This window comes from Herpetosiphon sp. NSE202 (assembly GCF_042688385.1).
In the GTDB taxonomy this organism is placed as follows: domain Bacteria; phylum Chloroflexota; class Chloroflexia; order Chloroflexales; family Herpetosiphonaceae; genus Herpetosiphon.
In genome coordinates, this window is sequence record NZ_JBHUPY010000007.1 from 1 (window position 1) to 57,671 (window position 57,671).

Consider the following 57,671-nt stretch of genomic DNA (forward strand, 5'->3'; position numbering starts at 1 on the left):
CGCGGGGTGGCCGGCTCGGGACGGCTATCCCCTAACACTTAATTACTACCCATTCCCCAACCTGTCCGCCCTTAAACCCGTCCAACGGGAGAGGGGCTTTAACTCCATGGTTCTTCAGCAATTTGTCAGTAAAAACGGATGCTCCCCCTCGCCCGCGTTTTCGTGGGAGAGGGGGCTGGGGGGTGAGGGAATCTCTCAACCAAATTCAGCAGCGATTAACCAGAATAGGTGTGCTATAATCACGGTGTTTAGCCAAATCAAATGAGGCTCCAACCTATGCAATTACTCTACTTAAACCTAAATCAATTAGAAGCCGATCCAACTGGCATTCGCCAAGATCAGGGCGATATTGCCGCGCTCGCAGCGACGATTAGCGAACAAGGTCTGTTACAACCATTGGGCGTAATTGGCATTGGCGGCGATCGCTATCGGGTGGTCTATGGCGGACGACGATTGGCGGCAATTACCTCGTTGGGCTACGAACGGGTGCCCTGCATCAAGCTTGATCTGCAAGAATCCGACCGCCTAACCCAGCAATTGGCCGAAAACGTCGCCCGCTTGGATCTCAATGATTTAGAAAAAGCTGTGGCCTTCAAACGCCTGCGCGATCAACTAAGCGAAGTTGGCGTAAACGGCGACCTCGATGAAGAAGTTGGCAAGCGGGTTGGCTTGGTTGGCCGCTCAGTGCGCCGCTATTTGAGCCTGCTCGATTTGCCCGAAGAAGTGCAAAGCTTGCTACGCAATGGCGATTTGAATGTAACTCAAGCCCAGCATATTCGGCGCTTGCCCAACGAACGCCGCCAAGTTGAGTTAGCCCGTTATGCCGCCGATGAAGGCATGTCGGCAGCCCAAATTAGTGGCTTGGCCGCCTATTTGACCGCCAACCCAGAGCTTTCGGTTGAAGCAGCACTCGATGCCTTGGAAGGTGGTTTGGAGCTGCGCACCGAACGGATTGGCGAAGTTGAGCAAAGCGGCGGGCGCTTGAGCCGTGGCTCAACCGAAAGCGTTGGCCTCGACGACAACGATTCAGATATTTGGGATGATGAGGACGATCGCATTCAACAAGAGCACGATCAATTTTTCGCCGTGGTTGAAGAAGCAGAAGCCAAGAAAAATAAATCGCGCGTGTTCCGTATTCGCTCGCTCGACCAGATGGTCGATGAAACCGACCGCATTTCGCGCGCAGTTCACGAGGGCGATTTCAGCAAGTGGCTCGAAAGCGATGAAAACGCGCCCTTCAAAGTGCGGCTGGTGCTCAAACAGATCGAAACTCTGAGCAAAGCCCTGCGCAACACTCTGCAAAACCAAGGCTGGACAGACGAAGAGTAAGCCGAAGGATGAAGTATGAGGGATGAAGGATGAAGAGCGAGGATTTAGGGATCAGGATTCAGGAGCCAGGTTTAACGCAGAGGCGCAGAACGTTGAGAAGGATGAAGAGCGAGGAGTAGTCGCTAGGTGTAATGGTTTATTGCCTTAACAACGGTTTTCCCCCTCACCCCTAACCTGCTCGCAGGCGAGGGGGAACCACAAGACCATTGCTCCCCTCGCCCGCGTTCAGTGGGAGAGGGGCTGGGGGTGAGGGCATGCCAGCAGAGGCGCAGAGAACCGAAGGATGAGGGATGAATTATGAAGGCTATCGGGCAGCAGAAACTGAATCCAAAAAATCTGTGCTCATCTGTGGCCAAAAACTTAACCTTCGCGATCTTTGCGGTTCCCATCCTTCGTGCTCTTCGCAGTTGCTGACCCCTAGAACCTGACAACTGACCCCTTACTCATAACAAAGGCGGCTACAAGTTTGCTTGCAACCGCCTTTGACGATTAAGGATTATGGCTGATCAAGCCAACGCTACTCAAACGCTTCCCAGTGTTCTGGCGACCGCCACAAGCTCGAAAGAATCAGCTCGCGAATCGAGAGAAATTCTTTGGGCATGCGGTCGTAAAGTTTGATGAACAATTCTTCGTGCGAAAGAATTTCCTTATTCCAATCGTCGCGATCAACCGACATTAGCTCATGGAATTGTTCTTCGCTAAAGTTGAGGCCACTCCAATCCAAATCTTGGTAGCGTGGCATCCAGCCAATTGGGCTTTCGATCGCGACTGCATGGCCGTGAGCGCGCTCGACCACCCACTTGAGCACCCGCATATTTTCACCAAAGCCTGGCCACAGGAACTTGCCATTTTTATCCTTGCGGAACCAGTTGACACTGAAGATCCGTGGTGGATTGGGAATTGTGCGGCCAAACTGCAACCAGTGGTTGAAGTAATCGGCCATATGGTAGCCCACAAATGGAAGCATTGCCATGGGGTCGCGGCGCACTTCGCCAACTGCCGACATTGCTGCTGCTGTGGTTTCCGAACCCATCGTTGCTGCTTGATACACCCCATACGTCCAGTTGAACGCTTGGTAAACCAATGGCATCAAGGTGCTACGGCGGCCACCAAAGATAAAGGCTTCAATCGGCACACCTTGGGGATCTTCCCAAGCTGGGTCGATACTTGGGCACTGGCTGGCTGGAGCCGTAAAGCGCGCATTAGCGTGAGCTGCTTTGCGGCCACAATCTGGTGTCCATTCTTGGCCCGTCCAGTCGATAGCCTTGGCAGGTGGAGTTTTGGTCATGCCTTCCCACCAAATATCGCCATCTGGCGTGAGCGCTACGTTGGTAAAGATCGTATTTTTGCTCAAGGCCGCCATCGCATTTGGATTCGTTTCCTCGGATGTGCCAGGTGCTACGCCAAAATAGCCACTTTCTGGATTGATTGCATACAGTTTGCCATCTTTGCCAGGCTTGATCCAAGCAATGTCATCGCCAACCGTGGTCACTTTCCAGCCATCCATTGCGGTTGGCGGAATCAACATTGCAAAGTTGGTTTTGCCACAAGCGCTTGGGAAGGCCGCAGCCACATAGGTTTTTTCACCAACAGGCGATTCGACACCCAGCACCAACATATGTTCGGCCAACCAACCTTCATCGCGAGCCATGTTCGAGGCAATCCGCAGCGCGAAGCATTTCTTGCCAAGCAAAGCATTGCCGCCATAGCCACTACCATACGACCAAATCGAGCGTTCTTCAGGGAAGTGCACGATATATTTTTCTTTTTCGTTACACGGCCACGAAACATCAGCTTGGCCTGGTTCGAGTGGCGCACCAACCGAGTGCAAACAAGGAATAAAGTGGCCATTATCGCCCAGCACAGCATAGACATCGCTGCTCATGCGGGTCATAATTTTCATATTGACCACAACATAGGGCGAGTCAGTCAATTCGACCCCAATGTGAGCGATTGGCGATCCAAGTGGTCCCATGCTGAATGGCACGACATACATGGTGCGCCCACGCATTGAGCCATCAAACAAACCGGTCAGTTTTTCCTTCATCTCCTTGGGCTGCATCCAATTATTGGTTGGGCCGGCATCGCCTTTGCTCAAACTACAAATATAGGTGCGATCTTCGACCCGAGCCACGTCGGAAGGATTAGAGCGAGCCAAAAAGCTATTGGGGCGTTTTTCGGGATTCAATGGAATAAACGTTCCAGACTCAACCAAGCGCCCACACATCAAAGCATATTCTTCGTCAGAACCATCACACCAATACACATCGTCGGGCTTGCACAAGGCAACCATTTCTGCGACCCAACGTTTGAGTTCTTCATTGCGTACATAGGCTGGTGCGTTCATAATACTGATTCCTCCAATGCTTCGCGATGTCGGGTTATTTGTAGCCCCTGCACGCCATCGCGAACCTGTCTATAGAATACCAGCCAGCCCTGAAACTTAAGGAAAAACTTCACAACCTAAGACAGAGGGATGACAACAAACGATAAAATTATGAAGGATGAGGGATGAAGGATGAACAATCTACGAAGCACGCGAAGATCGCGAAGCACGAATTTTTAGCCACAGATTCCCACAGATTTCCCTAATTATGCTTCCCATAGCTCATAGCCTACAGCCGATAGCCTCATCCCTCTGCGCCTCTGCGTTAAAAATCTGATCCACGAAGGACACCAAGGCCACGAAGGGTTGAAACCGCGAAGGACGCGAAGATCGCGAAGCACGAATTTTTAGCCACAGATTGCCACAGATTAACCAACATTGAGGCTCTAGGCTATGGGTTATAGGTTTTTGCCTTCTGCCTTTTGATTTTTGATTTTAGCTCTGTTCTTCATCCCTCATCCCTCATACTTCATCCTTAAATTAGGGCGTTGCGGTTGGCGTTAAGCTCGGAAGCACGGTTCCGAGTGGGTCAAGCCACTGGCGCGTTTCGAGGTTGAACAGGAGATGGGTCGTATTGGTATACACATCCACGATTGGATAATTAACTGTATGGATTTTGATTGATCCTATGCGTTGGGGAGTGTCATAGGCTGCAAGCCCATCGTTGTAAACGAGAATTCTACCCTGTTGTGGATCAATATTCTGTGTGCCAGCCTGAACAGCGACATTTCTACGTTCGCTAATCCAACAATTGCTAGGTATAAAATTACGCCACAGCTCACAAGAATTAGATAGTTCATCTGGGTAGATAGTTGGTGTTGGAGGAAACGTGACGATTGGACGCGGTGTTGGTGATAAGGAAAGCTCGGTTGCGATACTAATAGCCACCTGGGTATCAAACACAAATTTTTTCGCCAAGGTCGGGCTGGGGACAAGAGCAGTAGCGGTATGGACGACAGCTATCTGGCCACTTTGACTTGCTGGTTGCACTGCTGGCTGGTTGTTGGTTCGGCCACAGGCGGCGAGGATGAGCAACAATCCAACACTCAGGTTGATCGTTCGCTGAAGGCTACGCATCAAAAGCTCCACACACTCTCTGAAAAAGGCTTTGCTCGCCATCATTGCATAGGTGAATGCATTGTCTCAATGATAAGCAACTGAAAGTTGTCTGAGGTTATCGATGTTGATCCACGAAGAGCACAAAGCTTGGGCTATTGGCTATTGGCTATTGGCTATCGAAACAATTGTTGCCATTTCAAAAAATCTCCGATAGCCCAGAGCCATCAGCCATACTTGCTCTGCGCCTCTGCGTTAATTCATTGATCCATAGGATACGAAGGGTTGAAACCGCGAAGAGCGCGAAGGACGCGAAGCACGATTGTTTAGCCACGAATTCCACGAATTACACGAAGCTTTTTTCGCCACAGATTCCACAGATTATTATTCCCATAGCCAAGAGCCACATCCCCACGCGCTTTATGCTCTATGCTCTATGTTCTATGTTCTTCATCCTTCTATTTCGGTGCTATCATAGCAAACGGCTTTGTTTCAGAGGATTTGCCGTGAGTTCAACGATTTTTTCCAATGTGATAACGGTTTTGCACGAGCCTCAGCGCGAGGTCAATATTGGCTCGACAGTGCGGGCCTTGCTCAACACTGGCTTTCAACGCTTGCGCTTAGTTCAGCCAGTTTCCTACTCAATCGAACGGCTCGATGACATGGCGCATCGCAGCAGCCCGTTGGTCGAGCAAATCGAAACTTTTGCCAGCCTTGGCGAGGCCTTAGCCACTATTCCGTATGTGGTGGGCTTTAGTGGCCGCGCTCGTGGCGAACGACGCGCCGTCAGTTTGCCCGAATTCGCCCCAACTTTAGCCGCATTGGCGGCGAGCGCACCGCTAGCCTTGGTGTTTGGCCGTGAAGATCGCGGGCTAGATAACGCAGCGCTTGAGCAATGCAGCCAATTAATCAGCATTCCGGTCGATCCTAGCTATCCATCGTTGAACTTGGCCGATGCTGTGCTGTTGGCGTTGTACACGTTGCGCGGCTTGGCAACCTCAGCCGAAGCCTTGCCCAAGGTTGAATTAGCCGACCAAGCAGCCCACGATCGCTTGCTCAATTTGCTTGATCAATTGTTGAGCCAGCTGAAATTCTCGCGGACTGCTGGCCAACAAGCGAGTGCCGTGCGCACGGTGCGCGATTTGCTAGCTCGCGCAACCCCAAGCCCCAGCGAAATAGCCCTCGTTACCGCGATGTGCCGCAAAATGCTAGCAGCCTTGCAAAATAATGAATGATTGCTAGGTTCCCTCACCCCAACCCCTCTCCCACTGAACGCGGGCGAGGGGCTTTTCATTCTGTTGTAATCTGGTGTTTTCTTGCAAAAAGCCGACAATTGCTCTACACTCATTCGGCACGACGACTGCAATGAGGCACGCTGGTTATGATCGATACAGACGCTCCAAATGCGGCAATTCTCGCGATTTTGCAAAATGATAATGCTGTGGCTCAAGCCCAGGAGCTGCGAGCGTTTGGCGCAACGTGGCAAAGCCAAAACGCTGATCCTCAAATGTTGACCAAACTTGGCATCGATGCCGCTACCCAAGCTCGGCTTGATCCCAGTGCGGTGGTAACTGATTTGCTGCTTGGCTATGCTGCCGCCCGCGAGGAACAGCGCACCCGCCATTGGCAAAACCACTTGATGCGCCGCGTGCAACAGCTCGATGGCTTGCATCGAATTATTAGCGCCGCCAACTCAACCCTTGATATTGATGCCTCGCTGCAAACTGTGGTCGATACGGTTAGCGATGTGATGCGGGTCGATGTTTGTTCGATTTATCTTTTCGATCAGCATCGGCGCATGCTGCGTTTGGTCGCAACTCGTGGGCTGAATCCCAAGGCGATTGGCACGGTTGAGGTTGAAATTGGGGTCGGCGTAACTGGTTGGGCTGGCGAATTAGGCAAGCCGGTGGCGATTTTCGATGTGCGCAACGAGCCGCGCTACCAGCTTGAACCGCTGCTCGAAGAATGGCATTTCCGCTCGCTGCTAGCAGTTCCCGTGATTTTATTTGCCAGCGAGCGCCACCATATCGAAACCCTGCAAGGCGTGATCACAGTGCAGAATCGCGATCCGCATGAGTTTTCGCAAGAGCAAACCTCATATCTCGAAGTGGTGGCGGGTGAAATTGCACTCTCAATTGCCAATGCGCAAATGTATCAACAAACTGATGCCCGTTTGCACCAAAAAATTCGTGAATTAACCACCTTGCAGCGCGTAACGGCGGCCTTGGCTTCAACCTTGGATGTTGATAATCTGCTGCATTTGATTGTTGAGCAAGCTGTTAAAATCGCTGATGTTGATCGCACCGATATTTTCCAAGTGCGACCAAATAATAAAGTTAAAATGTTGGCTTCGTATGGCCCTGGCCGCACTTCCGGCGTAGAAGATATGATTGTGCAAGTAATTCGTGAGCATCGGGCGATTGCCGTGCCCAATGCCTACACCGACGAGCGTTGGTCGGGCGTGCAGGCAATTGCCTATCGCGAGGGCTTTCACTCGTTGTTTGCGCTGCCGATGCGCACTGGCAATCGAATTATTGGGGCCTTGTGTTTTTATAGTTATGCGCCGCGTCACATCGAATACGAACAAGTTCAATTGCTCACCACGTTTGCCGATGAAGGCGCAATTGCAATCGAAAATGCCCGCTTGTATGAAGAAACTCAGCGCAATCTGACGATCAAATCGACCTTGCTGCAAGAGATTCATCATCGCGTGCGCAACAATTTGCAAACGATCTCGGCCTTGTTGCAAATGCAAGCCCGCCGTTTGAACACCGAAACTGAGGGTCGGCAGGCGCTTGATGATAGTGTGCGCCGCATCCATGCGATTGCTGCTGTGCATAATTTGCTCAGCCACGATGGCGAAGGCCAAACCACCGTCCAAGATATTGCCAAGCAAATTGCCGAAAATATTCAGATGAGCTTGCCAACCGAAACTCCAGTCGAATTTTTGATCACTGGCGATTCGGTGTTGGTCAATGCGCGGGCAGCAACGGTGTTGGCGATTGTCATCAATGAATTAGTGCATAATGCGCTTGATCACGGCCTGAGCGCCGAAGGCGGCATCATCGGCATCGATGGCTGGCTCGAAGCTGAACACGCGTGGGTGCAAGTCCGTGACGATGGCCCGACCAGACCAGAGCCAGTTAAACGCCGCGTCAGCACTGGGCTGGGGCTTGGCATTATCGAAACCTTGGTCAACACCGACCTTGGTGGCAGCTTTGAATTCAAACGCGAAGCCGAATGGACTCGCGCACTGATTAAATTTAGCCCTGATGAATTAGATGATTGAGCCAGCATGACCCAACTATCGCTCATTTGCACCGTCAAAAACGAAGCCGATACTATTGCCGCTTTGCTTGATTCGATGTTGGCCCAAAGCCGCCAGCCCGATGAAATTGTGGTCAACGATTGTGGCTCGACCGATGCCACTGCGGCAATTGTGCAAAGCTATATCGATCGCGGCGCAGCAATTCGGCTCGTCCATGGCGGGTTTAATATCTCTTCTGGCCGTAATAATGCGATTATGCATGCCCAAGGCCACTTGATTGCCTCCACCGATGCGGGCTTAGCGCTCGATCGCGAATGGCTCGAACGGATTGTCGCGCCGCTCGAAGCAGATCAAGCAGATTTAGTGGCGGGCTTTTATCAAGCAGCGCCGCGCAGCGACCTCGAAACCGCAATTGGCGCAACCAACTATCCACTAGCCGCAGAAGTTGATCCCAGTCGATTTTTGGCGGCTGGTCAATCGGTGGCGTTTCGCAAAGTTGTGTGGGAAACAGTTGGCGGCTATCCTGAATGGCTCGACCACTGCGAAGATTTAGTGTTTGATCAAGCGGCTACTGCGGCGGGGTTTCGCAGCACAACGGTGCTTGATGCAGTTGTACATTTTCAGCCGCGCTCAAGTTTTCGCGCCCTCTTTCGCCAATATTTCTTCTATGCCCGCGGCGATGGCGTTGCTAACCTCTGGCCATTGCGCCAGGCAATTCGTTATGCAACCTATTTTGGTTTGTTGCTGTTGCTCCGTAACCTATTACAACGCCCATGGCTTGGCGTTTTATTGGGCCTCGGCCTTGCTGGCTACACCCGCAAACCCTATCGCCGCTTGTGGCGAGCAACCAAAGGCTGGGCATTCGCCCGTCGGCTCAAAACCCTCAGTTTACCGCCAATGATTCGCGTGGTTGGCGATGTCGCCAAAATGGTTGGCTATCCTGTTGGGTGGCTGGTGCGGCTGCGTAAATTCAAATAATCGGGGTTGTAATCTTCCCTCACCCCAACCCGCTCCTGTGACGTGGACAAGGGGCTTTAATCTGGTGGTTCTCTCCCAATTCCATGGTAAAAACGGATGCTCCCTCTCGCCCGCGTTTTCGTGGGAGAGGGAACGTTTCCAATCACTAAAACCCAACAAATGGCTGATTGACAAGCCCTAAGTACCTTTGATAGCATCGGATTCTCTGGATTCTAGAAGATATAGGAGTGATGTGATGCGTTATCGTCGAGGGTTGGCTTGGTTATTGTTGGGTTTGGTGGGCTGTAGTAGCGCCACTAGCCCGACCAGCCAACCACAACCAAGCGCCAATGTGATTGTCGCCGAGCCAAGCGCAATTCCTGCCGCAACCAGTGCCCCAACGGTTGCCGCCACCCTGCAACCAAGCCCAACCGTGAGCAGCCAATTATTGCCTCAGCCGTTGTATGCGCTCTCGTCGCAACCAAATGGCGTGCAGATTGTGCGCCTCGAAACCGATGGCAAAACACTTACGCCAATTACCAGCGAGCAAAATGGGGTCTTCGATTATCAGATCAGCAACCTCGGCCAAATTGCCTACATCGCCAACAACGATTTAATTTTGGTCGATGCGCTGGGCCAAAATCGCGAGATATTGGTCGATGGACCAACCATCGACCCCCAAGCAGATACCAATGTCTTTCATCGTGATCAGCTCAATACGCCGCGCTGGTCGCCCGATGGCAGTTCGATTGCCTTTAGTTGGGGCGGTTTGCAAGTGCTCAATCTGATTGATCGTAAGCAAACTATGCTTCAACCGCACACCAGCAACACAGATGCAGCCTTGGCCGATATTTATGATTATTCGGTGTTGTATGGGCCAAATAGTTGGTCGCCTGATGGCAGCAAAATTTTGGCTGCGGCAGGGTTTGTGCCCGAGGGTGGCAATTTAGTTTTGTTTGATTTGGCTACATCTGCGCCCCTAACGATTACCATCAATGGCAATTATCCATGTTGTCATGTGAGCTGGGAGCCAGATGGCAGCGCAATCAACGTCACGAACGAGGTTTTTGGCATGTTCCCAACTGGTTGGTGGCATATCAACCCCAGCACAGGCGAGGCCAAAGCCATGATCGATGGCGATAATGTTGCACCATTCCAGCCAGTTTCGAGCGTCTTTATGCAACCCGATGACAGTCATTTGGCCTTTGTTGGCACGGTCGATAGCAATGATCCGATGGAAATTTCGGCTCCACTAACCCTCAGCCGAATTGGCTTGGATGGGAGCATCACGCCATTGCGCCAAGATAGCCAAACCGTTGGCAGCGTCTTATGGTCGCCTGATGGCAGCGGCGCAGTCATCATCCCATCAATCATGGCTGAAACGCAATTGCAATGGGTTCCCAGCAATGGCAGCGCGATCGCCGATTTGGCACTAAGCGGGGCTAATATGCAATGGGCGATTGCGCTCGATCAATAGTTAAATTCCCTCACCCCAACCCCTCGCCCGCGTTCAGTGGGAGCGGGGGCTGCTTACAAGGGTAGGTAATAAGATCCCCTCACCCCAACCCCTCTCCCGTGGCGCGGGCGAGGGGCTTTAACGCGCTGGTTCTCCCGCAATTCCTTGGCGAAACATGGTTGGCTCCCCCTCGCCCGCGTTCAGTGGGAGAGGGGGCTGGGGGGTGAGGGAACAACCCTAATCATCCTCACGTCGCTCGTTTGGATTTGGCTCATCGAGTGGGAGGGGCGCAACCTGCAAGCCATCGCGATCGACATATAGCGGTGGCGTTGGCATCACCCCATTTTCAAAGGCTGGGTTTGGTGCAACCGGCGGCACAACTGTAGCGTCGGATGCTTGATCGCCAACATAGGTACGCTCAAATTCATCAGCATCTTTAAATAATTGGTCGCTCATACAAACTCCTAACACAAATATCATCGCCCTACGCCCTAGGCTATAGCAGAAAATGCACCACGCCAGCATTTTTCGGCTATACTACCAAGTACCTATGATTGAGCTTCGCCAAAGGAGGCTCCAAATGTACCGGCAACGGAATTCTGGCTGTATAAGTAGTTTGTTTTTTCTGCTCATCGGAGCACTTGGAATTATGGTTGTGCTTTCGATAACTGGCCTTTTTGACCCAATTGGCGTGTGGTTTAACAAGCCACAAACCGTCAACAATGCCCAAGGCCCAGCGATTGTGCAGCAATTACGTGCTCGTAACGAGTGGATCACCTTTTCATATCAGGCCGATCAAGTGATTGAGGCCCGTAACGAAGGCAACTTCTTCCAAGAGTTGCTGTATGGCGACCGGATTTTGCTGCAAGCACGCGGCGAGGTCGGGCTTGGCATTGATATGAGCGAATTGCGCGATGATCAAATTGAGATCGACGGCAAATCGATTAAAATTACCTTGCCACCAACTCGGATCATCTACTCGCGCTTAGATAATGAAGCAACGCGAGTCTATGACCGCGAACGTGGTTGGCTCAGTCGGGGTGATGTCAATTTAGAAAGTAATGCTCGCAGTTTCGCTGAACAATCAATTATTCAGAGTGCTTGTGAAAACGGCGTGCTTGATCGCGCTGCAATCGAGGCCCAAAAAAATGTCAGCGATTTATTGTATTCGCTCGACTATACCAATGTGACAGTGAATGTGAGCAAAGTTGGCGATTGTGCTGGCAGCGCCAATCAACCGGCTCCCCAACAGCCCAATGCGCTTGAGCCAACCGCGCCAGCCAGTGTCCCGACCAATAGCACCGCCCAACCAAGCGTTGCGCCCCAACCAAACCTTGCGCCAACGCCAACCAGCAGCGGCGGTAGTCTTTCCGGAACTGCGGTTCCAATTAACCCTTAAAGTGATTAACACTAGAATTTGATGGAGCTATGTTAGAACTTACTTTTGATGCTGATGCACGGGCTTTATATGCCTACTTTACCGATATTAACGAAGGCGATGACGCGAGCCAGCTGGAAATTCCAGGGGTCTTTTTATTAGATGCCGCTGGGCAGATCGTTGGCGTGCAGTTGCAATTGGCTTCAGCACCGAAAAAAAGCTTTTTGCAATATGCCCAAGGCTTCGAAGAGCTACACTACAACGAAGAGAATCGCCAATTAACCCTGAGCTTCGGCCAGCACGAAGTCGTCACCAGCGAGGAACTGCCCTACGAGGCGATTGTTGATCTCGATCGCAAAGGCCGCGCCTTGGGCATCGAAATCCAGGCGATGATTGAGTTTGGCATCAACGATCGGCTTGAAGCGCTGAACCCATGGTTGGTTGCTTTCGACGAAGATGGCGACGCTGAGTTCGACGACGACGATGAATCTGACGACGAGCAACCAGAAGTCAAGGCTGCGCCACAGGCCGCTGCCGAGGTTGACGACGAGGACGAAGATGGGCCGGTTGTGCATCAACTGCCAGTCAAACTCAACCCAAATTTACCCAAGCCCTTGCTGCCAACCGATCATGAAGTCCACAGTGGGTTCGTGGCCTTGGTCGGCAAGCCCAACGTCGGCAAATCGACCTTGTTGAATGCCTATCTTGGCCAAAAAGTCTCGATTGTTTCGCCGAAACCGCAAACAACGCGCGTGCCAGTGCGTGGCATTCTCAACGGCCCCGATGCCCAGATTATTTTCGTCGACACGCCAGGGATTCACAAACCACGGCATAAGCTTGGCAATTTTATGGTCGATGTGGCCAAAAAGGCAGTGCCAAACGCCGATGTGATCTGCTTTATGGTCGATATTACTGTGCCACCCAACCGCATGGATCGCGAAATTGCCCAAATGGTTTTGCTTTCGCGCAAGCCCCATATTTTGGTGCTCAACAAAGTCGATGCCACTGACGAGGCCGATAAGCATTTGCAAGAATATCGCGACCTTGCGCCATGGGAAATGGAAGTTGCCGTTTCGGCCCGCGATAAGCTTGGCATGGAAACCTTGCTCGAAGAAATCGTCAAGCGCTTGCCCGTTGGCCATCGCCTCTACCCAGAAGATCAACTTTCCGATGTTTCCGAGCGCACCTTGGTCGCCGAGATGATTCGCGAAAAGGTTATGCTCAACACCGAGGAAGAAATTCCGCACTCGGTCGCGGTCGAAGTTGAAGAATGGGAAGATCGCGGCAAGGTGATTTACATTCGTGCCAACATTTCAGTCGAAAAAGATTCGCAAAAAGGCATCATCATTGGGGCCGGTGGCTCGATGCTACGCAAAATTGGCGCAACTTCACGCTTTGAAATCGAGCGCTCAATTGGTCGCCAAATCTATCTCGATCTGTGGATCAAGGTACGTGAAAATTGGCGACAAAAGCCCAATGAGCTGCGATGGCTCGGCTATGACGTAAAGTACTATAGGGATTAACCCCAATAGGCTAACCCTTTATGGACAAATGGCAGGGGATACGCATCCCCTGCCTTAGTGATTTTATGCCATACTACAGTGTGTGGTATTTTTTTGTAATCCATGAGGCGGCCTATGCACGATGTTGAGCGAATCCGTCAGAAAATTATCAACCTCCAAGCCCGCCGCGCCCAAGAGAATGACCAAGATCTGATCGAAGCCCTCGATCAAATGATTGGCCAACATCAACAGCAACTCAGCCAGCTCGCCCAACAAGCCGCCGTCGTTGCCGAAACGCCAGCCCCTGCTGCAACTCAAGGCCAAATCTATGGTTCCAGCGTTATGACCAACCTTGGTCATGTTTGGATAAATCAGGTTTTTAATGCACCGCTGAGCACTGGCGAACGCACCGATCAATTAATTTTGCACTATTTGGCCCATATTCAGGGCAACGCCGATCGCTTGGTGCTGGGAACCGATGTGCAGGATAGCGATCAGGAGCGCATGTCGTTGCAGCGAGTTTTTACCATGCTGCAAGCTGATTTTTATGGGCCTATTGCTGGCGATGCCTTGTTGCAATCGTTGCTCTTGGGCAGCCCGCAGCCGCGTCCGCAACTGCAAGATTCAATTCTCAAGGCGCTGAACCAAATTCAACACCAAAAAGCTGTGATTTTGGGCGTGCCAGGCGGCGGCAAAACCACCGTGGTTTCGTATTTAGCCTCTGCCCAAGCGGCAGCCTTGCTCGATCCAGCCAAAGCTGAGTTTTTGCATAGCCAAGGTTGGATGCATACCAAACTTGTGCCAGTGCGCGTGCGGCTCAAACATGTGCAACCGCCAGCCAACCCAGAGCAACAAACCGCCGACGCATTTTGGGAAGTTGTGACCGAGCTGCAATTGGCTGGACGCTTCGGCCAGCGTTCGATCAACAGCGATGTTGGTTTTCAGCGCGTCGAGATCGAGCGCCAACAACGCCTGCAAGATGCAATTGAAGAATTGTTGATCAACGGCAATGGCTTGCTGCTGCTCGATGGCCTTGATGAAGTGCAGCCCGAACATCTGGCCGCAGTCAAGCGCTGCATCGAACATGCTCAGCGTATGTTTCACAAAAGCAGGATTATCGTTACCTGTCGGGTTTTTGATTATGAACACCCGCTGCCGCCGCCGTTTCCCTCGCGCCAGCTCTACGATTGGCCAACAATTCAATTGATGCCGTTTGATCTGACGGCGCAGCACGTCTATATCACCAATTACTATAGCGAATTGGGCCGCTTGCATGCCTCGCACGCCGATATTGTGAGCATTCGCAAAAAACACGCCAAACTGCACGCCGAATTGATGAAATCGGGGATGTTACATGAACTGACCCGCACGCCCTTGTTGCTGGCGTTGACCGTCCATGTCAATATGGTGCATACCGATTTACCGGAGAGCGAAGGCAAATTATTGCACATTTGTATCGACGAATTGCTCAAACGCCGCGCGCCCGAAGCAATTGCCGTTTCGCTCGAAGATCTGTACGATTTGGTGGCCTTGTTGGGCTATTATGCCCATAGCCAAGAGGAAATTCAGGGCAAAGCCTTGCTCAGCTTGCAGCAAATTAACACCGTCGTGCAGCGCTATTACAGCGATCGCTACCCGCATCCTAATCAAATTCATATGCTCTCGCAGGCAGTGGGCAATGCAACCTTGCGGCTGATCAATAGCAATGGCTTGTTGCAAGAAGCCAGTAACAATCAACAAGATAATCCGCATTATGATTTTGCCCATCGCTTGTTTCAGCAATTTTTGGCTGGCATGTATTTGCTCAATCAAGAGCGCCACGATGAATGTATCGAACGCTCTGGCAGTGAGCATTGGCGGGTTTGCCTGCATTACATGGCCAATTTTGCGCCCTACATTCAAAAGCAAAGCTTTATTTTTGGGGTCATTCAAGATTTGCTTGGTGGCATGCCCGACGAACAGGTGCAAGGCTCGCATTTGCTCTTGGCGATTGGCAAGCCCAAAGTTGCCAGCGCAGGGCGACGCAATCTCTGGCAACAAGCGATTAATCATCTCAAAAATATTGGCGGCCTGAGCGGCAGCAGTCGCGGTGTGCGGCGTTGGGCACCACCACGAATTGCCTTCCCAACCCGTATGCGTGCGGCCATGGTGTTGGGCGCAATTGGCGATACGCGCTTTATCGGCGAAGATGGAGCCTTGATTGCGCTCACCGAGCGGGTTGTCTGCATTAATCCAGGCAGCGTGGAGATTGATGATCCGCATGCGCGGCCCCAAACTTACAGCGTTGAGCGTTTTTGGATGAGCCGCTATTTGCTGACCAACCTTGAATATAGCCAATTTATCGCGGCCCGTGGCTACTTGGATGATCAATGGTGGCAACACGATGATGCCCGCCACTGGCGACGCGGCGACCCTTCGTGGTTGCATGGGTTGCCGCCATGGGCCGCGCCACGGCGCTTGCCCGATTTATGGCATAACGAACGCTTTAATAACCCAACTCAGCCAATCGTCGGCATCAATTGGTATGAAGCCAATGCCTTTTGTGCTTGGCTGACCCAACAACTGCGGCCCCAACTCGATGCGCTTGGCCAAAATTTAGTGGTACGCTTGCCAAGCGAGGCCGAATGGCAACTAGCGGCCAGCCAACAGAGCAACCGTGAATATCCATGGGGCGATGAATGGCGCAACGATCATGCCAACACCAGCGAAAGCGATCTTGAGCAACCAACGCCGGTTGGCATGTTTCCCTATGGCACGTGGAGCGATGGCCCAATGGATTTAGCGGGCAATGTGTGCGAATGGACAAATAGCGTTAATCGCGACCCTGAGCTTGACCCGCAAATAACCCGCAATCGGCGCTTGCAACATCGCGATTTGGTAGTGGCGGTGCGTGGTGGCTCGTGGTTTCATAATCGCTATTTTGCCCGTTGCCGTTCGCGGCTGCATCATCGCCCATTTAGCCATGGCCCCAACATTGGCGTGCGCTTAATTATTGGCCACGCAGAATAAGGAGCTTTATGATGCAACTTTCGATGTTAGAGCAAATGAGCACCCAAAGCTTATACGATTTACGCGAACAGCACCGCAAAAATTTGAATATTTTGGCGCAGCAGGCAGGCCAATGGGGTGCTGGCAGCGTACCGCCCGAAACCCAAGCCCAAATTAGCCAAACCCAAGCCATGCTCGAACAAATTAATTTGGTACTTGGGCAGCGCGGGCATAGCAACCAAAGCGATCCAGCCCGTGGAGCCTCGTTGCAGGCTGTGCTTGAACATTATCGCCAGCAAGCGCCAGTCCAGAATACGGGCACGGTCAATCTCAATAACAGCTCTGTTTACGGCGTGGTAACGGGAGTCAATACGGGCACGATTACGGTCAATCAACACACAGGCCAAACAGCTTCAAGCCTGCAACAAGCAGCTCAGCTGATCCAACATTTGTTGCCCATGGCCCGCAGCCAACGCAGCCCGTTTCGCCATGCCCTGAGCGATGCAGAATTAACTATCGGTGATGCGCTGAGTGCGCAGCGTAATGGCAATGATCCCCAGCCATTGATTCAGCAGGCTCGCGCTGATTTACAAGCGTTTGGCGACTATCCAGAGATTCAGCAAGTATTGGGGTTGTTGCGGTAGTAGTTGGGGATCGGGGGCTGGGGGTTGGGGGCTGAGGCTGGGGATCGGGGATTAGGGATCAGGAGTTTAACGCAGAGGCGCAGAGCCACGAAAGTATGAAGGATGAGGGATGAAGGATGAAATCAAAAGGCAGAAGGCAAAAGCTTTTTTAACCACGAAGAGCACGAAGACATAGGGTTATGGGCTGTTGCCTGTTGGCTATCGGAACATGATTCGGGCAATTCGTGACATTCGTGGCTAAAAATGTTCATGGCTTTTGGCTATGTGTACTTGTGCATTGGCTTGGCAACCGTGTTCCCTCACCCCCCAGCCCCTCTCCCACTGAACGCGGGCGAGGGGAGCGCTTGTGTTTTCGACTAAGAACAATAGGATTAGATGGAAACCAATTATTACCCCACTGGACGCGGGCGAGGGGGAGCACGCATTTGTACCACGCCGTGCGGCAGAACCACGGCATTAAAGCCCCTCGCCCGCCACGTGGGAGAGGGGTTGGGGTGAGGGGATCTTCACAACCTATCCTTGTAAGGATCGGGGGTCAGGGGCTAGGAATCGGATACGGGTGTAATTCCCAACATCTTTGACAGCCCACTCATGCTTCCGATAGCCAAAAGCCTATAGCCTTGTCCTTCGCGATACCCGATCCCCAACAACCGATCCCCAATTACTACTGACCCCGATCTTCGAAGATGGCGGTGCGCACACCAGCCCAGCGTTCGCGGATCATGCCTGCGAGGGTGCGCAAACCCCAGTGTTCAGCGCGTTTGATGCCGGTGCTAAATGCAGCGATATTATTGGCGCGGCAGCTTGCTTGGGACGATTCACGCAAAATTGGCGTGAGGAAGGCTTGAGCGCCGCGATTGGCGGCCTCTTGCACGAGCGTTGGCGTAATTTGATTAACAATCGCTACCTTACGGATCGACTGCACGTTATTTTCCCAAACCTCATCAACCCCGCCATACATATCCATCACCAAGCGTCGCCATTCGGCAGGCGTTACAGGTTTAGGCAAATCGCCGACCATGCCTAAGGGACGGCCACTTTTATCGGCCATGGGCGAGCGCCCGCGCAACCCCAAGACCTCGGCCAAACGTGGCACAAAGCCAATCGTTAAGCGTTCGTCAAAGGGTGCGCCTGCATATAACACCCCACGAGTTGGTGGCACGGTATCACGATCGAGTTGTTGTGGGCGATGCAAAAAGATCGCATCGAGATCTTCGTGTTCGAGCCACGATGGCAAGGTTGGCCATGGATCGAGCGCAAAGCCCATGCGGCGAATTGGCCGCACCGACGAAATATAGATCGTACCCCGTTCTTCACTTGGAAAGTACTCGGTCTCTAGAATGGTTTGCAAGAAGGTAGAAAGTTCAGCGAGGTTTGGCATGATGCAGACTCCAAGTAACAACAAAAGGAAGCCCGGAGGGCTTCCCTTCCGTAATAGGGTTCCACGCTGGAAAATTAGGCCCGAATCAGGCTGGTATCTTTGTGCTTTTCGCCTTCATCGATCAACATAATTGGAATCCCATCTTCAATTGGGTAGCGGTAGCCATTCCGTGGATTGAGCAACCATTCTTTGCCATTGGCATCGCTGTACAATTCAACTGGCTTTTTATCGACTGGGCAAGCCAAAATTTCCAGCAACTCTGGGCTAATTGAACGTTTGGTGTTACCTGCGCTGACGGCAGTGGTGTTTGAAGCCAAATTGCTGACCGGAGCCAACTCAAATGCTTGATCAGCCTTATATTGTTTATAAACCCGATAAACCAAGGCCCCTGCACCAGCGATGATACCGAAGCGCAACAATTTACCAAATTTCATGCATTCCTCCTAGCAACACGCAGCGCATTCAAGGCTTGCTGCGCGATTTTCACAAATTGAATTATTTTGTTGAGATCTTTGTTTCCAGCGGTTTCGATGCCGCTGCTCACATCAACGCCCCATGGTTCAACTGCTTGAATCGCTTGGGCGACATTGGTTGGTTCAAGCCCACCAGCGAGCAATAATGGCGTTGTTTGAGCCAATCGCCGCGCTGCTTGCCAATCAGCTAATACACCAGCCCCACCGTATGAGCCTGGCACATGGGCATCGACCACCAAGCGAATTCGCTGCTGGTCTTGGGCTATATCATACCATGCTTGCTCGCTGTTTTTATTGCTTAAACGCACAGCTTTCAGCAATGGCAGCTCAATGTGCTCGCTGATGGCAATTGGTTCATCGCCGCTCAGCTGCACCACATCGAGGCCAACTGCTTGAGCAATTGCTTGAATTTCACTTGCAGGCGCATTAGCAAATACGCCGACCAACCGACAATCAGTTGCGGTCGCGCGCACTGCTTGGGCAATTTCCTGCGCTAAACTCACCTCAATTTGGCGTTTGCTGGGCGCAAAGATCATGCCAATCAGGTCTGCGCCTGCCGAAGCCGCTGTAACAGCGGCCTCGACACTACGCACACCACAGATTTTAATCGCCTGCTGCGGCCAACTCACGCTTACTCTCCGCTTTCGCTGGGCGTAACTTTTTTGCGGCGACGGGGCTTGGCTGGATCCGCAGGAGCTGGTGCTTCAGCAACTGGCTCAGCTTTTTTGCGACGAGTGGTTTTCTTAGGTTTTTCTTCGACAACTTCGGCAGTCTCAGCAGCTTTGCGCTTGCCACCACGTTTTTTGGGCTTTTCAGCCACTGGCTCGGCCGCAGCTTCAACTACTGGCTCAGCCACGACTTCGGCCACAGGCTCGCTGATGACTTCGCCAACCGGCTCGGCCACAGCTTCAACCACTGGCTCGGCAACTGGCTCAGCCTGGTTATTGGCGGCAATTGCTTCGGCCACACTCAGCGGCACAATCGACTTGCGGCGGCGGCTTGGCTTACGTGGCTTGATTGCTGCATTGGTCGCAGCGCCCACGGGAACTTCATAATCGATTGGCTCAGCAAACGAATAATCTGCATCGTTATCGGGCAATGGCTGCTCTTCAAAGCTTTCGGGCAAGGCCACTTCGTCGATTGGCGCAGTGTAATCGTCGTCAATCGCAATTGCTTGACCACCAATCATCGCTGGCAACAAGCGTGGCTCTTCGTCAACCAAATCGGGCAAGCTTGGGCCATCATCGAAGGCGGTATGTTCGCTTGGCTCAAAGCTTGAGCCAGCGGCATCATGCTGTTCTGGGTTGAGCACAAGCCGATAGTGGGCTTTGGCTCCGCGATTTGAGCGTTGCACTTTGCCTTCATTAATCGCCTGCTTGATCAATTCCTTCAAGGCATTATTGGTCAATTCAAGTTCTGCGGTATTGCGCATTTCACGCAAATCGTTAAAGATGTCGGCAAACGGCACAGGCTCGCTGTAAACACCCATCACTTGATAGAACAATTGCCATTCGCGCTCGCCAAAGCTAAAGCCTTCGGGTAACGCGGGAACCAAGACCGTTTCGCCCAGTTCATCGGGCACAATATCGGCGGTTGGTTGCTCGCTACGACTGCTGCCACGGCGGCGACGGCGGCGGCCATTGCGATCGCCACGATCGCTGCTTGCAGTTGCATCTTCGCCTTCGCCTAATTCCATTGGCTCGTCGGCAATGCCAATCGTTTCGATTGTAATTGGCGCAATTGCTTCTGCTTGCAATTCAAGCTCTTGTTCAAGCTCGCGTTCTGCTTCAACTGAAGGCAGATCTTCGGCAAACTGCGAGAGCTTGTAGGGATCTTCATCGGGCAAGAACACTTCGTTGACCGTGCCACTGGTGAAGATCTGAATCTTGCCGAGGCGTTCGGCTTCGCGCACAAAATCGGTAAATTTGGTGAATGGTTTGCCCTGAGCGTCGCGATAGCGGCTTTCCTTGAAGTTGGGCATCAACTCTTTCATCAAGACTTTAAGCGAGCCAAACGAGGTGACATAGCCGCGTTTGCGGGCTAAGTGCAAGGCCTCGACCAACTTATCGTAGATCGCTGCATCGGGGTTGGTTGGGGTAGTGGCCACGACTGGCGTAATGCTCGGCGCTGGGCGAACGACAATTTCGGCTGGTTTTTCAACTGGCTTTTCAGTGCGTGGCTCTGGTTTTTCAGCCCGCGAATCAAGCCGCTCGAAATGTGGTTCGCTGTGTTTTTCTGGGCGTTCGCTGCGATCGCGGCGGCGTTCATCGCGGCCATTGCGCTCGCTGCGCTCACCACGGTCGCTACGTTCGTTGCGCTCGCTGCGGTCGCCACGTTCTGCGCGGTCGTTGCGCTCAACCCGTTCTGGGCGCTCAACGCGCTCGAAGGTTTTTTCGCTGCGATCGTGGCGTTCGTTGCGGCGGCCACCCATTGGGCGAATATCGACAATTTGCTCGTAGAACAAAAATTCATCGGCGCTTTGGGCAAGGTGGCTCGAAGCAGCGCCGCCAATCCCAACGATAATCACATCTTTGCCTTCTTGGCGCACACAGTTGACCAAAGCGATAAAATCGCGGTCGCCGGTGATAAAAATATAGGCTCCGATGTTGGTGCGGGTGTAAAGCGTGCGCATGGCATCGATACACATGTGCATATCAACACTATTTTTGATGGGACGGCCCATGCGGCCTTCGTCCTTATCATAATAGTAGGTTGGCACATACATCGGCTCAATATTATTGGCAAATAAGGCGCTAGTAATGCGTGGGTAACGATACCAATCGGCGTAAGCGCGGGCTACAACAACACGGCCATAGTCTTCGCAGCGTTCCATCAAGGCTTCGAAATTGGGGGTAGCGTCGAACTTCTCGCGAACTGAAACATAAATGTTCTCGAAGTCGATAAAAACCGCAACATCCTGCTTGGGTTTGTTCATAGGGATTCCAATGTGCTCCTGGGTAGTTCTTTGTTTCTTGGCATGCCATTAAATTTCTGGCGAGTGATCGAGTACGGTCACCCATTACCGCTTAAAACTACCAACAATTAGACAAATACAATTTGATATGTGACGACATCAAACCAGTTGGAATGATGTATTGCGTGGGCGGCATCGCCTCTCATGGGATACTCAACGCGGCTAGTATACCATATCATCGCTGTCTGTATAGCCCTGAATTTGTGCACAAGGGGTCAGGGGCTAGGAGTCAGGGGTCAGGGGCTAGGCTATTGGTTATAGACTATTGGCTATAGGATGACAAATCAGGATCATAGCAACATATCCGCCGCTAGTTCATAGCCTGAAGCGCTTAGCCTTCGTAGGCGGTTGGGTTAAAGCCTAGCCCCTGATGCCTGAATCCTGGCCCCTACTGACGTTTGACGCACATGCAATGGGTAGGTAGAATGATCACTGCTAGGCGAAAGTGATTCGTCAGGCTCAAGGAGTAGAGTAATTTGTATGCAACAGCCCTATAAAATAGCTCAACCGAAACTCTCAAAAATGCCCAAATATCTGTTTTTGACGATGCGGCCCAAACAGTGGGTCAAGAATATTTTTGTGTTTGCAGGCTTAATTTTTGCCAATGATATGCTCTTGACCAACCCCCAGAGCTTATTACGGGTGCTCGCAACCTTTGGCCTGTGGTGTTTAATCGCTAGCTCAATTTATCTCATCAACGATTTGGTCGATATTGAAAAAGATCGCGATCATCCCAAAAAGCGCTATCGCCCGCTGGCAAGTGGCCATCTTGCGCCAAGCAGCGCAATTATCGCAACCCTCATTTTTCTGGGCATTGGCTTGCCTTTGGCTTGGATGCTGAGCCGTGGCGTAGCAATTATTCTGGCCGTTTACGTGGTGATGCAATTGGCCTATTCGTTTCGGCTCAAGCATGTGGTGATTCTCGATGTGTTTATCATTGCCGCAGGCTTTGTCTTTCGCACAGTTTCGGGCGCGGTAGTGCTGCGCATCGATATTTCGCCATGGTTGTTGATTTGTACTGGGCTGTTGTCGCTGTTTCTGGCGCTGGCCAAACGCCGCCACGAGTTGGTTTTGCTCGAAAGTGGTGCTGGCAGCCATCGCCGTGTGCTCGAAGAATATTCAACCGAGCTGCTGCAAGAAATGATTTCGCTGATTACCGCCAGCACCTTGATTGCCTATATTTTGTATACACTTAACCCAACCAATCCTCATGTGCCGACCAGTCCTTTTCCATTAATGTTGATCACCGTGCCATTTGTCATTTATGGTATTTTCCGCTACCTCTATTTGGTCTACAAAAAAGATGAAGGCGGTAGCCCAGAAGAATTGTTGCTTAAAGATTTGCCAATGTTAGCCGATATTGTGCTTTGGGGCATAACGGTTGTGGCAATTATGTATATCTTTCGCCAATAGGAGTTGGTTATGCAAACACCTCGTTCACCGTGGTTGGATCGCCTGTTTAGCCTTGCAAACCTCGCGGTTATCCCAGGTTGGCTATTGATGATCGGCGCACCACGTTCACGCTGGACACAACGGGTGATCAACGATGATCGCTTTTTTATTGGGATGGGCGGTCTCTACGCAGCCATGTTGGGTGGCGCACTGGCTGAAAACGATGGCAAAGGCTTCAATTTCAGCGCGATGCTCAATCCAACCCTCGATTCGATTGGCAAATTGTTTCAAGAAGGCGGCCCCAAGGGCACATTTGCTGGCTGGACGCATTATTTAATCTTTGATTTCTTCGTTGGGCGGGCGATTTTGCGCGATGCTCAAGAGAAAAATATTCCCCATTGGCTGATTGTGCCAGCCTTGATTTGCACATTAATGAGCGGGCCATTGGGCTTGGCCTATTATCAAGTGCTGTTGCGCTTGCGAGGTGCAGCGTGAACGAACGCCCAATTCGGCGCACGCCGCTGATTCGTATGTCGGATATTGTGCTACCCGGCCAGACCAATAACCATGGCACGATGTTTGGTGGTGAAGTCTTGGCGATGATGGACCGCGCGGCAGCGATTGCCGCGATTCGCTTTTGCCGCCAACAAGTCGTCACCGCTTCGACCGAACGAATCGATTTTCGCACGCCGATTCATCATGGCGATTTGGTTGATATGCTGGCCAAAGTGATTTACACCGGCACGACTTCGCTGATTGTACGGATCGATGCCTGGGCCGAAGACCCAATTTCTGGCGAACGGCGCTGGTGTACGACCGGCTTTTATTCGATGGTTTCGGTGGGCATTGATGGCCGACCGACTGCGATCCCGCGTTTGTTGGTCGAAACCGCAACCGAACAAGCCGATTGGGAGCATGGTGCGAAGATCAAAGCCTTAATTAGCGAACGGCTCAAAGCCAACGATGCGCCGATTCCCGCTGATCCGCTGACGTTATAAATTGAAATTCTGCTAACGTGTTGGGCTAAATGCTCAACACGTTTTTTGATCGATGAGGTGAATTATGCAAGCGATTGTGTTTGATCAAGCTGGCGATGCTGAGGTTTTGAAATTGGCCGAAGTTGCCGATTTGCAGCCGCAGGCTGGCGAATTGTTGATTCGGGTGCATGCTACCGCCGTCAACCGCGCCGATATTTTGCAGCGCCGTGGGATGTATCCAGCGCCAGCGGGAGCCTCGGAAATTTTAGGTTTAGAAATTGCTGGCGAAGTGATTGGCCATGGCGCAGGAGTTACAGCGCCAGCGCTGGGCACGCGAATTTGTGCCTTATTACCAGGTGGCGGCTATGCCCAACAAGTGGTGATTCCGGCAGAATTGGCAATGCCAATTCCCGCTAATTTGAACTACGAACAAGCAGCTGCTATTCCCGAAGTCTGGATGACGGCTTATGACAACTTGTTTAACTGGGGTCGTTTGAGCGCTGGTGAACGCTTATTGGTGCATGGCGGCAGCTCAGGCATTGGCACGGCAGCGATTCAACTGGCAGGTTGGCGCGGTGCTGAAGTGATCATCACTGCTGGCTCGGAGCAAAAAATTGAGCGTTGCCGCGAGTTGGGTGCGCTTGCAGGCATCAATTATCGCACTGAAGACTGGCCCGAGCGCCTGCAAGAACTGACCAATCAACAAGGCGTTGACGTAGTGTTGGATATGCTAGGAGCCAGCTATTTCAACGATAACTTGGCCAGTTTGCGGGTTGGCGGGCGTTTGGTGATTATTGCAACCATGGGCGGGGCGCAAACCGAGCTTGATCTGCGCACGTTGATGCTCAAACGCTTGACGGTGTGTGGCACGACCTTGCGCGCACGCCCGGTTGCCGCCAAAGCTGCGCTGACCCAGCAAATGCTTCAGGATGTATTGCCCCGTTTTGCAGATGGCACATTTGAGCCAGTAATTGAAGCGGTCTTTGATTTGGCCGATGCTAGCGCTGCCCATCGTTTGCTAGAATCGAGCCAGCACGTGGGCAAAATTGTGCTGCGAGTGGGCTAGGAGAACAGAGAGCATAGAACAGAGAGCATAGAACAGAGAGCATAGAACATAGTTTGATCCACAAAGGGCACGAATGACGGAAACCGCGAAGACCACGAAGAGCGCGAAGAAGGGTTTAACGCAGAGGCGCAGAGAGAACCAGGCTATGGGCTTTTGACTATGGAGATTCTTGAGTTACTACCCATGTTCCGATAGCCTATAGCCATCAGCCAAAAGCCATCGTTCCTCTGCGCCTCTGCGCCTCTGCGTTAAATGTGATCCACGAAGGCTGTTTTCGCCACAGATTGGCACAGATTCGGAGGATTAAGCTTTTAACTTCATCCCTCATCCTTCATAATTCATAATTTCGTGGCTCTTTGCTCTATGTTCTATAGTTTGGGCAAGGCTTGGTGGGGAAAGACTTTAACCGCCGAGCCTTTGGCCAAAACAACTGAATAGGGCCTTTCGTTGGCAAGCCAAGCCCACTGCGGGCCATAGATCGCGCCCCAATCGAAGTGCAGTTGGTAACGCTCCACGGGATACACATCCCACTCAGGGTGCTCAACACGATAGACAATCGGCTTGCCATTGCGCCTGCGCCCAAAACCCCATTCGTGTTCTTTGAAAAAATGTTCAGTGCTTGCGGCATCAGGGTGATAAAGCTGATTGCTGGCGGTCAGTTTGACCAAATTGGTTTGGCCTTGCCAGTATAGCGTGTGTTCAACCGTGATTTGGCTTGCACTGTGGTGGGTTTGGCTCTGCAACGGTGCGGCCACATATGGCTCGTTGTAGAGCAGATTCGCCAAGCTGGCAACCAACCATTGAGGCACAATTTCGCGTATAAACACTACCCCGCGTTGCTGGCCACGACGCACATAAAAACGCAAATTCATCTCGGCAAAATTGCGAAAGCCGGGCCAAGCCACGCCTAAAACCTTGGTTTGCAGAAAATCAAACACTACCAAACTCACAAACGCCGAGCCATCACGCCGATCAAGCTCTAAGCCATTTGGCAAATAGGGCAGCAAAAGTTGATCTGGCACGGCATACGAGATTAAGCCAAGATTGGCCCATTGGGCCGCTAAAAACGCGAAGCTCATGTTTGCTCCTTGGTGGATTAGAGATCGGGGTTCAGGGGCTGTGGATTGGAAGGAGGGGCTAGGATTCAGGGGCCAGGGGTCAGTCACACATACTGCCCATAGCTCAAACTATGATCCCTAATTTTGCCACAGATTGGCACAGATTCTTAGGATTATGATTGTGCCAGCCCACAGCCCATAGCCAAAAGCCATTGTTCCTCTACGCCGCTGCGTTAAATGCTGATCCACGAAGGACAAGAAGCATGGAACCGCGAAGATAGGACTTTTGCCTTCTGACTTTTGACTTTTGACTTGCCCCCTAGCCCTTTCATCCTTCATCCCTCATCCTTCGTCCTTCACTCTGTTCTCTGTTCGTCTGCTATACTGAGGCCAATGGTTCTTTAGCTTCGGTAGGCCGATTGATGCAACCTGCAAGCCTCAGTATTTTGACCCCAACCCCGCTGTATCCAGCCCATGCTGGCGCGAAAACCCATAGTCTCAATGCTTTACGCCAATTAAGTCACTATTATACCGTCGATAGTTATTGTTTAACCAAGCAACCAGAAAGCGTCGATTGGGGGCCGCTAGCGCAATGGTGCCGCGATCTGCGGGCATTCGCGCCAACTAAGCCAACGCGGCTCAACCTCGACCCGCCAGCGGTTGATTTGGAGTTTTCGCAGCCGATGTTGGATTATTTGCAGCAACGCTGGCTACAAGCGGCCCCAAATTTGCTACAACTTGAGGGCACGACAATGGCCCAATATGCGCCGTTTGCACGACGCTTGGGCGTGCAGGCAACTATTTGTACCGTGCACCAAGTTGGGTTTGTGGCCCAATGGCGACGCTTGCAACGCGAAAAAAGCTGGCCGCTGCGTGCGCGCCGCTTAGCAGGTTTGCTCAGTTTGTGGCTGTATGAGCAGCGTGCCTTGCGCCATTGCGATTTGCTCGTAACCTTGAGCGAAACCGATCAACAGACCTTGGCGCGTTGGCAGCCCAAATTAAAAATCGTAACCGTGCCTTCGGGCGTTGATTTAACTGAATGGCCATTATGTCGGCAGCCTCAAGCACCACAGCAAGTGCTATTTGTGGGCAATTATTTTCATCCGCCGAATGTTGAAGGTGCTTTGTGGCTGGCGCGTGAGGTCTGGCCATTGGTTCAAGCCCAAATGCCTGAGGCGCGTTTGATGCTGGCAGGCCGCAGCCCCACGCCTGAAATTCAACAACTGGCGAGTGCTACAATTGAAGTGCCAGGCACAGTCGATGATTTGCGCGCAATTTATCGCCAAAGTCGAGTGGTGGCAGCGCCAATTTTCTGGGGCAGCGGCGTGCGGATTAAAATTCTCGAAGGCTTGGCGGCGGGCTTGCCGTTGGTAACAACTGCGCTTGCTGCGGAAGGCTTACCACTTAAACCCGAAGAACATGCCCTGTTTGCCGAGCGCCCAGCAGATTTTGCCGCCGCGCTTGTCCGCGTCTTGCAAAACCCAGCTTTGGGTACACAACTTGGTGACGCAGGCCGCCAGTTAATTGCCGAGCGCTACGATTGGCGCGCAATTGGCCTGCAACTACAGCAACACTATCAGGCCTTACTTTAGCCAGGAGCTTGAGCATGGAAATGGATCATGTCGCGGTTGTTGTCAACAATATTGCTGAATCAACTGCATGGTATGTTGAGCAATGTGGAGCACAGGTCTTGTATGCTGACGATACATGGGCTTTTTTGCGGATTGGCCAAGGCAAGTTGGCCTTGGTCATGGCCTATCAACACCCGCCGCATGTGGCGGTGCGCGTTGATGAAACCCAGCTGAATGCCCTTGCAGCGCAGCACAATCAGCCGATTGATCGCCATCGCGATGGAACCAAAGGCTTTTATCTGCGCGATCCCAATGATAATGTGCTCGAAGTTATTTGCTATCCACCAGCAGAAACGGTTTACACTGGGGGCTAGGGTTCAGGGTTCAGGGGTTAGGGTTCAGGCTATTGGCTATTTGTAATAGTTCATCAGGTTAACCACGGCTTGATCCCCTCACCCCCTCTCCCGCCTGCGAGCGACGGGGAACCGCTGAATCAGTGCTCCCCTCGCCCGCGTTCTCGTGGGAGAGGGGCTGGGGGTGAGGGCATGCACCTGGTTGCCAATCCAATGTACTAGTATAGCTATGGGCTACTGAACCTTCGCGCTTTTCGCGATCTTCGCGCTTTCAAGCCTTCGTGGTGCTTAGTAGTACTTCATGAATCAAATTTACGAGGAGCATGATGACTGATTTTGCTGATGAAAACAAGGATCGCCAACTGCTTGATGCCATTCGTGGCCGAGCCTCGATGGAAGATATTGCTAATCTGCGCAGCCCTGAAGTCAGTACACCTGCGGCAGCAATCGAGGCGCTAAAACTGGGCAACGAACGCTTTTTTAGTGGCGAAACCCAGCGCACAGTAGTTAGCGTCAATCAACGCCGCTCGCAAATTATTAGCCAAACCCCATTTTCGGTGATTCTTGGCTGCTCGGATAGCCGCGTACCACCGCAGATGATTTTCGACTGTAATTTGGGCGATTTGTTTGTGGTGCGGGTAGCAGGCCAAATTGTCGATCAAGCAACCCAAGGCAGCATTGAATATGCGATCTCGCATCTTAAGTGCAAGTTGATTGTGGTGATGGGCCATGAAGGTTGTGGCGCAGTGAAAGCAGCGCTTGCCAGCGACGAGCAAATTGCCAAAGAATCAGCCAATATTCGCTACCTGATCGACCAAATTCGGCCTGTGTGCCAGCGCTTGCCTGCAATTCGCGACGAAAAAGCTCGCATGCGTGAGGCCGTAACCCAACATGTGCGCGCCCAAGTAGCGCTTTTACGCCAAAATCCGGTTGTGGCGGCCTACGAAGCGGCTGGTACCATTGCCGTGATTGGAGCCTACTATGAGATTGGCAGCGGTGCTGTTGATTTCTTCGTCACCCCCGATGAACTAGCGTTTGATTAGCAGCGCGGGGAAAAGAACATAGAGCAAAGATGTATCGGTACATTGCGTTAACCACCGTCTGATCCCCTCACCCCCTAGCCCCCTCTCCCGTCGAACGGGCGAGGGGGAACCACGGAGTCGGTGCTCCCCTCGCCCGCGTTCAGTGGGAGAGGGGCTGGGGGTGAGGGCATGCACCTGGTTGCCAATCCAATGAACCAGTACACCTATATTCTATGTTCTTTGCTCTCCTGCCCCTTCATTTGCACAATGGAGTGCTATCCGTAATAATGCAGCGTTAAAGCTACTCCAGTCATGGAAGGACACCTCGGATATGCCTTCGCCAGTGCCAGATGGACACGTTCGCGGCGCGTTGCTGCCAATTGGCGGTGCAATGGATTTGCAGCGCAGACGGTTAATTTTATTACGCTTCTTCGACCTAGCAGGCGGCACCAATGCCCGCATCGTGGTTATTCCCACTGCCTCGGAACTGCCTGATGGTGGCCGCGAATACCTTGAGGTCTTTGGCAATTTAGGCGTTGCCAGCGTCGATCTGCTGCCAGTGCGCGAACGGATCAACGCCAATGATCCCAAGGCGCTGGAAATTATTTCCCACGCAACGGGCATTTTCATGACCGGCGGCAATCAATTGAAGCTCACAGCGGTGCTTGGTGGCACACCAGTTGCCACTGCTATTCGGCGAGCTAACGCGCGGGGGGTTCCGGTGGCGGGCACCAGTGCAGGTGCTTCGGCGATGAGCGCCCATATGATTGCCTATGGAGCGAAGGGGCTTGTGCCACGGTATGGCATGGTCCAGTTTGGCCCAGGCCTTGGGCTAACTAATCGCGTCGTGCTTGACCAACACTTTGGCGCACGCCATCGGCTTGGGCGATTAATTGCGGCAGTCAGCTTTAATCCATTTCTGATTGGGCTAGGCCTCGATGAAAACACCGCCGCCGAGATCGATGATGATCATCTGATGCAGGTGATTGGCGAAGGCTCAGTGACGGTGGTCGATGGCGCTGGCATTACCTATAGCAATATTCACCAGCTGAAAGTTGGCCAAAAAGAGGCCATCGTTGGCGTAAAATTGCATGTGCTGACCCGTGGTTGGTCGTATGATTTGATCAAACGCGAGGTCATTCCGCCAGTGGTGATGCCGCCCTTGCCTGTGGCTCCACGGCTTGAGCAACCAGCTGCCGATAGCGATATTGTCTAAACCTTGGTGCGTTAGCCGCTCGTGGTACAATACGGCGCAACGTGGTTCAACGCTGCGCCACCCACTTTCCCTATTTCCCCAAAATTCTCGCCTACCCATTGCCACTATTCTGTGGAGGTTTCCCGATGAAAATTCTCGACACGCGCGTCTATCGTGGGCCGAATTATTGGTTGTATAAGCCAGCCATCAACATGACGATTGATCTGGAGGAACTTGAGGCTTATCCAACCGATGTATTGGGTGATTTTGTTGATCGGTTGTTGGCGCTCGTGCCAAGTCTCGATGATCATCATTGTTCGTTGGGACGACCAGGTGGCTTTGTGGAGCGGCTGCGCAATGGCACATGGCTTGGGCATGTGATGGAGCATTTGGCGCTCGAATTGCAGTGTTTGGCTGGAACCTACGTCACCCAAGGCAAAACCCGTGGTACTGGCCAAGAGGGGCGGTATTTTGTTATTTTTCAATATGGTCAAGAGGATGTTGGCATTGAGGCCGCCAATTTGGCGCTGCGCTTAATTCAATTTTTGCTGCCAGCAGAATTGCCTTCAGCCATGCCCGCTGCCGACCGCGCGACCTTCGATCTGGTGCGTGAAAAGGAAGATCTGGCCCGTATGGCGGTGCGTTTGGCCTTTGGCCCTTCAACTGCTTCGTTGGTCAAGGCTGCCGAGGAGCGCGGAATTCCATGGTTGCGGCTCAACCAACATTCGCTGGTGCAATTTGGCCATGGCAAATATCAAAAACGGATTCAAGCGACGATTACCTCGCAAACCAGCCATATTGGGGTCGAAGTTGCCCAAGATAAGCAATTGACCAACAAATTGCTTGAGGATGCAGGCTTGCCTGTGCCGCGCCAACGCGTGGTACGTTCAGCCGAGGGCGCGGTTGAAGCAGCGCGACGCTTGCGCTATCCTTTAGTGGTCAAGCCCTTGGATGCCTCGCATGGACGCGGGATTTCGATTGGCCTGACCACTGAGGCGGAAGTTGAAGTCGCGTTTGCTCAAGCCCAAGAGCATCGCTCATATGTGATTGTCGAAGAGTTAGTGCCTGGTAGCGATCATCGGGTGTTGGTGATTAATGGCGAGGTTGTCGCGGTTTCAGAGCGTGTGCCGGGCCATGTGGTTGGCGATGGTCAACACACGGTCGCCGAATTAGTCGAGATCGTCAATAGCGATCCACGGCGCGGCGTTGGCCACGAAAATGTTTTGACGCGGCTTGAAATTGATCATCAAGCTGAACGCTGCATGGAAAAAGCTGGCGTGAGCTTGGAAACGGTGCTTGAGGCAGGCCAATTGCTCTATTTGCGCTCAACAGGCAACCTTTCAACTGGCGGCACGGCGATCGATCGCACCGATATGATTCATTATGAAAATGCCCAAATTGCGATTCGCGCCGCTAAAATCGTGGGCTTAGATGTGGCTGGGATCGATTTTATCATTCCCGACATTAGCCGTCCGGTCAGCGAAGTTGGCGGCGGAATTGTTGAAGTTAATGCAGCGCCAGGCTTTCGCATGCACGTTGCCCCATCAGAAGGCACACCACGCGATGCTGCAGGCCCAGTCATCGATATGTTGTTTCCGGCAGGCACGCCCAGCCGCATACCCTTGGCTGCATTAACTGGCACCAACGGCAAAACCACCACCGCCCGCATGACCGCTCACATTCTCAAAATGGCGGGCTACCACGTTGGCATGACGAGCACCGATGGCATTTATATCGATGGCGAGCGCGTGTTGCGCGGCGATATGACTGGGCCAAAATCGGCGCGCATGGTGCTGCGCGACCCAACCGTTGACGCAGCAGTGCTTGAAACAGCGCGGGGCGGCATTTTGCGCGAAGGCTTGGGCTACGACGAGGTTGATGTTGGGGCAATTCTCAATATCAGCGCTGATCACCTTGGCCTGCGTGGGATCGATACGCTTGAAGAAATGGCCAAAGTTAAATCGCTGATCATCGAAGTGATCAAGCGTGATGGCTGGGCCGTTTTGAATGCAGATGATCCGCTGGTGGTCAAAATGATCAAACGCACCCGTGCCAAACCCTTTTACTTCAGCTTTGACCCCGCCAATCCGTTGGTGCGCGAACAAGTGCAAAATGGCGGACGGGCGATTGTGGTCGAAAAAGGGGTCAACGGCGATATGGTGACGCTCTACGACAAAGGTCGGCATATTCCGCTTTTGTGGACGCACCTGATTCCTGCGACTTTGGAAGGCCGCGCTAAATTTAATGTTGCCAATGCCATGGCAGCATCAGCAATGGCCTATAGCTTGGGCATTAGCATCGAAAATATTCGCCAAGGCCTGCGCACCTTCACAACATCGTTCTACCAAACCCCAGGCCGTTTGAACGTTTTTGATGAGCATCCATTCCGCGTGATTTTGGATTATGGGCATAATCCGGCGGCGGTCGGCAATCTGGTTGATGTGGTGCGCCAATTGCCCCGCGAAGGCAAAGCAATTTGTGTTATTTCGGTGCCCGGCGATCGGCGCGAAGTTGATGCACGTGAGATTGGGCGCTTGCTCGGCTCAGGGGTGTTCGATCAGATTATCATCAAAGAAGATACCAGCTTGCGCGGACGCAAAGAGGGCGAAATGCCTGGCTACATTCGCGAGGGCTTGCTTGAGGCTGGCTTTGCTGAGAGCAATATTCAATACTATCGCCAAGAGCGCGAGGCCATTGCCTTGGCCTTAGATTCAGCACAGCGGGGCGATTTGCTGATGATTTTTGCCGATGAGCCAACCGATGCTTGGAAGCAAATTATCTATTGGGGCAAGCCCCGCGATGCCCAAAGCAAAGTTGGACGCGTAATTTAGATCGCGGGATCAGTAGCAAGGTTCCCTCACCCCCCAACCCCCTCTCCCACTAGACGCGGGCGAGGGGGAGCACGCATTTTTACCGACTAATGGCGTAAGAACCATCGTTGACTCCCCCTCGCTCGGGCACGGGAGAGGGGTTGGGGTGAGGGGATCTTAACAACCGATCCCCAAATGTTCTATGTTCTATGTGTACTAGTTCATTAGGTTGGCAACCATGTCCCCTCACCCCCCAGCCCCCTCTCCCACGAAAACGCGGTCGAGGGGGAGCCGACCATGGTTCGCCAAGAAATTGCGTAAGAACCACGTGCTAAAGCCCTTCGCCTGCGCCACGGGAGAGGGGTTGGGGTGAGGGGATCTTAACAACCGATCCCCAAATGTTCTATGTTCTATGTTCTATGTGTACTAGTTCACTAGGTTGGCAACCATGTCCCCTCACCCCCCAACCCCCTCTCCCACGAAAACGCGGGCGAGGGGGAGCCGACCATGGTTCGCCAAGAAATTGCGTAAGAACCACGTGCTAAAGCCCCTCGCCCGCGCCACGGGAGAGGGGTTGGGGTGAGGGGATCTTAACAACCGATCCCAACCCCAAATATTCTATGTTCTTTTCTGCTCTTTCTTTGGCTCAACCCGCAAGGTACGTTCGGCGGTGTAACGCACCAAGCCTGGCGGGCCGCCTTTGATTTTGCGTACATGTTTGCGCAGCGAAATATCAACTTCAACCGCGCCATCGTTGCGCGCCGATGAATAGTAGGCTGCCAGTTGGGCTGCCTGTTCGAGCGTGCGTGGCGGCACGGTCGCCGCTTGCATACGAATGATCACATGGCCGCCAGTGCGTTCGCGGGCATGCAACCAATAATCTTCTGGCTGACCAAGTTTGAAGGTCACTTCATCGTTTTGGTCGGCGCTACGGCCCACGAAAATTGTCCAGCCATCGGGCGAAATAACCCGCAATGGGCCACGGCCAACGCTCGAATTGGGCTTGTTCTTGGCTTTGCCAATGGTTTGGCGCAACCAGCCACCAGCAATCAACTCGCGCTCAAATTGCTCGATTTCCGCAAAACTCTCGGCCAAACTTAGCAAATCGTTGGTTTGTTGCAAGTATTCTGCTTGGGCCTCGGTTTGCTCCAACAGCTGCGGCACATCTTCCAACGCACCTTTGGCTTTGTCGTACTCGCGAAAACGGGCTTGAGCGTTCTCCACCGCAGACAATTTTGGGTCAAGCGTGATTACGCCTTGGTCAAGCAATAATTCGCTTTGACCAGGCTTGATCGCGTAAATATAGCCAAAAATCATCTCGCCTTCCCAGCGCAATTGTTCAAGCTGTTCGACGCGCGCCAGTTGAGTGCGCAATTGATCGGCCTTGGTTTTGGTGCGGCGTTGCGCTTCGGCCACCCGTTCGAGCAAGGCATCGCGGCGTTGCGCATGAGCCGTTACTTGATCAAGCTCGGCAAAGGCGGTCGCCAAAGCCTCGTTCATGCTTGGGTAGGCTTCGGTGTTTGCTTGGTGCTGCAAGGCAAAGGCGGCGATACCAATTGGCGTACCTTCGGCGTTGCGGGCTAAGGTTGGCTCAATCGTTGCGAGGCTGGTTAATTCGCGCAGCTGGTTGGCGATCTGCTCAAAATCAAGCGCTGGCGTAATTTCGACGCTGGTTGCACCAGTTGCGCGCCAAGCAATTTCGCGCCCAGTTTGCGGCGAAACCCCACTATATTCAGTTACCAAGGCTTTGGCCAAATCGCCGCCCAAAGCCGCAATCGCGGTGGCGGTTGCTATGCGTGGGTCGTTTTTGCCTTGGCTCGGTGGCCCTTCGTAGATACTGCGCGGCATAATTGGGCGCTGCGAACGTTGCGGGTTATAGTGGCGAATGCTTTCCAAAACCAAGCCATTATCATCAACCAAAATAATATTTGATGAATGGCCGATAATTTCTAGTACCAACTCACTATAACGCGGCGTAAGCATCACCTCATCGTCGTCATCGTCATCAGGCTCTAGTTCCTTGCGAGGAATTGGCATCTTGGCTATACTGAGCGAAATAACCCGTTCCAATGGCGCAGATTCGATCTTTGTGATTCGTCCGCCGCGAACATATTTGCGTAACAACAATAACAAAGGCGAATCGGCATTGGGGTCACGGGTTAGTTTGGTTGGCACGGTATGCAGGCGGGCAAATTTGGCATTGGCCGAAAGCAACAGCTGGTGGCGCTGGCCATCGGCATAGACTTCAAAGCCCACACTATCGGGATTTGGCAAAACCACCTGTTGAATTTTGCCACCAACCAAAATCTGTAATTCAGCGACAATCGCTGCTACAACAAGCGCATCAATGTGCATAGACGATTCTCCTTCATGGCTCAATCGTACTCAAGCATTGGCGGATCGTCAATAATTTAGCAACCCTTAGTTTAGGAGGCATTGTGTCACACCCAGAACTCAACCCGATTTTGCACAACCAAGCTCCTGTGCCGCTGCTCGTCATTATTTCAGGCCCATCAGGGGTTGGCAAAGATACGGTGTTGATGCGGATGCGCGAATTTGGCATGCCCTTTCATTTTGTGGTCACTACGACCAGCCGTGGCCAACGCCCAGGCGAAGTAGAGGGCTTTGATTATAATTTTATCTCCAAAGATGAATTTGAAACCATGATTGCCAACAACGATTTGTTGGAGCATGCCGTGGTCTATGGCGAATACAAGGGCATTCCCAAATCGCAGGTGCGTGATGCGCTTGCCAGTGGCAAAGATGTAATTTTGCGGATCGACGTGCAGGGCGCTGCGACCATGCGCAAATTAGTGCCCGATGCAGTGTTGATCTTCATTGTGCCACCATCGAGTGCCGAATTGGCCAACCGCCTGCGCCTGCGCCGCACCGAATCGGCAGAAGGCTTAGAGCGGCGCATGGCCTTGGCCGAAGAAGAAATGGGCCGCGTCGATGAATTTGATTATGTCGTGATGAACCCCGAATCACGGCCCGACGAAGCAGCAAGTATGATTCAAGCCATTATTCGGGCTGAAAAATCGCGCATTCGTCCGCGCCGAATTAAACTCTAAAACCTCGATTGGGCTTAATTGGCCAAACGTGGCTGGTTAAGCCCATTTCCTCAGCATCTCTTCATCAAAGTAGCACTTTCGGGCAAACCAAAAAACCTCTATAATACTTATTAATCTATGCTCCACCGCAGGGTTGCATTGGAGTGTCTGTGTGGCTCCGAGGATTGAACAACATGACCACTGCATTGGTTACCGCCTCTACATCGAGCTTGCCAATGGAGCTTATTCAGCGCTATGGCATTGAATTAATTCCATTTACCATTCAGTTTGTCGATGGCAATCTGCGCGAAAGCGAAGATGTTTCACTCGATGAATTTTATCGCCGTTTAGTTCATGAAGATGTCATTCCGACAACTGCGCCTTCATCGGCAGGCCAGTTTATTAATTATTTTCGTCAACACCCAGCCGATGACATCATTGTGATTCATGTTGGGTCGATGCTGAGCCAAAGCTATGCCAACGCCATGCAAGCAGCTTCACGGGTTCAAGGCCGCATGATTTATAACATCGATTCGCGCCAATTTGCGCTTGGCACCGGTTTATTGGTGCTCGAAGCCGCCGAAGCCATGGCCAACGGAGCTAGCGCCGCAGCGGTCGTTTCGCAAATCGAACATCAAATTCCGAATATTTTGACCGTGGCCTCACTCGAAACTGTGCGCTATTTGCGGCTGAGCGGTCGCTTGGGCCGCATCGGTGCAATGGCAGCTTCGCTCTTGGGTATCTACCCAATTTTGGGCCTCGACCGCAAAGGCCAAGCTGAAATGGTTGGCCGTGCTCGCTCACGCGCCGATTCGCTCACCATGATGATTCAACAAGCAAAAGAGTTTGTGGGCAAAGCTAAAATTCGACGCATGGGCATTTTGCACACCAACGTGCAAGCAGAAGCAGAAGCCTTTGCCAAACAGGTTGCCGAGCATTTCCCTGGCATTCCCTTGTTGATCTCCGATGCTGGCCCAGTTTTGGCTGTGCACGGCGGGCCGGGCGCATTGGGCATTTCAGTCTTGCGAGAAGAAGCCTAAATTATGCATTTGTTTCGGCGCGTGCCCAGCATTCACGATTTGGCGATGCGGCCACTGCTTGAGAGCGATCTCGCACCGCTCATGGGTTTGCTTGAGCAAACTCCATGGGCTTCGCTTTCGATTCCTCACGATGAGTTTGGCCTAACCCTCAGCGATCAACTCAGCATTGTTTTGGAATACAACGGCAAATTGTGGGGCTGCGTGCTGATGGGCTACGCAGTTGGTCCCATTGCTTGGATTCGCGCGCTGATCGTGCATCATTCGCTGCGCCCCGCCGATGCAGTAACGACCTTTTTGCAGGCCGCCGAAGGTTATGCCAAGGCCCGAGGTGTCGAGCGCTTGCTGCTGATGAGCGACGAACGCGATGCAAGCTGGCTCTTGCCGTGGGTCTTGCACGAAGGCTATCAGCAACAACTCGATGTCGTGGGCTATGAAAAACGGTCGATGCAGATTCCTGCTTGGGGCAATACTGGGGCGTGGATTCGCCCAGCAACGCATGCCGACGTGCCAATGATCGCCAAAATCGACGCTGCGGCCTTTGCCGCCGAATGGGTCAAAAGTAGCACAATTCTGGCTGGAGTTTTTCCAGTTGCGCCATTCTACATCGTGGCCGAACTTAATCAAACAATTGTGGGCTATGCCTTTGCAACCGTGCATCATGGCGGCATCATGGCCCATCTCGTGCGGATTGCGGTCGATCCGGCACTGCAAGGCCAAGGCATTGGGGTGCGGCTGTTGGCCGAATTGGTCGATTGGTGTAGTTTAAATGGCGTGCAGTTGCTTTCGCTCAATACCCAAAATACCAACCAACATGCCCAACGACTCTACGAGTGGTTTGGGTTTATGCGCAACGGCGAACGCCAAACTGTTTTAGTCAAAGATCTCTAAGCGTGGCTCTGTTTTCGGGAGGATTTTGAAATGAAACATGTGCAAGATATAGCGCAGCGGCTGGCGGCCAACGTCGAAAAGGTGATCATCGGCAAACGTGCTGCGGTGGATTTAACTCTGATTGCCTTGTTGTGTCGCGGCCATGTGCTGTTGGAAGATGTGCCTGGCGTGGGCAAAACCACCCTTGCCAAAGCAATTGCCCGCAGCATTGGCTGTAGCTTCAAGCGCATTCAGTTCACCCCCGATCTCTTGCCAACCGATGTCAGCGGGGTTTCGATTTTCAATCAAAAATCGGGCGAATTTGAGTTTCGACCTGGGCCAATTATCGCCAACTTAGTGCTGGCCGATGAAATTAATCGCGCTACGCCCAAAACCCAATCGGCCTTGCTCGAAAGCATGGAAGAAGGTCAATTGACTGTCGACGGCATCACCCGCCCATTGCCCCAGCCCTTCATCGTGCTCGCCACCCAAAATCCAATCGAATACGAAGGTACCTTTCCCTTGCCCGAAGCCCAACTCGACCGCTTTTTGCTGCGAATTACCTTGGGCTATCCCGCCAAGGCCGATGAATTGGCGATCTTGGAGAGCCAACGCAAAGCCCACCCAATCGATGCTTTAGATCAAGTCGTTACAATTGAAGAGTTGCAACAGCTGCAAGCTGAAATTCGCGATGTCTATGTCGATGAGCAGATCAAAGAATATATTGTGGCAATTACCACCGCCACCCGTAATAATAGCGATGTCTATCTTGGCGCTAGCCCGCGTGGCTCGTTGGCGCTCTATCGCACTGCCCAAGCCTTAGCGGCCTTGCAAGGCCGCGATTATGTTATTCCCGATGATATTAAAGTCTTGGTCAAACCTGTCTTAGCGCACCGCATGATCATCAGCCCTGCAGCACGGATTCGCAACATTCATGCAGACGAATTGATTCACCAAATTGTGAGCCAAGTGCCCGTACCAGGCGCACGCGCTGGGCGACGATATGAGCGGCAGCAGCCAGCGGTTGCACAATAGGGGCAGCATATGCGGGCATTAGGCATTCTCAGCTTGGCCGTCGTTCTATTTCTGACTGGGCTTTCGAGTAATATTCCCTTCTTTTATTACTTGACCTACACCCTGCTTGGGTTGTTGGTGATTGCCTATGCTTGGGCTTGGAGCAACCTCGAAGGCCTCGAGATTGAGCGCGAATCGAGCACCACCCGCGCCCAAGTTGGCGAAACAGTGCGCGAACGCATCACCATTTACAATACCTGGCCATTGCCCAAGCTTTGGGTCGAAGTGCGCGATCACTCCGATTTGCCGTCGCATGGCTCGGGCTTTGTGAGCTATATTCCAGGCCGAGAGAAACGACGTTGGATGGTGCGCACGCCCTGCACCTTGCGCGGCAAATGGCGCTTGGGGCCAGTTTCGGTACGCAGCGGCGATCCATTTGGTATCTTTCAACTGCACAAAATGGTCGATCTGACCCACGATCTCTTGGTCTATCCGGCAACCGTCGATTTGCCCAAATTCGAGTTACCAACTGCTGAGCTAATTGGCGGCCAAGATGTGCGTTCGCGCACGTTTCACGTTACGCCGAATGTTTCGACCGTGCGCCAATATGTGCCAGGCGATAGCTTCAACCGCATTCACTGGCGTTCAACCGCCCGTACTGGTGCGTTGATGGTCAAAGAGTTCGAGCTTGATCCCTCGGCAGATGTCTGGATCATCTTGGATATGGAAGAGCGTTTTCACCACGGCCAGCCCGATGCAGCGATTCCGGCGATTATCAAAAGCTTACAAGGCAAGATTGCAATTCCCAATACCACCGAGGAATATAGCATTACCTTGGCAGCTTCGTTGGCCCGCCATTTGTTGCGGCTCAATCGCAGCGTCGGCTTATTGACCTACGGGGCACAACGGGAAATTATTCTGCCTGAGCGCGAAGCTCGCCAGCTATATAAAATTTTAGAGCCATTGGCGATGCTGCATGCCACTAGCAACACCTCGTTAGCTGAATTATTGGCCGCTGAAAGCCAACGTTTTGGCCGTAATTCCTCGTTGTTGATCATCACGGCGGCGCTTGATGAGCGTTGGGTAGCGGCGGTACAACGCTTGGTCTATCGCGGTGCACGAGCTTCAATTATGTTTCTCGATGGCAAATCGTTTGGCGGCTGGCGCGACCCCGAGCCAACCTTTGCTCGCCTGGCCGAACTACGGGTGCCAGTCTATCGCATTCATGCTGGCGATGGCTTAGATCGCGCCTTGGCCGAGCCAGCGATTCGCGCTATGGGGCGGAGTTAGCAATGCCACACAATCAACCAACTGTCGAATTACGCCCAGCCAACGCCAACGATTTGGCGATTTTGGGCGAATTGTTGCTCGATTTATATGATGCAGAATTGCCCGATTCGTTGCGTGGAGCCGATAGCCAACGCCAAGCCTTGTTGCGCTACACCTTGCATGCCAACAATTTTGCTGGCGTGCGCGGGCGCTATGTCGTGCGCAATCAAGCAGGCGAGATTGTCGGCATGGCAGGCATTCAATTCCCCAACGAGCCAGCCCCTGATCGAGTGCCACGCGGCACATTGAACATGGCGGTGCAATTGATTGGCCTGAAGCATACGCTGCATCTATTGAGCACCGTCGCGGCCTCGATGCTAATGCCACCACCAAAATTCAACCCCGACTATGCCTATATTCATGGGATTGTGGTGCGTGCCCAGCAGCGCGGCCAAGGCTATGGTGCGGCGATTATGCAGGCAGTTGAGCAGCAATTAGCGGCGCGCAAGGTTGCTGGCGCACAACTACAAGTGATCGTTGATAACCAGCAAGCGGCCAAATTATACGAGCGCTTGGGCTATCGCACGGTCTATCGCTCACCAAAATGGCTCGATCGCGTGACGATTCCCAATATTCTGATGCAAAAACCATTGACAACCGGCTAGGCTAACCACATATGTTGAGGGAGGGAAATCATGTACAAAATTTCAGCGGCGTTACCCGTTAAGCGCCAACTACCACTATCAACCATAGGACTATGGATAGCGGCCCATCTGCCTGGCCTCTTTCTCATTGCTTGGCTCGCTCGGCTTGATGATGCAGCAATTCCTGATATTATGTTTATTCCATTAATGCTGATTGTATCTACTATCTTGATCCAAACTGGACAAGCAATGGTAATCAGCAAATTGACCAAAAAACGCCTATTTATTGCTTGGTGGCCGATTACGATCGTTTTATCGGTCGTGTTCCAACGCATGTTTGGCGCATCACTTTATTTTTTATGGCCATTTGCGACATTTCAAGCAACATTATTTATAGCAATTGCCCAATTTATCATCGCAAAATACTATGGTTATACAATGCGTTTCTGGGTTGTGCTAAACCTTGGCGCATATGTTATGCATAAAGTGCTGCTCCATATTTTCGATTACTACAAGCATCTAGCAATATCAAACTATGCAGTTATGATTATCACAATTACAACCATGTTTATAACTAGCATAGGCTTATTTTTTATCCAGCCAAACCACGAATCAAAATCAAGACTTAAAGGTTTGCTTTAAACATACAACCAAAACAGAGTATATCCGCAAAACACAATCTAAATAATTAAGCAAAGAGGTCGAGAATGTATGAAGTTGCCCATGCCCGCTCACAACGACTGCGAATTCCAGTCGTCACATGGCTGTATTGGATTGGCGTGCATATTCCAGCGCTGCTTTTGAGTGTGTATAGTATGCTGTTTTTTGTGCAAGATCAGCCTGATGGCGGTGAAATTGTATATTTTGGATTATTTTTGCTTATGGAATTTGTTTGTATTGGAAGTATCAGCATTGGACAAGCTTGGATTTTGAAAAGAACAATTAATCCACAATTATTTTCATCATGGATTTCGAAAACAATGTTTACGGCCATGGGCTTTGGCATATTAAGTTTTATGCTGCAGCTTAATTCTATAATCGATAGAATGTATCAAACCCCTCGGACTATAGCTACAGTGCAACAGTTATTACCTTCTCGATTAATCTTAATGACCCTGCTTGGTGGATTGATTGGTTTTGTTCAAGCACGAATTCTCCATAGCTATGGCTATCGTATGTGGCATTGGATAGCAGTACAAGGGCTGAGTTATCTTTGTACAACGAGCATTATTGGCTGGTTGATGACCGATGTACGCTACATCTACTTAGCAGGAACAATTCCGATTGTTATGGCTGGCGCTGGGATAATTAATAGTTTGGGGCTTTTTCTGATTCAGCCAATTCATAATCATGGGCAAAAACTATAACCTAGCTGTAATAGTTCATTACACAGCCTGATCCCCTCACCCCAACCCCTCTCCCGTGGCGCGGGCGAGGGGCTTTAACTTCGTGGTTCTTGCGCAAAGCCTTGGTAAACACGGGTACTCCCCTCGCCCGCGTTCAGTGGGAGAGGGGCTGGGGGTGAGGGGAATCGATCAAGCGCTGATCCACGGTGGATTTTAAATTAGGCCGACCAGCCCCAGCCAACCCCATCGGGCTTGGCAGCGGCACTGGGCATGGTGCGGGTCAAGCGCCAAACTTGACGGGTCGTTGGATCGGTAATTTGAAAAAGAGCTTGGGTTTCGGTTTGATCGATCAACAAAAATTCGAGGTTTAAATTTGAATGCGGATTATTGAGCCATTGCTCAATCTCTTGAATGTAGCGTTGAGGTTGCTGGGCAAAAAGCGCATCGCCTTCGCCCAAGCCAAGGTTTGCCGCCTTGTGATCAAGCTCCAACATTATTGCGCTATTCAGCATATCGGCAATTTCGTGGGCACTGCTTTCCTCGCGATTGGTACGAATACACACATATTCGGCCAAATCGACCGGCTCGCCATGCTCTGCAACTGGGTGCAATGGAAACGTAGCCAAGGGGAAACCAAGCTGATCGGGGTGGAGCGGTTCTGATACGGCGGTACAGACTTGCGAATCGGTCGCCGCAATCACCAACCATTGGTCGCTGGTTGGATGATGTAACAACATCCGGCGTTCCATAAAGACTCCTCTGCGCATCGTTGAGAAAGGAGAATCAACGTTATTTTGGATGTTTCTCGCAATGCGTGCTGTATTATAACCCAAGTTATAAAAATAATTAATATATCGTTATGTATATAGCTCGCTACGGTAACATTCATCTGTGGCGTTAATACACCCAATTTGATATAGATTTGATCGATAAATAGCAAGAACTGGCGCTTAAAATAAAAATAACGTGGTAATCCACGTTATTTTTATCAGTAACAACACGGATTAGGTTATTGTGCTACGACATCGCGACGTAAGCTAACCATTTCATGAGATAAACGAAAGCCAACTTTTTCGTATAAACCGCGCGCCGTTGGATTATCTTGGTCAACAACTAATTCAAGTTCCTGAATCTCAGGTGCACTAAAAATCCATTCCAAACAATGCTGCATAATCTTGGTGGCAATTCCACGGCCACGGGCAATCGGCGCAACACCAACAAATTCAATCCCTGCTTCGGCAAATTCTGGTTGGCGCTCAGTATGAATATAGCCCAACAATTGTTCACCGTCACGCATAATAAATACTTGACGATCCTGATTAATTCGTTCGAGAATTTGGCTGCCGCTATAGTAAGTTTGGGGGAATAATTGATCATGCAATTCGCAGAAGGCTGCGTGTAATTCTGCTGGCAACGCTTCAACATCACTCTCGGTTGCATGATCAGTTAATTGTGAACGTTTGTAGGCCAGAATTGCGTGGGTATTGCGCTGGTAAAATTGCTGACGCGCAGCCCAATCGCGTACAAATTGATTTTGCAAATTGCAAAACATATCAATCATGGTGACATGGGGCTTAAGTTCGGGCAATAATTCAGCCAGCAAGCGATCTGCAAGCTCAAAGCGCTCAGCGCCCAAGGCAATTGGCCCCCATAAGAAAGCACGGCCAGTATCCGAAATTTGCTCAAGGCCCATCAAGCCTTGCAATTGTTCATCGGCGCTAGCCAAAGCAAATTGCTGCTCAATTGGGGCTTCTAGCTCACGCCATGTTTGGGCAATTTGGTCGGCTTGCGCGCCAGCAAAACCCAAGTGGGTGCTTGGTTCGCCCTGAAATTGGGCCATAAACGCGGCTGCTTGGTCAATCTGGGCTGGTTGCATACGGCTAATCGTTGGCATCTATCTACCTCACATTCGGCTAATTTGGTACTACGCTATTTTGTTGGTATCATGGCCAAACGAGATCATTCGTTGGATGGATTGGAGCGTACAGCGGTGGGAGCATGGAATATCATCGGAAATGAGTGGGCGGTCGAATTATTGCGCTTGGCAATTGCCCGTCATTCGGCCAGCCATGCCTATTTGCTCACCGGTTTGCCCAATATTGGCAAAGCAACCTTGGCCTTGCACATCGCCCAAGCGCTCAATTGTGAGCACAACAATGGCGATGTTTGCGGTGAATGTCGCGCCTGCAAACGCATCGCCAAAGGTAATTTTCCCGATGTGCGGATTGTTGGCTTGGCCGAACAAGCAGCCCAACAAAAAGCCAGCGAAAGCGTCAAAACCCGCTTGGGCATTGACACCGTGCGCGAATGGCAGGCCGATATTGCCCTGCGACCCTACGAAGGGCGACGGCGGGTTTTTATTATGCACGATGCTGAAACCATGACCGAACAAGCAGCCAATGCCTTGCTCAAAACCCTTGAAGAACCACCACCGTTTGCCACCTTGATTTTGGTTGCCAATAGCGCTGGCGATTTGTTGCCAACAATCACCTCACGCTGCCATGTGCTGAAATTGCGCCCAGTGCCACGCCAACAAGTGACCCAAGCATTAATCGAACGTTGGCAGATTGCGCCCGCCGATGCGGCGATTGTGGCCGCTTGGAGCGCAGGCCGCATTGGCTGGGCCGCGACGGTTGCCCAATCGCCCGACCTACTGCAAGCCCGCTCCGAACAACTTGAGAGTTTGATCGAATTGCCAAGTAAGCCATTGGTCGAGCGCTTCAAATGGGCCGAAAGCTGGAGCAAAGCCAATCGCGAGCGCGATGAACTTTTTGCCATGCTCGAATTATGGCAAGTGTGGTGGCGCGACGTGCTGCTGACCGCCGCTGGCACGCAACAAGGCCTAATTAATATCGATCGGGTTGAGGATTTGCAAGACCTCGCTCGCCTGCCCTTGCCAGCAATTCATAAAACGCTCAAAGGCATCAACGATGCAGTGACCCAAATTCGCGAGAATGTCAGCCCTCAATTGGCGCTCGAAGGGGTTTTGCTCAATTTAGCTGGAGCGAAGGGGTAGCGTTTGATCCACGAAGGGAACGAAGAGCACGAAGGACGGAAACCGCGAAGGACGCGAAGGACGCGAAGATGGGCTTTTGGCTCTAGGATTCATCCTTCATCCTTCGCTTCTCTGCGCCTCTGCGTTAAAAATTTGTCCACGAATTGCCCGAAGCATGTTCCGATAGCCTACAGCCTTGGATTCTAGTTCCTGAACCTTCCAAGAGTAGGTTGTTAAGATCCCCTCACCCCAACCCCTCTCCCGTGGCGCGGGCGAGGGGCTTTCATACTGTGGTTTTGCAACGATTCTTCGTTAATACTACGGCTCCCCCTCGCCCGCGTTCAGTGGGCGAGGGGGTTGGGGGTGAGGGGGCAAACCGTCTTTAATGCCATGCCCCCTATGTTCTATGTTCTATGCTCTATGTTCTATGTTCTTATCACGGAACCCGCGTCATGCCGCCGATATCGCCTGGTTCTTCGATTAGAACTGGTGGATTGCCCGCCAAATCCATCTGCCAAAGGCCAGAGAACGTCCAAACATACAATAGCGAACCATCGAGCACAATCCGCGGATCTTCGAAGATTTCGCGATTGACTGCTTTGCCTTGGCCAGATGCAACATCGACCGACCAGACTTGCCAACCCAACCCATGCGCCGCCGCAGGCTTGACAAACCAATCGACCCAACTTGGCTGGCGTTGGCTAAGTGTCAACGGGCTTGCGGCCAGATAAATCGTTTTGCCATCTGGCGACCAAATCGGCGCTTCCAAGGCACTGACCAATTCTGGTTGGTCAAACAACACCCGTTCTTGCTTGGTTTGGAGATCGTAGAGATAGAGGGTTGGATAAATGCCATCACGGGTGCGCACAAACGCCATTTGCCTGCCATCTGGCGAAATCGCAGGAAAGGTTCCGGTCATAACGATGGTTTGTTGCGTGCTGCTAGCAACATCAATTGCGACGATTGAACTCCCAGATTGCAAAAAGACCCCATCGTTATCAAAGCGCAAGGTCTGATACACGCCATACAAGGTTTTGCCATCTGGCGACCAAACCGGCGTATCGAGTGAATCATAAATTTGCTGGCCATCGCGTTTGCCAGCCTCGGGCACAAACAACGCTTTGCTGGCTCCGCCAGCAACCGAAAGTTGGTTGGCGTGATTGACTGGAACCACAAATGGCTGTTCTGCGCTTGGGGTTGGAACAGGAGGCCGATACGAATAGACCACGCTTTTGCCATCGGGGGCAATGCTGGGGAAGGTTGAATAGGCATTGGGCGCTTCGTTGGTTAATTGCGTCCACTGTTTAGCGGGCAAATCGAAGCGCCACAAATCACCACCGCGCGAGATAATCAGCGAAATAGTGCCAAGCGTGGGAGCAGCGGCAGCTGGCGGCGTGGCCGTCGGCGAGCTAGCAGCCCCACAACTCGACAAGAGAATACAAACAAGAACACAAATCATGAATCGCATGCATTATCGCTCGCGGAGATAGAGCGCGATATCAGTGCCTTGATTATTGCGCGGATCGATATAGGCCTTAGGAATAAACCCAACTCGCTCGAAACCTGCTTGCTCATAGGCCGCAGGCAACGCCGGATGATCAAGCGGCACATGCCCGATCAACTGGTTGGCAAAATGGTTGGCTGGTAATTGGCGCAGCATTTCATTCAACAATATCGGTGCTTGCTCGATATGGCCTGCGGCCAAATAACAATCAACCAAAAGCTGATGTTGCTGGTAATAGGGGTTTGGCCATGGATAAACTGGTGGCATAATGCTGCCCCAGCCAACAATCGCCCCGCTAGCTGCGGTCAGGCCCGTTAATACCGCCACATCGCCCTCTTGCTGCTCGAAGGCTGGAAAGAAATCGTCGGCTCCAATGTTGGCATCACCAAGCATTTGCAAGCCGTAATGGCGCACAATCCGATTATCGGGCGCATTGAACAACGATAATAACAATGGCACATCGGCCCGATCCGATGATCGCATAAAGACCGCGGTACTGGGCGCAAATAAATGCTTGAGGAAGTTTTCGGGCGAATCGCCATCGCTAATGCGCCATGCAATGCGATTGCCTGTGCGGCTACTTTCGCTCTCATTAATCGTCACAAAATGATACTGCTCATAAAACGACATGGCACTATCATTATGTTCAGTGCTAATAATCAGCGCTTGGCCGCCACTTGCCTCAAAATCGTTAATCGCCAACTTCAACAACTTACTAGCCAAGCCCCGGCGACGATACGGCTCAGCTGTATAGACCCGATGAATCGAACCCAATTGTGGACAGAATTTTGAACGACACAGCAGCATAGCGCTCACAGGCCGTCCCTGCACTTGGGCCAAATACCATACATCTTGGCTAAAGCGCAGCCCAACAAGGCGCAGGTGCATATCAAATGACCAACGCCATGCTACCGCCGGATCTTCACCCCATCGGTGATAAAGCTCCTCAAGCGGTTGGGCAAATTCAGAAGCAAGCGGTTGGATGCGCGAGAGGACTGCCTCAGTTCCTGCACCCAGAGCAATCCGCGCAACTTCTTCGTACATCAGCGACCCTCCAAGCTCGATAGCTCGTCTGTTGGTCGCATCATACTCTAGGCCTCGCTGCTTGTCCACTACAGCCGATAGCGCAGAGATTGCGACGACCCATGTCCGATCGTTCCCTCACCCCCCAGCCCCCTCTCCCACTGGACGCGGGCGAGGGGGAGCACAATGGGCAAGCCAAGGAATGGTGCAAGAACCACAGCGTTAAAGCCCCTCGCCCGTTGGACGGGAGTCATTCGAGATAGAAACCGCTATCTACAATTGGACGAACCACAGCGTTAAAGCCCCTCGCCCGTCCAACGGGCGAGGGGTTGGGGTGAGGGGATTTTCAAATCTTACCCTTGGAAGTTTCTCTTACCTCGATTTCACTCAACGCTGAAGAAAAATTGGCGTGAGGGGAACTTATTTCAATCATTGACGTTATTCCTGCATAGGCATATGCGATTTTATTGATATGCCTTCGATTTACTTAGGTTGGGGGGTGCAATGAGGGAGGAATTGGGTTGATCATGGCCAACACCAGGCCCAGATTCTTGCAGCAGTATTCGGGACATACTGCCTTTGGAGGTATTAGTGGTTCATCGTTTGCTTCGTTGTAGCCTGCTCCTTGCGTTTGTCGTTGGAGCTATCGCCAGCCATCGCGCCACTCCGCTGGCCGCCCAAAGCCCACAGTCTAGCCCCAGCCAATTGGCAATTACTGGCCAAATTGGCGGCGACAGCTCGACCATGGTCGTTGCCGCCAACGCAGCCTATGTTGGCATCGGCCCCCGAATCGCCACCTATGATCTTAGCAACCCCGATCAGCCAAGCCTCTACAACCAAAGCGACATCTTACCAGCCACGGTGCAAGATTTAGCGCTTGGCGATGGATATTTGTACGCTGCCTTGGGCTATGGCCGCGAGCATGGCTTAGCAACCTTTTCATTAGCCACGCCGCTCACCCCAACCTTGGTCAGCTTTTATCAACTCGAATTATCGGCCATGACAGTTTTCAGCTATCAAAATTATGTCTATGTGCAAGTTGATGATGGCTTGAAGGTATTTGACCTGACGAATCCGCGTCAACCACAGCTGGTCAATCAACTCAACCAGTATGGGATTGCCAACGTCACGATTCAAGGCAATCAGGCATTTTTGAACATTCAATCGTGGCTTGCTGGTTTCGATAGCCTCGATATTCTCGATTTGAGCGAGCCAATGACCCCAACGCTCAAAAGTTCAACTACGCTGGGCGATATTTTAGATATTGAAATTACCAATGATTTTGCGTATGTCAATACCCAACTAGGCCTGCGGGTGGTTGATATTCGCAATGCGAGCAACCCAAGCATCATCAACCAAACCGATGCTGTTGCTGGCATGCAACTCGCAGTAAGCGATAATACCCTCGCCATGATTGGGCTGGATTTTGCCTTACACACCTGGGACATCACCAATCCCATCACGCCGACCGAAATCGCCGCCAGTAGCGAAACGATTCTTGGCTGGCCAACCAACTTAATTGCCAAACAACAACGTGGCTATGTGCTGACCCGTTCAGGCCAGCTGAATGTGTTCGATTGGAGCAATCGCCAAGCGCCCACACGGCTTACCCACAGCGAAACCCCTGGTTGTAAAGAAAATGTGGCCTTGCAAGTCGTCGGCGATTATGCCTATGTTGCCGATTGGGGGCGTGGTTTGTGTATCGTCGATTTGCGCAACCCCAACCAACCAACGGTCGTTGGGCGCTTCGACCTCACAACCGAGCGCAATGCAGTCAGCGATATTGCCGTCCAAGGCTCATTGGTCTATATGGTCGATTGGAGCCATGGCATTTATGTGATCGATGTCAGCGACCCGACCGCACCAATCCAAGTCAGCTTCTTTACAACTGCTGGCTTTCCGGCGGCAATTGCGGTCAACGGCCCAATGGTCTATGTTGGCGAGTCGATCAACGATCAAGGGGTTGGTGGCAGCGTACGAATTTTTGATCTGACGGATTTGGCTAATCCAGTTGAGCACAGCCAGTTTTACACCAGCAAGGTTGCTCAACTCGCGGTGGTTGATCAAACCCTGTATGTGGCAGATAACGAGGGCGGCTTGCGGATTCTCGATGTGCGCAACCCAGACAATATTCAAATGCTCGGCCAATATGCCGATAATTGGTTTGCGATGGATGTGGCAATCCAGGATAACCTTGCCTTTGTAGCAACCACCGCAGGCCTCGAAATTGTCGATATTAGCGACTCAACAGCGCCAACCGCAGTTAGCCGCTTGGAAAGTAGCTTGGTTGATGGCGTTGTGGTTGCCGATGATCAGCTGTATATTGGCGTAGATGGTGGCATTCAGCAAATCGATATTCGCCAGCCAAGCAACCCCCAAATTGTTGCCAATTTACTGCTCGCTCGCGATTCGTGGATTCTGCCAGCGTTGCATGACGAGGCGATTGTGGCGCTAAGCTATCATGGTGGTGGCATGTTTGTGATTCGTGAACAACATCAACTCTTTCTGCCCGTTGTAAGCAAAAACTAAATTAACCAGCGAATAAGCAACTGTTGGCGCACAATCTGCTAGAGATTGGGCCAACAGTTGCTGCTTTTAAGCATTTAACAAAAAACTTGCGTATTTTGCACGAAGCTATGTTATAATGGCCCAAAGGTGCCGTTAGGAGGCACTACCACTGTGAAGAACCTCGTCGCTTGATGCACGTATTATCGTTCGGATGTCCGCTGTACTCCCGATCATTCAAGCATGCACTGACGACCCCAACAGTAAGAACCACGACCTGTGGAGTAATAATGGAACGTTTACATAAGTTTTTGGCGCGGGCCGGCGTAGATTCACGTCGGGCTTGCGAAGATTTGATGTTGGCTGGACGCGTATCGGTTAATGGGCGCGTTCAACGCGAATTAGGAACCCAGATCGACCCCGATAAAGATGACATTCGAGTTGATGGCGAACGAATTACCCCGCCAACCGAGCTTCATTACGTCTTATTGAACAAGCCAAGCAGCGTCATGACCACGCTCAGTGACCCTGAAGGCCGCCAAACAGTCGCCGATTTGGTTAAATCACACAATCGTTTGTTTCCCGTAGGTCGCCTCGATTACGATAGCGAAGGGCTATTGTTGATGACCGATGATGGCGATCTGACCTTTCGTTTGACCCACCCATCGTTTGAAGTCGAAAAAGAATATCAGGCCTTGTTAAATCAGACTCCATCAGTCGAGCAGTTGCGCGAGTGGCGCAATGGGGTTGAGCTTGACGATGGCAAAACCGCACCCGCTTGGATCGAAATGTTGAATGAAACACCCGATGGGACATGGGTTCGGGTGGTTATTCACGAAGGCCGGAACCGCCAAATTCGCCGCGTGGCCGAAGCCCTTGGCCTCGAAGTCCGCCGCTTGATTCGCTTGCGCGAAGGCCCGCTCAGTTTAGGCGAATTAAAACCAGGTGAATGGCGTGCATTAACGCCAACCGAAATCGACCGCTTGCGCATGCACGGCAAGCAAAGCAAAGCTTGGACTCCTGTCCGCCCACAAGAGAACGCCGAGGGTGGCAAACAGCGCCGCCAAGTGCGCCGCATTGATCGGTCTGGACAGTTGGTAGAACGTCGGGCTGATGTTGAACCGCGCTTACAACGAGCGCCTCACTTTACTTCACAGGAAAATACAATGTCATTTGAAGATTTCTCAATCGAAGAAGAACGCGCTAACGCCGATCGCCCAAGCCGTCGCCCAGAACCTCGCCGCGAAGGTGGATTTAGCGACCGTGGCCCCCGCCGTGATGGTGGCAGCCCCAGCGACCGTGGCCCCCGCCGTGATTTTGGTGAGCGTGGCCCCCGCCGCGAAGGTGGATTTGGTGAGCGTGGCCCTCGCCGCGAAGGTGGCGATTTCGGTGACCGTGGCCCACGCCGCGAAGGTGGATTTAGCGAACGCGGCCCGCGTCGTGAAGGCGGTTTTGGCGAGCGCGGCCCACGTCGTGAAGGTGGCGGTTTTGGCGAACGTGGTCCACGCCGCGAAGGTGGCGATTTCGGTGACCGTGGCCCCCGCCGCGAAGGTGGCGGTTTTGGCGAACGTGGTCCACGCCGCGAAGGCGGCTTTGGCGAACGCGGTCCTCGCCGTGAAGGCGGCGATTTTGGCGAACGCGGCCTGCGCCGTGAAGGTGGATTTAGTGACCGTGGCCCTCGTCGCGAAGGTGGCGATTTCGGCGAACGCGGTCCTCGTCGCGATTTTGGTGACCGTGGCCCGCGCCGTGAAGGCGGCTTTGGCGAACGCGGCCCGCGCCGCGAAGGTGGCGATTTCGGTGACCGTGGCCCGCGCCGTGAAGGCGGCTTTGGCGAACGCGGTCCTCGTCGTGAAGGCGGCGGTTTTGGCGAACGCGGTCCTCGTCGTGAAGGCGGCGGTTTTGGCGAACGCGGTCCTCGTCGTGAAGGCGGCTTTGGCAAACGCGGCCCGCGCCGTGAAGGTGGCGGCTTTGGTGACCGTGGCCCGCGCCGTGAAGGTGGCGGCTTTGGTGACCGTGGCCCGCGCCGTGAAGGCGGCGGTTTTGGCGAACGCGGCCCGCGCCGTGAAGGCGGCGGCTTTGGTGACCGTGGCCCACGTCGCGATGCAAGTGGCTTCGATCGCACCAATCGGCGCGAAGAATTTTTCGATGATCGACCCCGTGGCGAGCGCGGCTTAGCCCTTGATCGGGCGCATCGTGGCGATGATCGGCCTAAAAATACCTTTGGTGGTGGCCGACGCTCAAATAATCAAGGCTCGTTTGAACGCCGTGGCTTTGACAATCGTGGCCGCGATGATCGCCGTGGCTTTGATAACCGTGGCCGTGACGACCGCCGTGGCTTTGATGATCGCTCAGCTCCACGCCGCGATCAAGCTCCACGCCGTGATCAAGCCCCACGCGAAAATATCGCTGATCGTGGGCCAATTACTGCGCGGAATAACCCAGCACCTACGCCAGCGCCAAGCACTGAACAATCGGCTCAACCAGCACGTCGCATGCGCGTCGTTCGGCGTTTGAAAAAGGCAGGCGGTGATGAACAAGCTTAAACAGGCCTTTCTCCAATTAGCAGTTGAACGCGATCGCACGCGGCGGCAAGCGCAACGCTACGCCGCTGAATCGCAACGTTGGCTTGAACGAATTGCGCTCGCAAAACGCTATGATGAGCCAGAATTGGCCCGTCAAGCTCGCGAACGCGCATTGCAAACCGCCCAAGCCGAAATTCAACTGCGAACTGAATTAGCACGCCAAGACGTGCTCTTCGATCAATTGGCAGCGAGTCTCCAAGCTTAATTCATCATTATTCCAAAGCACCAAACACTGCTTGAAGTTCAAGCAGTGTTTGGCATTTAACAAACTATGCTAAAATTCAGGCAGCATTCAGCATCCTTAGAGGAAGGAGCAACCTATCCGACGCATATCTTGGTCTTCAGCTTATTGGTGGCCATTGCTCTTTTTCGCTCTCGCGATGGCTGGCGGCAGTTTATGGCTGGTCAATCCTGAAGATTTCTGGTGGCATCTCAAAATTGGCGATCTCATTCGTGAAACAGGCACGATTCCCGAGGTTGGGCTTTTTTCTGCCACCCAAGCCAATACCCCATTTTTCTATCAAAGCTGGTTGGCTGAAGTTATTTTTTCGTGGACATATCAGCTTGGTGGATTAGTGGCAATTTTACAATTGCGCAATATGTTATTAATTGCAACCTACGGATTATTACTCTGGCATAGCCTCCGCCGAGCAAAAGGCAATGGTCGCGCTGCCATGCTTGGCCTCGTATTTATGGTAATCGTCGCATTCAATAATTGGAATGTTCGGCCACAAATGTTTTCATGGCTGCTTTTTGCTGCAACCTTTGTGATTGTCAGCGAAGTTGCCACTGAACGCTGGTCGACTAAAGCCTTATGGCTGCTGCCAATCATTGAAGTAGCGTGGGTTAACCTACATGGCGCGTTTACGCTTGGGCCGATTCTGGTCGGCGCAGCAGCAGTTGGCGCAATCATCGATCGGCGGCGCGATCATCCTGAAGCGCCAATTTACGCGACAATGCGGGCACTCTGGCTGGCCTTTGCAGCAATGCTTGCAGCAACCCTGATCAATCCCCGGGGCTGGGGAGTTTTAGTCTATGTCGGGAAGCTGTTAACCGATCCATCGAGCCAAGAACTTATCAGCGAATGGGCTTCGCCTTTATCCACCCTGAGCAAACCCGTTTCGCAGTTTTTGCTTGCAGTAGTCTTTATTGCTGTGGTCATGATCGTGGTGGTTTGGAAAAAAATGCGCACTGCTGATCTCTTGATCATCGGCACAATGATTGGATTAACCTTGACTGGCATTCGCTATCAGCTGTGGTTTGGCATGGTCGCAGGCCCAATTATCGCCGAAGCCTTGGTCCAGCGCGGACGTTTGAAATTGATCAAGCGCAATCCCCCCGCACCCAAAGCAATTGCCTGGTTAACGATCGCGCTGGCTGTCGTTGGCTTGCTGGTGCAGCCACTCATTCGGATTTGGTTGCCAATACCTGCTGCATTAAATGGCGCAAGCGGCGATTTGCCTTATGCCGAATTAGCCACCGCAGCAACGCCAATTCAAGCAGTAGCCTTTCTGCAAGCCAACCCACCAAGCCAAGCCTATTATCATGAAATGCGCTATAGCAGCTATTTGATCTGGCAGGCTGGCGAACAATTGCCAGTGTTTGTTGATACGCGGGTTGAGTTGTACCCAATTGCCCAATGGAATGAATATAAGTGCATTATGGCGGGCAATGATTGGGAACGCCTCTTAGCGAAATATACGATGAATACCATTATGGTTGATCGCGAAATCGGCAAAGATCTGGTTAGCGCCGTCCAAGCCAACCCCGCGTGGCAAGAGGTTTACGCCGATCAACAAACCTTGATTTACGAGCGCGATTCGCAAATTGCCCAACCATCCAATCAGCCAGTTCTCTGTCCTGCAACCAATTAGTACAAGGAAATTGCATGCAACCGTCTGATCAGCAGCCACGTTCGCTCAATCGTGCCAACTTAAGCCCCGAAGAGCGCAAATTGCGCCGTTCGATCGCTTTGGCAATGCTTTTTTCGCCAACCATGTGTGTCTTGCCATTATTGGCTTTTACCGCAGGTCAAAGTAAGTATGGCGTGGTGATTTGGGCCGTCTGGTTGCTGATCACAATTGCTTTAGTGGCAGTTATTTGGCGGGCTGCAAGCGGGCTGCGCAAAATCGCCGAACAACGGCTACACAACGAATCAACATCCAATAACTAAACCAAAACTGCATCTGCCTTGCTTGATTTCAACGAATAGAGGGCGATGCAGTTTTCTTTTTAGAATTGGGTGGCTTATGCTAGGACAATCGGTCGAGCGCAGTTTGTTGGTTATTGATGAAACTGATCAGCAGCTGGATTTACTGCAACGCTATCAGAACCGTTCAATGTTGTTAATGCTGATGCGCCATCTTGGCTGTGGCCTCTGCCGCCAACAGCTCTATCGCTTGCGCGACTATCAACAGCGCTTTGCAAATGCCGATTGCGAAATTGCAATCATTACGATGGGCGATGCAGCCATGGCCAAGGGCTTTCGTCAGCTCAACCAGCTGCCATTTGCCGTCTATTCCGACCCCAAGCAACAGGTCTACGAAGCCTTTGAAATTGGCCAAGGTTCGCTCTGGACGGTCGCAGGGCCACATGTTTTAGCCCGCCAAATGCTGCTAGCCTTCAAAGGCATTCCTTCATCGGTCAACCTTGCTGCCGAATCAATTCGCCGCCTTGGCGGAATCGTGTTGCTCAATCCGCAAGCAGAAATTGCCTTTCACCATGTTGCCAACCCAATTCATCGCTACCCGCCTTGGGAAGACATTTTGCACCTACTGGAACAGCCTCAACAACGAGCTGCTTAAGCTGAATACATCCTTTTAGCGCTTGCTACACGTAGGGTTAGATAGTGAATAGTGGAGCGCTAGGATACGATTATGACAGCAGTAGCAACAACATCGATGGTCGATTTATGGATTTTAAATGAAGCAGGCGAACGAGTAGAATTTGAACAACTCTGGCAAGAAAAGCCGGTTTTGGTCTTTTTTATGCGCAATATTGGCTGTGGCATTTGCCGCCAAACGCTCTTGAAGCTGCGCGATCATGCTGCTGACTTCGAAAAGGCTGGGTGGCAAGTTGCGGTGCTGATGATGGGCAACGCCGAATTAGTGTCGCGATTCCGTTCGATGTATAACATTCCCTTCCCAATTTATATCGACCAAAGTTTGCAAGTGTACGATTATTTCGATATTGGCGAAGGTTCGTGGTTTGAAGTGCTCTCGCCACAAGTGTTGATTCGCCAAGCGCGGCTGTTGGTTGGTGGCATGGAGTTGTTGAATGGCTCTGGCTCAATGCGCCGACTTGGGGGCACGGTCGCGATCAATCGGGCAGGCGAAGTTGTCTATCACCATGTCGCCAACCCAATTTATCGCTACCCAGAATGGTCAAGTGTCTTGCAGGCTTTGCCAAAGGCTAGCTAAAGCCAAACCAAGCCATAGCTAATTAAGCCAGGTTGTTGCTGCAAACCAAGCTTTTGGGCCAGCCGATATGAAGCAAGATTTTTGCTTGAACATTCCCAATGGGCTTGCAGCCCACGCCCGCGGCAGGCAGCAAGCATAGCGCTTGCCAAATGAAACCCTAAGCCTTGTTTTTGATAGGCTTCCAAGGTTTCGATGCCTAAGCCGCAGCGTTGCGCGCTTAGATATTCGGCGGTGCACCAGGCAACAATTGTTTGTTCAACACAGATTGCCAAACCCAAACCATTGGCTAAAAATCGCTCAAGGCTCGGCCACATCCAGCTAATTTCTTGGATAATTGGCTGAGCACTTGGCAGTTGCAAGAGTTCAGCATCAAGCTGGCGCAGTGCAAATTGGCTGGCCAATGGACTATTGACTAGGGTTTGCTCTTGATCGCGAAAGAAATAGCTGTTGCTTGGCTGGGCTTGGTAGGGGCTAAGCAAATCACTCAATTCTAGTTGGCTATTGCGCAGCAACCGCAGCTTAATCACATGGCGCGCTGGCATAGCGGGAACGACTGTTTGCAACCAGTGTTGGTTGAATTCAGCTTGATTGAGCGCACGCTCGCCCGCCAAATACAGCACATTGTTAGCTTGATCCCAACAACTGCTCCAGGTTGCAGCGTGCCAGTAGCAGCCTTGCGAATTGCCAGCAGCCAGCGCGGCATAGACCAAGCCAAATTGGGGATCAGGCGGAAAACGACGATCGTTGGCAAGTTCGGCTAAGGGTCGTTGTTCAATCATCGCAACCTCATCTCGATTGATTAACCCTTAGCTTACCACCATTATGTCTTTTCGATTGAGATCCACGCTCCGTTTCAGCATAATCAACTCAATGGATTGTTCCGATCAAGCTACGCTTCGCTGCTTGTTATTAGGCAAATGCTTGCTGAGCCAAAGCCTTGGTTTCAACCCAATTGAGCGCATAATCGGCCACTTCTTGCCAGTTTGGCTGGCCCACAATATAGTGGTTGCGCCCAACAAATTGCTTGAAATCGGTCAAACTTGGGCTGTGGCGATATTTGCGATAGTTGCTGTAATTCAGCGAGGCAGGAATAATATGGTCAATTTCGCCAGCAATCAACAGCAGCGGCGCATGCTCGGCCTTGAAATCGACCTTGCTGACGCTGGTCAACGATTGA

At 52.1% G+C, this 57,671-nt stretch carries 49 protein-coding genes (1 of these 49 running past the window's edge); 34 read left to right on the forward strand and 15 right to left on the reverse strand.

Going from position 1 to position 57,671, the window contains the following annotated elements:
- The first annotated feature begins 276 nt into the window (after positions 1–276).
- Positions 277–1,329 carry a ParB/RepB/Spo0J family partition protein gene (locus tag ACFMKP_RS09520; protein ID WP_382291281.1) on the forward strand — a complete coding sequence of 351 codons (1,053 nt, stop codon included), beginning with the start codon at positions 277–279 and terminating at the stop codon, positions 1,327–1,329.
- Positions 1,330–1,846: 517 nt separating this feature from the next.
- Here the strand turns inward: ACFMKP_RS09520 and ACFMKP_RS09525 are convergent.
- Together ACFMKP_RS09525 and ACFMKP_RS09530 are read right to left on the reverse strand one after the other, a co-directional pair.
- Positions 1,847–3,676: a phosphoenolpyruvate carboxykinase (GTP) gene (locus ACFMKP_RS09525; protein ID WP_382291283.1), complete on the reverse strand. Its 1,830-nt coding sequence runs from the start codon at positions 3,674–3,676 to the stop codon at positions 1,847–1,849.
- 519 nt (positions 3,677–4,195) lie between these two features.
- Positions 4,196–4,792: a hypothetical protein gene (locus ACFMKP_RS09530; protein WP_382291286.1), complete on the reverse strand. Its 597-nt coding sequence runs from the start codon at positions 4,790–4,792 to the stop codon at positions 4,196–4,198.
- A gap of 485 nt (positions 4,793–5,277) precedes the next feature.
- On the opposite strand from ACFMKP_RS09530, the gene ACFMKP_RS09535 reads away from it, so the two are divergent.
- From ACFMKP_RS09535 to ACFMKP_RS09550, 4 genes are all read left to right on the forward strand, one after another.
- A complete protein-coding gene (locus tag ACFMKP_RS09535; RefSeq protein ID WP_382291288.1) occupies positions 5,278–6,006 on the forward strand; it encodes an RNA methyltransferase in 729 nt (242 codons plus the stop codon).
- A gap of 146 nt (positions 6,007–6,152) precedes the next feature.
- Positions 6,153–8,060 (forward strand): GAF domain-containing protein, encoded by a 1,908-nt coding sequence (locus ACFMKP_RS09540; RefSeq protein WP_382291290.1) that lies wholly within the window; start codon positions 6,153–6,155, stop codon positions 8,058–8,060.
- 6 nt (positions 8,061–8,066) lie between these two features.
- A complete protein-coding gene (locus tag ACFMKP_RS09545) occupies positions 8,067–9,017 on the forward strand; it encodes a glycosyltransferase (RefSeq protein ID WP_382291292.1) in 951 nt (316 codons plus the stop codon).
- A 235-nt stretch (positions 9,018–9,252) separates the two neighbouring features.
- Positions 9,253–10,473: a hypothetical protein gene (locus ACFMKP_RS09550; protein WP_382291294.1), complete on the forward strand. Its 1,221-nt coding sequence runs from the start codon at positions 9,253–9,255 to the stop codon at positions 10,471–10,473.
- A gap of 216 nt (positions 10,474–10,689) precedes the next feature.
- On the opposite strand, the gene ACFMKP_RS09555 is transcribed toward ACFMKP_RS09550, so the two are convergent.
- The gene (locus ACFMKP_RS09555) at positions 10,690–10,908 is read right to left on the reverse strand and encodes a hypothetical protein (RefSeq protein ID WP_204757425.1); all 219 of its coding nucleotides are present in this window, start codon (positions 10,906–10,908) and stop codon (positions 10,690–10,692) included.
- Positions 10,909–11,032: 124 nt separating this feature from the next.
- Between ACFMKP_RS09555 and ACFMKP_RS09560 the strand changes: the two genes are divergently transcribed.
- The 4 genes from ACFMKP_RS09560 (at position 11,033) to ACFMKP_RS09575 (ending at position 16,964) form a co-directional block, all read left to right on the forward strand.
- A complete protein-coding gene (locus tag ACFMKP_RS09560) occupies positions 11,033–11,851 on the forward strand; it encodes a DUF4230 domain-containing protein (protein WP_382291296.1) in 819 nt (272 codons plus the stop codon).
- A 29-nt stretch (positions 11,852–11,880) separates the two neighbouring features.
- A complete protein-coding gene (gene era, locus ACFMKP_RS09565; RefSeq protein ID WP_382291298.1) occupies positions 11,881–13,353 on the forward strand; it encodes a GTPase Era in 1,473 nt (490 codons plus the stop codon).
- Between the two features lie 114 nt (positions 13,354–13,467).
- Positions 13,468–16,341 (forward strand): formylglycine-generating enzyme family protein, encoded by a 2,874-nt coding sequence (locus ACFMKP_RS09570; RefSeq protein ID WP_382291300.1) that lies wholly within the window; start codon positions 13,468–13,470, stop codon positions 16,339–16,341.
- 8 nt (positions 16,342–16,349) lie between these two features.
- A complete protein-coding gene (locus tag ACFMKP_RS09575) occupies positions 16,350–16,964 on the forward strand; it encodes a hypothetical protein (protein WP_382291301.1) in 615 nt (204 codons plus the stop codon).
- A gap of 664 nt (positions 16,965–17,628) precedes the next feature.
- Here the strand turns inward: ACFMKP_RS09575 and ACFMKP_RS09580 are convergent.
- From ACFMKP_RS09580 to ACFMKP_RS09595, 4 genes are all read right to left on the reverse strand, one after another.
- Entirely contained in the window at positions 17,629–18,345 is a 717-nt protein-coding gene (locus ACFMKP_RS09580; protein ID WP_054534533.1) for a Nif3-like dinuclear metal center hexameric protein, read from the reverse strand.
- Positions 18,346–18,419: 74 nt separating this feature from the next.
- On the reverse strand, positions 18,420–18,779 hold the full coding sequence (locus ACFMKP_RS09585) for a Trm112 family protein (protein ID WP_204757431.1): 360 nt from the start codon (positions 18,777–18,779) through the stop codon (positions 18,420–18,422).
- A complete protein-coding gene (locus ACFMKP_RS09590) occupies positions 18,776–19,447 on the reverse strand; it encodes a phosphoribosylanthranilate isomerase (protein WP_382291304.1) in 672 nt (223 codons plus the stop codon). The genes ACFMKP_RS09585 and ACFMKP_RS09590 overlap by 4 nt, the downstream gene beginning before the upstream one ends.
- A gap of 2 nt (positions 19,448–19,449) precedes the next feature.
- Positions 19,450–21,753 carry an NYN domain-containing protein gene (locus ACFMKP_RS09595; protein WP_382291306.1) on the reverse strand — a complete coding sequence of 768 codons (2,304 nt, stop codon included), beginning with the start codon at positions 21,751–21,753 and terminating at the stop codon, positions 19,450–19,452.
- Between the two features lie 519 nt (positions 21,754–22,272).
- Between ACFMKP_RS09595 and ACFMKP_RS09600 the strand changes: the two genes are divergently transcribed.
- From ACFMKP_RS09600 to ACFMKP_RS09615, 4 genes are all read left to right on the forward strand, one after another.
- Positions 22,273–23,205, forward strand: a complete 933-nt coding sequence (locus ACFMKP_RS09600; protein ID WP_382291308.1) for a decaprenyl-phosphate phosphoribosyltransferase — start codon at positions 22,273–22,275, stop codon at positions 23,203–23,205.
- Between the two features lie 9 nt (positions 23,206–23,214).
- A complete protein-coding gene (locus tag ACFMKP_RS09605) occupies positions 23,215–23,679 on the forward strand; it encodes an ABA4-like family protein (protein WP_382291310.1) in 465 nt (154 codons plus the stop codon).
- Positions 23,676–24,182 (forward strand): acyl-CoA thioesterase, encoded by a 507-nt coding sequence (locus ACFMKP_RS09610; protein ID WP_382291312.1) that lies wholly within the window; start codon positions 23,676–23,678, stop codon positions 24,180–24,182. The genes ACFMKP_RS09605 and ACFMKP_RS09610 overlap by 4 nt, the downstream gene beginning before the upstream one ends.
- Positions 24,183–24,246: 64 nt before the next feature.
- Positions 24,247–25,227: an NAD(P)H-quinone oxidoreductase gene (locus ACFMKP_RS09615; RefSeq protein ID WP_382291314.1), complete on the forward strand. Its 981-nt coding sequence runs from the start codon at positions 24,247–24,249 to the stop codon at positions 25,225–25,227.
- Positions 25,228–25,595: 368 nt separating this feature from the next.
- On the opposite strand, the gene ACFMKP_RS09620 is transcribed toward ACFMKP_RS09615, so the two are convergent.
- A complete protein-coding gene (locus tag ACFMKP_RS09620; RefSeq protein WP_382291316.1) occupies positions 25,596–26,306 on the reverse strand; it encodes a YqjF family protein in 711 nt (236 codons plus the stop codon).
- Positions 26,307–26,707: 401 nt separating this feature from the next.
- Here ACFMKP_RS09620 and ACFMKP_RS09625 point away from each other — a divergent pair, with 401 nt between their 5' ends.
- The 5 genes from ACFMKP_RS09625 to cphA all read left to right on the forward strand — a co-directional run bounded on the left by ACFMKP_RS09625 (position 26,708) and on the right by cphA (position 33,257).
- Positions 26,708–27,877, forward strand: coding sequence for a glycosyltransferase family 4 protein (locus ACFMKP_RS09625; RefSeq protein ID WP_382291318.1), 1,170 nt, complete (start codon positions 26,708–26,710; stop codon positions 27,875–27,877).
- Positions 27,878–27,891: 14 nt separating this feature from the next.
- A complete protein-coding gene (locus ACFMKP_RS09630) occupies positions 27,892–28,230 on the forward strand; it encodes a VOC family protein (protein ID WP_382291320.1) in 339 nt (112 codons plus the stop codon).
- Positions 28,231–28,532: 302 nt separating this feature from the next.
- Entirely contained in the window at positions 28,533–29,252 is a 720-nt protein-coding gene (locus ACFMKP_RS09635) for a carbonic anhydrase (protein WP_382291322.1), read from the forward strand.
- A gap of 310 nt (positions 29,253–29,562) precedes the next feature.
- On the forward strand, positions 29,563–30,447 hold the full coding sequence (locus ACFMKP_RS09640; protein WP_382291324.1) for a cyanophycinase: 885 nt from the start codon (positions 29,563–29,565) through the stop codon (positions 30,445–30,447).
- 125 nt (positions 30,448–30,572) lie between these two features.
- A complete protein-coding gene (gene cphA / locus ACFMKP_RS09645) occupies positions 30,573–33,257 on the forward strand; it encodes a cyanophycin synthetase (RefSeq protein WP_382291326.1) in 2,685 nt (894 codons plus the stop codon).
- A gap of 597 nt (positions 33,258–33,854) precedes the next feature.
- Here the strand turns inward: cphA and ACFMKP_RS09650 are convergent.
- Positions 33,855–35,591, reverse strand: a complete 1,737-nt coding sequence (locus ACFMKP_RS09650) for an NFACT family protein (RefSeq protein ID WP_382291328.1) — start codon at positions 35,589–35,591, stop codon at positions 33,855–33,857.
- An 83-nt stretch (positions 35,592–35,674) separates the two neighbouring features.
- Between ACFMKP_RS09650 and ACFMKP_RS09655 the strand changes: the two genes are divergently transcribed.
- From ACFMKP_RS09655 to ACFMKP_RS09690, 8 genes are all read left to right on the forward strand, one after another.
- On the forward strand, positions 35,675–36,307 hold the full coding sequence (locus tag ACFMKP_RS09655) for a guanylate kinase (RefSeq protein WP_054534519.1): 633 nt from the start codon (positions 35,675–35,677) through the stop codon (positions 36,305–36,307).
- A 173-nt stretch (positions 36,308–36,480) separates the two neighbouring features.
- Positions 36,481–37,326 (forward strand): DegV family protein, encoded by an 846-nt coding sequence (locus ACFMKP_RS09660; RefSeq protein WP_204757444.1) that lies wholly within the window; start codon positions 36,481–36,483, stop codon positions 37,324–37,326.
- A 3-nt stretch (positions 37,327–37,329) separates the two neighbouring features.
- A complete protein-coding gene (locus ACFMKP_RS09665) occupies positions 37,330–38,214 on the forward strand; it encodes a GNAT family N-acetyltransferase (RefSeq protein ID WP_382291330.1) in 885 nt (294 codons plus the stop codon).
- 30 nt (positions 38,215–38,244) lie between these two features.
- A complete protein-coding gene (locus ACFMKP_RS09670; protein WP_382291332.1) occupies positions 38,245–39,228 on the forward strand; it encodes an AAA family ATPase in 984 nt (327 codons plus the stop codon).
- Between the two features lie 9 nt (positions 39,229–39,237).
- Entirely contained in the window at positions 39,238–40,497 is a 1,260-nt protein-coding gene (locus tag ACFMKP_RS09675) for a DUF58 domain-containing protein (RefSeq protein ID WP_054534515.1), read from the forward strand.
- A gap of 2 nt (positions 40,498–40,499) precedes the next feature.
- Positions 40,500–41,141, forward strand: coding sequence for a GNAT family N-acetyltransferase (locus ACFMKP_RS09680; RefSeq protein ID WP_382291334.1), 642 nt, complete (start codon positions 40,500–40,502; stop codon positions 41,139–41,141).
- A 30-nt stretch (positions 41,142–41,171) separates the two neighbouring features.
- Positions 41,172–41,762, forward strand: a complete 591-nt coding sequence (locus ACFMKP_RS09685) for a hypothetical protein (protein WP_382291336.1) — start codon at positions 41,172–41,174, stop codon at positions 41,760–41,762.
- Between the two features lie 65 nt (positions 41,763–41,827).
- Positions 41,828–42,487: a hypothetical protein gene (locus ACFMKP_RS09690; RefSeq protein WP_382291338.1), complete on the forward strand. Its 660-nt coding sequence runs from the start codon at positions 41,828–41,830 to the stop codon at positions 42,485–42,487.
- A gap of 197 nt (positions 42,488–42,684) precedes the next feature.
- Here the strand turns inward: ACFMKP_RS09690 and ACFMKP_RS09695 are convergent, their stop codons facing one another.
- Together ACFMKP_RS09695 and ACFMKP_RS09700 are read right to left on the reverse strand one after the other, a co-directional pair.
- Positions 42,685–43,215: a hypothetical protein gene (locus ACFMKP_RS09695; RefSeq protein WP_382291340.1), complete on the reverse strand. Its 531-nt coding sequence runs from the start codon at positions 43,213–43,215 to the stop codon at positions 42,685–42,687.
- A gap of 260 nt (positions 43,216–43,475) precedes the next feature.
- Positions 43,476–44,360, reverse strand: a complete 885-nt coding sequence (locus tag ACFMKP_RS09700; protein ID WP_382291342.1) for a GNAT family N-acetyltransferase — start codon at positions 44,358–44,360, stop codon at positions 43,476–43,478.
- 51 nt (positions 44,361–44,411) lie between these two features.
- On the opposite strand from ACFMKP_RS09700, the gene holB reads away from it, so the two are divergent.
- Positions 44,412–45,482 carry a DNA polymerase III subunit delta' gene (gene holB / locus ACFMKP_RS09705; protein WP_382291344.1) on the forward strand — a complete coding sequence of 357 codons (1,071 nt, stop codon included), beginning with the start codon at positions 44,412–44,414 and terminating at the stop codon, positions 45,480–45,482.
- 415 nt (positions 45,483–45,897) lie between these two features.
- On the opposite strand, the gene ACFMKP_RS09710 is transcribed toward holB, so the two are convergent.
- Together ACFMKP_RS09710 and ACFMKP_RS09715 are read right to left on the reverse strand one after the other, a co-directional pair.
- Positions 45,898–46,920, reverse strand: coding sequence for a TolB family protein (locus ACFMKP_RS09710; RefSeq protein ID WP_382291346.1), 1,023 nt, complete (start codon positions 46,918–46,920; stop codon positions 45,898–45,900).
- A 12-nt stretch (positions 46,921–46,932) separates the two neighbouring features.
- Complete coding sequence (locus tag ACFMKP_RS09715) at positions 46,933–48,009, reverse strand: GNAT family N-acetyltransferase (RefSeq protein ID WP_054534508.1); 1,077 nt, start codon at positions 48,007–48,009, stop codon at positions 46,933–46,935.
- Positions 48,010–48,579: 570 nt separating this feature from the next.
- Here ACFMKP_RS09715 and ACFMKP_RS09720 point away from each other — a divergent pair.
- From ACFMKP_RS09720 to ACFMKP_RS09750, 7 genes are all read left to right on the forward strand, one after another.
- A complete protein-coding gene (locus ACFMKP_RS09720) occupies positions 48,580–50,517 on the forward strand; it encodes an LVIVD repeat-containing protein (protein WP_382291349.1) in 1,938 nt (645 codons plus the stop codon).
- Between the two features lie 266 nt (positions 50,518–50,783).
- On the forward strand, positions 50,784–53,036 hold the full coding sequence (locus ACFMKP_RS09725; protein ID WP_382291351.1) for a pseudouridine synthase: 2,253 nt from the start codon (positions 50,784–50,786) through the stop codon (positions 53,034–53,036).
- Entirely contained in the window at positions 53,023–53,280 is a 258-nt protein-coding gene (locus ACFMKP_RS09730) for a hypothetical protein (RefSeq protein WP_382291353.1), read from the forward strand. Before ACFMKP_RS09725 ends, ACFMKP_RS09730 begins: the two co-directional genes overlap by 14 nt.
- Positions 53,281–53,434: 154 nt before the next feature.
- Positions 53,435–54,949 carry a hypothetical protein gene (locus ACFMKP_RS09735; RefSeq protein WP_382291355.1) on the forward strand — a complete coding sequence of 505 codons (1,515 nt, stop codon included), beginning with the start codon at positions 53,435–53,437 and terminating at the stop codon, positions 54,947–54,949.
- A gap of 14 nt (positions 54,950–54,963) precedes the next feature.
- A complete protein-coding gene (locus ACFMKP_RS09740; protein WP_382291357.1) occupies positions 54,964–55,248 on the forward strand; it encodes a hypothetical protein in 285 nt (94 codons plus the stop codon).
- Between the two features lie 76 nt (positions 55,249–55,324).
- Positions 55,325–55,879 carry an AhpC/TSA family protein gene (locus tag ACFMKP_RS09745; RefSeq protein ID WP_382291359.1) on the forward strand — a complete coding sequence of 185 codons (555 nt, stop codon included), beginning with the start codon at positions 55,325–55,327 and terminating at the stop codon, positions 55,877–55,879.
- A 72-nt stretch (positions 55,880–55,951) separates the two neighbouring features.
- Positions 55,952–56,494, forward strand: a complete 543-nt coding sequence (locus tag ACFMKP_RS09750) for a redoxin domain-containing protein (protein WP_382291361.1) — start codon at positions 55,952–55,954, stop codon at positions 56,492–56,494.
- Here the strand turns inward: ACFMKP_RS09750 and ACFMKP_RS09755 are convergent.
- A complete protein-coding gene (locus tag ACFMKP_RS09755) occupies positions 56,491–57,273 on the reverse strand; it encodes a GNAT family N-acetyltransferase (RefSeq protein ID WP_382291363.1) in 783 nt (260 codons plus the stop codon). The genes ACFMKP_RS09750 and ACFMKP_RS09755 overlap by 4 nt on opposite strands.
- 130 nt (positions 57,274–57,403) lie before the next feature.
- Positions 57,404–57,671: the final stretch of an alpha/beta hydrolase gene (locus ACFMKP_RS09760; RefSeq protein ID WP_382291365.1), read on the reverse strand. It continues 530 nt past the right edge of the window; 268 of the gene's 798 nt are visible here — the last part of the coding sequence; the start codon falls outside the window, past its right edge; it ends in the stop codon at positions 57,404–57,406.

Bases quoted from the DNA above. Each gene is read 5' to 3' on its own strand.
- ACFMKP_RS09580 (WP_054534533.1), bottom strand. From the start codon at position 18,345: ATGCCAAACCTCGCTGAACTTTCTACCTTCTTGCAAACCATTCTAGAG.
- ACFMKP_RS09635 (WP_382291322.1), top strand. From the start codon at position 28,533: ATGATGACTGATTTTGCTGATGAAAACAAGGATCGCCAACTGCTTGAT.
- ACFMKP_RS09745 (WP_382291359.1), top strand. From the start codon at position 55,325: ATGCTAGGACAATCGGTCGAGCGCAGTTTGTTGGTTATTGATGAAACT.
- ACFMKP_RS09715 (WP_054534508.1), bottom strand. From the start codon at position 48,009: ATGTACGAAGAAGTTGCGCGGATTGCTCTGGGTGCAGGAACTGAGGCA.
- ACFMKP_RS09545 (WP_382291292.1), top strand. From the start codon at position 8,067: ATGACCCAACTATCGCTCATTTGCACCGTCAAAAACGAAGCCGATACT.
- ACFMKP_RS09685 (WP_382291336.1), top strand. From the start codon at position 41,172: ATGTACAAAATTTCAGCGGCGTTACCCGTTAAGCGCCAACTACCACTA.
- ACFMKP_RS09740 (WP_382291357.1), top strand. From the start codon at position 54,964: ATGCAACCGTCTGATCAGCAGCCACGTTCGCTCAATCGTGCCAACTTA.
- ACFMKP_RS09630 (WP_382291320.1), top strand. From the start codon at position 27,892: ATGGAAATGGATCATGTCGCGGTTGTTGTCAACAATATTGCTGAATCA.
- ACFMKP_RS09550 (WP_382291294.1), top strand. From the start codon at position 9,253: ATGCGTTATCGTCGAGGGTTGGCTTGGTTATTGTTGGGTTTGGTGGGC.
- ACFMKP_RS09755 (WP_382291363.1), bottom strand. From the start codon at position 57,273: ATGATTGAACAACGACCCTTAGCCGAACTTGCCAACGATCGTCGTTTT.
- ACFMKP_RS09660 (WP_204757444.1), top strand. From the start codon at position 36,481: ATGACCACTGCATTGGTTACCGCCTCTACATCGAGCTTGCCAATGGAG.
- ACFMKP_RS09525 (WP_382291283.1), bottom strand. From the start codon at position 3,676: ATGAACGCACCAGCCTATGTACGCAATGAAGAACTCAAACGTTGGGTC.
- ACFMKP_RS09750 (WP_382291361.1), top strand. From the start codon at position 55,952: ATGACAGCAGTAGCAACAACATCGATGGTCGATTTATGGATTTTAAAT.
- ACFMKP_RS09570 (WP_382291300.1), top strand. From the start codon at position 13,468: ATGCACGATGTTGAGCGAATCCGTCAGAAAATTATCAACCTCCAAGCC.
- ACFMKP_RS09730 (WP_382291353.1), top strand. From the start codon at position 53,023: ATGAACAAGCTTAAACAGGCCTTTCTCCAATTAGCAGTTGAACGCGAT.
- ACFMKP_RS09530 (WP_382291286.1), bottom strand. From the start codon at position 4,792: ATGCGTAGCCTTCAGCGAACGATCAACCTGAGTGTTGGATTGTTGCTC.
- ACFMKP_RS09650 (WP_382291328.1), bottom strand. From the start codon at position 35,591: ATGCACATTGATGCGCTTGTTGTAGCAGCGATTGTCGCTGAATTACAG.
- ACFMKP_RS09665 (WP_382291330.1), top strand. From the start codon at position 37,330: ATGCATTTGTTTCGGCGCGTGCCCAGCATTCACGATTTGGCGATGCGG.
- cphA (WP_382291326.1), top strand. From the start codon at position 30,573: ATGAAAATTCTCGACACGCGCGTCTATCGTGGGCCGAATTATTGGTTG.
- ACFMKP_RS09675 (WP_054534515.1), top strand. From the start codon at position 39,238: ATGCGGGCATTAGGCATTCTCAGCTTGGCCGTCGTTCTATTTCTGACT.
- ACFMKP_RS09700 (WP_382291342.1), bottom strand. From the start codon at position 44,360: ATGCCAACGATTAGCCGTATGCAACCAGCCCAGATTGACCAAGCAGCC.
- ACFMKP_RS09670 (WP_382291332.1), top strand. From the start codon at position 38,245: ATGAAACATGTGCAAGATATAGCGCAGCGGCTGGCGGCCAACGTCGAA.
- ACFMKP_RS09725 (WP_382291351.1), top strand. From the start codon at position 50,784: ATGGAACGTTTACATAAGTTTTTGGCGCGGGCCGGCGTAGATTCACGT.
- ACFMKP_RS09615 (WP_382291314.1), top strand. From the start codon at position 24,247: ATGCAAGCGATTGTGTTTGATCAAGCTGGCGATGCTGAGGTTTTGAAA.
- ACFMKP_RS09575 (WP_382291301.1), top strand. From the start codon at position 16,350: ATGATGCAACTTTCGATGTTAGAGCAAATGAGCACCCAAAGCTTATAC.
- ACFMKP_RS09640 (WP_382291324.1), top strand. From the start codon at position 29,563: ATGCCTTCGCCAGTGCCAGATGGACACGTTCGCGGCGCGTTGCTGCCA.
- era (WP_382291298.1), top strand. From the start codon at position 11,881: ATGTTAGAACTTACTTTTGATGCTGATGCACGGGCTTTATATGCCTAC.
- ACFMKP_RS09680 (WP_382291334.1), top strand. From the start codon at position 40,500: ATGCCACACAATCAACCAACTGTCGAATTACGCCCAGCCAACGCCAAC.
- ACFMKP_RS09600 (WP_382291308.1), top strand. From the start codon at position 22,273: ATGCAACAGCCCTATAAAATAGCTCAACCGAAACTCTCAAAAATGCCC.
- ACFMKP_RS09710 (WP_382291346.1), bottom strand. From the start codon at position 46,920: ATGATTTGTGTTCTTGTTTGTATTCTCTTGTCGAGTTGTGGGGCTGCT.
- ACFMKP_RS09555 (WP_204757425.1), bottom strand. From the start codon at position 10,908: ATGAGCGACCAATTATTTAAAGATGCTGATGAATTTGAGCGTACCTAT.
- holB (WP_382291344.1), top strand. From the start codon at position 44,412: ATGGCCAAACGAGATCATTCGTTGGATGGATTGGAGCGTACAGCGGTG.
- ACFMKP_RS09520 (WP_382291281.1), top strand. From the start codon at position 277: ATGCAATTACTCTACTTAAACCTAAATCAATTAGAAGCCGATCCAACT.
- ACFMKP_RS09560 (WP_382291296.1), top strand. From the start codon at position 11,033: ATGTACCGGCAACGGAATTCTGGCTGTATAAGTAGTTTGTTTTTTCTG.
- ACFMKP_RS09605 (WP_382291310.1), top strand. From the start codon at position 23,215: ATGCAAACACCTCGTTCACCGTGGTTGGATCGCCTGTTTAGCCTTGCA.
- ACFMKP_RS09690 (WP_382291338.1), top strand. From the start codon at position 41,828: ATGTATGAAGTTGCCCATGCCCGCTCACAACGACTGCGAATTCCAGTC.
- ACFMKP_RS09595 (WP_382291306.1), bottom strand. From the start codon at position 21,753: ATGAACAAACCCAAGCAGGATGTTGCGGTTTTTATCGACTTCGAGAAC.
- ACFMKP_RS09695 (WP_382291340.1), bottom strand. From the start codon at position 43,215: ATGGAACGCCGGATGTTGTTACATCATCCAACCAGCGACCAATGGTTG.
- ACFMKP_RS09620 (WP_382291316.1), bottom strand. From the start codon at position 26,306: ATGAGCTTCGCGTTTTTAGCGGCCCAATGGGCCAATCTTGGCTTAATC.
- ACFMKP_RS09585 (WP_204757431.1), bottom strand. From the start codon at position 18,779: ATGAAATTTGGTAAATTGTTGCGCTTCGGTATCATCGCTGGTGCAGGG.
- ACFMKP_RS09625 (WP_382291318.1), top strand. From the start codon at position 26,708: ATGCAACCTGCAAGCCTCAGTATTTTGACCCCAACCCCGCTGTATCCA.
- ACFMKP_RS09540 (WP_382291290.1), top strand. From the start codon at position 6,153: ATGATCGATACAGACGCTCCAAATGCGGCAATTCTCGCGATTTTGCAA.